Raw genomic sequence first — 44,488 nt, 5'->3', positions numbered from 1 at the left:
CCAAACCGGCAGCAGGCCAATGTGAATACCCTCAGTGCATTGTTGTCAGAAGCATTGGCATTGGCGCCATCGTAGTTGGACCGGGCACCGTCGAACTTGCCATAAGCCGTGTACTGCAGCCCAACGCGCATGCTGGCTCGCCGTCCAAGAGGCCCGTTGCTGTTAGCCCATGGAGTGTAATCGAGTTGGGCGGTCAGCCCATTACTGTCTGGTTTGGCGGTCGGCCCGCGATAGAGGTTCGAATTTGCAGTTCCGGTCGTCGAGAACGCTCCCAGTGTCACACCGACTTTGGAGCGCCAGTTGTAGCCAATGTCGCCCCGCCACTCGTTGAGACGTATCCTTGCGCAATCTGCATTGCCGCCCGGACCAACGAAGCCGAGCCAGCAGCTTGCCTGAAGATCCGCGTTCTCCCGCGTGTAGCGCATCTGGGCCGAAAGTGCGTCGCCCGTACCAAGCGTCTTTTGCCAAGAGGCATCGAGGCCAAAGTCGGTGTACCGATCCGAGAGGCTCGTCGTGCGATTGCGGTGCGGGCGAATGCGCGCTTGCAGGAAGTAGGCTCCAACGTGTGCCGTTCCTCCGCCCAACGGCCCTTGCCAGGCCGCCCTGCCGTAAGGCGCGAGTCCTTTGATGTCGCCGGGTTCATCGGATTCAACACCAAGCCACCTTAGCGTGCCCGCCCGTGGGCTGGAGTAGGCTCCGCCTTCCATATAGAACTTCTGTCCAAGCCAGGCATAGGCCGTCAATCCGATCGACTTTCCGCCTAGTCCGCCGTTGATCAGCGGGGCCGCCCCTGGTGTCCGCGAAATGGTCGTTTGCGTATAGGGGAAGCTCCATGCCGGGGTCGTGTTCCATGGATCCTGGACAGTTGGGGAATTGTTGAGAGACAATCCAAGCACCGCATCCTGGCCGAAGATCTGGCTCTTGGTGACCGCCCTGAGGTCGAGCATGTCGAGCATCCAGGCCTTTTCGGCACCTTCATAGGCGACCTCGACAAAGCCACCGAAATTCTGGCCTATCCCGCCGGTGAGGTACAGGCTACCTCTGTCCAGGAGCAGGTTATTGTTGGCCTTGCCCATTTCCGGAGGAGGATCCTGGTCCTTTTTTGTGCGTGTGAAAGAAACTTCTCCAACAGCAGAAATCGGGACACTCGCGCCACTGCGCATCGTGTAACCCTCAATCTTGAACTGACGGCCCATCGGCGTCAGTTGAGGTCCGAACCCTCCGACATGACAGGCTTGACAGGTCAATCCGGTCTGATCGACGTAGGCTGGCACGGCCTTGGCTTGCGGCGGAACCATCGCCAGAATGATGATGGTGGCAACAAAGGGAAGTGCGGCAGGAAGAGTAAAACGAAACAGCGTCTGCTTACTGCCAGTCGGAAAAGACTGCGAGACTTGGCTGCCTCCAGCGGGAAACTTGTTCGACATGAAACACCCCCTCGTTGAAATCGAACACCTGCGCTGTGTCATTCTGATCGAGCACTTTAGGTATCGGAATTAAGAGCTCCGCCAGCAGATACAGGTTAGTTCGTGTTCGGCCCGTCGGTTGCGACCGTGATTGCGTTGACTGCGCATTCCACCCGTTCGCTCCCGGCGAGAACCACGGCGTAGCGTCCTCGCACTTTCTGATCTGTAAGTATTGTTCACACCTGATCCCAAGCAGGACTGCCTGCTATCATTCGGGCAATTGGGGCTTCCATCCGACACGCTCACCGCGGTGGCGCGGAGGCCGATCTATTCTGACCGCAAATCCAAGAGTTGCTCCACGATGTGAGGGTTTCGTTGTTCGGCTGCGTATCTCTGGCTGGAACTTCTTTGCATGCAACGTTGGGGCACAAGAACAGAAGCCTGAACTTCCGCACCCTGCCGGCAGGGTGGTTCGCAGATCCCATCAGGAGGGGGCAGCTGATTGAAGATAAAGTATCTCGCTTTGCCGACTTTGGCTGTGTCGGCCATCGCATTTGGGGAACCGATGACTTTCGACGGGGCGGTTACGCGCGCCATTCGCGAGGCGCCTTCTGTTCGCGCCAGTGATGCTCAGGTGCAGGCGAGCCAATCAGCTTCGGTTGCTGCTGGCCAGCTGCCGGACCCGACGCTCAATGTCGGGATAGACAATTTCCCGATCTCTGGCCCTCCGGCCTTCAGCTTTACGCGCGAGGGCATGACCATGGGGCGTATCGGTGTGGAACAGGCATTTCCAAACCCTGCCAAGCGCCGTGCCAGAGTGCAGCGGGCGCAGGCAGATATCGGCCGGGCCCAAGCCGGCTATTCTGTAGAGGCACAAAACGTCGGGCTCGAAACTGCGCTTGCTTGGATCGATCTGTACTTCGCCAAACGCCGCTTGAGTCAACTCGATCGCTTGATCGAGAGTTTGGATGATCTGCAATCTACCGTTTCCGCCCGATTGGCTTCCGGTTCGGCGCGGCCGTCCCAAGCGCTGGAGCCCTCGCAGCTTCGAGCCCAGATCAACGATCGTCGAAGTGTCCTGGCGGCAGATGTAGCCAAGGCCAGGGCCAGGTTGGCCCGCTTCACCGGCGATCCTGATCCTGACGTGGTCGGCGGTCCGCCGTTGCTCTTGGTCGACCGGCAAGCTCTGATTGATGGTATCCCAACACTGCCTCGGCTAAGACTCTTCGATGCGAATGTACGCAGCGCTGAGGCGGAGAGTGCACTGGCACGGGCTGAGAAGCGACCGGATTGGCGCGTCAATGCGGCCTATGGTCGCCGTGATCCTGCCTATGGCAGTACGGTTTCCGTCGGTGTCAGCATTGACCTGCCATTGTTCGCCGGGAAGCGGCAAGATCCGCTGATCGCCGCCCGGGCAAGTGAGGAAACTCAGGCCCTTTTCGCCCGCGATGCTGCTGAGCGGGAAGTGCGGGCGGATCTTGAGGCGGACCTCGCCGAGTATGACATGCATGTCCAGCAGTTGCATAATGCCCGCGAAACCCTGGTGCCTCTCGCAAAGCATCGCGCAGAACTCGACATGGCGAGCTACGCGGCTGGCAAGCTCGATCTTGGCAGTGCACTTTTGTCCACTCTGGCCTTGGCCGAAGCCGAAGTTGAGGCACTCTCTCGCGAAGCCGACGTCGCGCGTGACGTGATCCGGATCAACTACAGATATGGAAGGGTGCAGCCATGACGCTGGACAAGAAGAACGCAGTGCGTTGGGGCGCAGCGCTGCTGGCAGTCACGATGGTAGTAGGCGGAGGCGGTTACTGGCTTGGTCAACGCGGACACTCTGCCGATACGACCGCAAGAACGGCACCTGACGGCCGCAAGATCCTGTATTGGTACGATCCGATGGTCCCGCAAGAGCGTTACGACAATCCCGATTCACTGTCGTCGATGGGCATGAAGACGATCCCCAAATATGCCGACGAGGCGCCCGATGCGGGGCCAGGCATCACGATTGATTCCGCCGCCCAGCAGAATCTGGGAATGCGGATTGTCGCTCCCGAAATGGGCGTTCTTCCTTCTGACCTTGCGGTAACCGGGACGCTGGAGTTCAACTTGCGCGAAGTCGCGATCGTGCAAGCACGATCTGGCGGATTCGTGAGCCGGGTTTACGCACTTGCGCCAGGCGATGTGATCGCGGCCGGCGCTCCTGTCGCGGACTTGCTGATTTCCGATTGGGCCGGCGCGCAGACCGAGTACTTGGCGGTAAGGCAGTTGGGAAAGCCCGAGCTTACCGCAGCAGCGCATCGTCGGCTAAAGCTACTGGGCATGTCTGACACGCTGATCGCGGAAGTTGAACGGACAGGCCGAACCCATGATGTCGTCACGATCCGCTCACCAAAGGGAGGTGTGATCCAGTCGCTCGAAGTCAGGTCGGGAATGACTCTTCCAGCAGGAGCCAGCCTTGCGCAGGTGGGAGGGATCGCCACGATCTGGCTCAATGCGGCTATTCCCGAGGCACAGGCTCAAACAGTCCGCGTGGGTCTGGGTGCAACTGTTACGCTGGCAGCATTCCCGGGCGAGACTTTCACCGGAAAGGTTACCGCCATCCTCCCAACGGCACAGGCCGACAGCCGAACACTCACCGCTCGCATTGAGCTGGTCAATCACAAGGGACGACTGCGGCCGGGCATGTTTGCAAGGGTCGCCTTTGTGCAAGACGGGCAGCCAAGGCTGTTGATTCCGAATGAGGCAATCATTCGCACCGGCACCCGGACTTTGGTCATGCTTGCCCTTCCTGAAGGACGATATCGTCCGGCCGAAGTGCGAATTGGTCGCGAAGGAGGGGGCAAGACCGAAGTCCTCGCGGGATTGGCTCCAAACGAACGGGTTGTCGCATCCGCTCAGTTCCTGCTCGATTCCGAAGCAAGCCTGGCGGGCGTTGTTGCGCGTCCGATCGGTGGCGACCAGTGATCGCAGCAATTATCAGGGCTTCCGTGCGTGCGCGGGGTTTCGTTCTTGCCGCGGCATTGGTGCTGTCGGCACTTGGATTGCTCGCGGTCAGAACCACGCCGGTCGACGCGCTGCCGGATCTATCCGATGTACAGGTGATCATCCGCACCAGTTGGCCGGGCCAGGCGCCGCAAATCATCGAAAACCAGGTCACCACTCCGGTTGCGACGACAATGCTTTCAGTTCCAGGCGCGCGGATCGTGCGTGGCTATTCATTCACCGGCGACAGTTATGTCTACGTGCTGTTCGAAGACGGCACCGATCTCTACTGGGCGCGCAGTCGTGTTCTGGAATATCTGAGTCAGGTGCAAAGCCGTCTGCCGAACGGTGCCAATGCCACGCTTGGTCCCGATGCGACAGGTGTTGGCTGGATTTACGAATACGCACTTGTCGATCGCAAGGGTACGCACGATCTGGCTCAGCTGCGCAGCATCCAGGACTGGTTCCTGCGCTATGAACTTAAGACTATCCCAGGCGTGGCGGAAGTCGCCGCCATCGGTGGCATGGTCAGGCAATACCAGGTGGTTGTCGATCCGCAGAAACTCGCGGCCTATGGGGTCACGCCGCAAGACGTGGCGGACGCGCTGAGGCGCGCCAACCAGGAGACTGGCGGTGCAACTGTCGAAATGGCAGGCGCGGAATACACTGTGCGTGCCAGCGACTATCTGGGGTCGTTGCGGGATTTCGAACTCGTCCCGATTCGAACCGCTGTTGGTGGAGTGCCGATTACGGTCGGCGACGTAGCCACAGTGCAAGTCGGCCCGGAAATGCGCCGCGGAATTGCCGAGCTCAACGGTGAAGGAGAAGTCGCGGGCGGTGTCATCGTAATGCGCCAAGGACAGAATGCGCGGGCAGTCATCGACGGGGTCCGCCAGAAGCTCGATGAACTGAAAAAAAGCCTGCCACCTGGGGTCGAGGTTGTGACGGTATATGATCGGTCAGGTTTGATCGACCGCGCGGTTGAGAATCTCACCAGCAAGCTGATCGAGGAGTTCCTGATCGTCGCCATCGTCTGCGGACTGTTTCTGTGGCACGCGCGCTCAGCGTTGGTTGCGATCCTTACTTTGCCGCTTGGCATCCTAATAGCATTCATCGTCATGCGATTGCAGGGACTTAACGCCAACATCCTATCGCTTGGTGGGATTGCGATCGCGATCGGCGCAATGGTGGATGCAGCAGTAGTGATGATCGAGAACGCACACAAGCATCTCGAGCACTGGCAACATGAACATCCCGGTCACGAACTCGATCAACCCACACGCTGGAGGCTTGTGACTGATGCTGCGGCCGAAGTGGGTCCCGCACTCTTCCTCAGCCTGTTGATCATCACCTTTTCCTTCATCCCGATCTTCACCTTACAGGGACAGGAAGGACGGTTGTTCACTCCACTGGCGTTCACCAAGACCTACGCAATGGCTGCCGCAGCGCTCCTTTCAATCACGCTGATCCCGGTATTGATGGGCATGCTGATCAAGGGAAAGATCCCCAACGAAGAGGCCAACCCGATCAATCGATGGCTCTCGCACATTTACCGCCCGGCGATCGACTGGGTGTTGAAGCGGCCGAAACAGACCTTGCTGATTGCGGCGCTTATCTTTGCGAGCAGCCTGTGGCCGGCCTCGCGGATCGGCGGCGAGTTTCTGCCGCAAATGAACGAAGGCGACTTGCTCTACATGCCCTCCGCGTTGCCTGGCCTGTCAGCGGCTGAAGCCAGTCGCCTGCTCCAGCAGACCAACAGGATGATCAAGACAGTCCCGGAGGTTGAAACGGTATTCGGAAAGTCTGGCCGGGCTGATAGCGCGACGGATCCGGCACCGCTCGAAATGTTCGAAACGACCATCCGATTCAAACCAGCCGATCAGTGGCGACCTGGCATGACCCCTGAAAAACTTGTCGAAGAACTGGACGCGAAGGTCAAAGTGCCAGGCCTCGCCAATTTCTGGATTCCGCCGATCCGCAACCGGATCGATATGCTGGCAACCGGAATCAAGAGCCCGATCGGGATCAAGGTTGCTGGTTCGAACCTGGGTGAAATAAATCAGACGGCCAAGCGTATAGAAGGCGTGGTGAGAGGCGTCCCTGGCGTTTCTTCGGCGCTGGCGGAGCGGCTTAGCGGTGGGCGCTATATCGATATCCAAGTAGATCGTGCGACTGCATCGCGTTACGGCCTCAACGTCGCCGATGTCCACGACCTGGTCGCCTCCGCTATTGGCGGCGAGAATATTAGCCAAACGGTCGAGGGGCTTGCACGCTATCCGATCAGTGTGCGATACCCGCGTGAATTGCGCGACAGCGTGGACAAGCTGTCCAATCTTCCTGTCCTCACCCCATCGGGGCAACAGATTACTCTTGGCACGGTCGCCACCGTCCGCGTCAGCGATGGCCCGCCCATGCTGCGCAGCGAGAACGGCAGACCGGTCACTTGGATCTATGTCGACGGCCGTTCAAGCGACATGCAAACGCTGGTATCGGATATCAATCGCGCAATCACCTCAAAGGTTACCCTGCCTCCGGGTGTCAGTATCTCATATACCGGACAGTACGAGTTCCTGGTCCGAGCCAAGGAACGCATGAAGCTGGTGGTGCCGGTGACACTCGCGATCATCCTCGCCCTCCTGTACCTCACCTTTCGCCGCTGGGATGAAGCGCTGCTCATCATGGGTACCTTGCCCTTTGCACTCACAGGTGGGCTTTGGCTGCTCTATTGGTTCGGGTATAACCAGTCCGTCGCTACCGCTGTCGGTTTCATCGCGCTCGCCGGAGTTTCTGCGGAATTCGGGGTGGTGATGCTGATCTATCTCAAGCACGCGCTCGAGGCGCGCGAAGACGGCGATGTCGCCGCCGCCGTGCGCGAAGGCGCTTTGCTTCGGGTGCGCCCCAAAGCCATGACAGTCGCCGTAATACTTGCCGGTCTTTTTCCCGTTCTCGCAGGCAGCGGCACGGGTTCGGAAGTGATGAGCAGGATCGCGGCCCCCATGGTTGGCGGCATGATTACGGCGCCGCTCTTGTCGATGCTGGTTATTCCGGCGGCCTATTTGTTGATGCGCCGGCGCGATCATTCAAAACAAAGATTGAGCGACGCATGATATATCTGTCAGCACAGTCAATCGATTGGACCATTCTGATTATGGAGTAGTTCAATTGTTTGATGCGGGAATTGAATTTCGACAACTCCGCTACGCTGTCCTCACGGCGGATAGCCAGAGTTTTGCCCGTGCTGCCGCTTCACTTGGGATGAAGCAGTCAACACTTAGCCGCAAAGTCAAGGACATGGAGATTAGGCTTGGCATCAAGCTGTTCGAGCGAACAACGCGTGGTGCCGAGGTCACAGAGAATGGCAGAGTCTTCATCGAACAGGCGCGCCGCATCGTCACCGATGTCGACAACCTGCATACCACCGCTCGCAACGTCAGCTACGGCCTTCAGGGCAGATTGGCGGTCGGCTATTGTTCGTCACTCATGTCGGGCAACCTCAAGCGTGCATTCTCCGAATACCTTGCCCGCTTTCCCGAGGTCCAGTTCGACGGAATCGAGGGTGGACCCGAGAAGATCATTCACGGCCTGCAATCGCAGACCGTGGATGTAGGCGTGATTCCGACCGGTCTTGGTGAGGCAGGGCTGCTGTCGAGGCCGCTTTGGTCTGAGCGGCTTTTCACAGTCTTGCTCGAAGACAGCGAGCTGCTTTCGAAAGAAAAGATCTACTGGCAGGACTTGCGACGCGAGGTCTTCGTTGTCTCTGGTAACGGGATTGGTCCGATTCTCGGCAATCTGATTTCCGCCCGACTGACCGAGCAAGGGTTCCGGCCCGCCGTGATATATCAGGACACGAGCCAGGAGAGTGTCCTCAGCATGATTGTGGCCAAACGGTTTATCTCGGTCGCTACCGAAGCTTCGCAAGGCGTGCCATGGCAAGATCTCCACTTCCGTGAAATCTACGATGCCACCGGACCAGCCCGCCTGGAATATGCTCTCTACTGGCGCGAGGATAACGACAACCCGGCGCTCAAGCGGTTCTTCAAGCTGATCGAGGAGCGCTACCCCGGCTGAGCGGCGCGGCGCCCTTTGGCATAGCTGCGGTCGGTGGCTATAAACCGCTCGATCATCGGCGGAATCAGCCGCTCGGGTGGTGGAGCGCCTTTCGCATCGCCGCCGTTGAGGGCCGTAGCGTAAGCAACAAGTTCCTTATGGAGCCTCGCCGACACTTCTATGGTCAGGCGTACGGGCTTTTCGTCAGCAAGGTCGGAGAGCTTCAGCCGAGTCATCGTTCGCCTCCCAGCACCAGATCGCGCGTCACCAGCACTCGCACCGGAAACCCCGGCCGGATGGTGAGCGTTGGCCGGACGTTCAATTCCCGGCTGACGATTTGCTCGCCGGCACGGTTGACGCTGTCCTGTGTTCCGCGCCGGATCGCGCGGGCCAAATCGCCATCGCCGCCAGAACCAACCTCGGAGCCCACACCCAACAGCGTAGAGACAAGCGCGGCCTGGAGCACGCCGCCCCAGTGATAATCGGTGCCATCCTGCAATCCCGCGAACCCGCGCGCATCGGTGGCAGGCTGGCGTTCGAGCACTATCGAGCGGCCATCGGGCAGGATCAGCCGGTTCCACGCGAGGAGCACCCGGCTCTGGCCAAATGCGACATCGGCATCATAGTCACCAATCAGCCGTGAGCCCTGTGGGATCAGCAGAATGCGCCCGGTCGGGCTGTCATATATGTTTTGGGTCACTTGCGCGGTAACCAAGCCTGGCAAGTCCGAACGGATGCCGGTGATAAGCGCGGCCGGAATCACCGATCCCGCCTGCAACACATGGGGCGAAGCCAGCTCTGACAGCCGCTCTTCCGACACCGTGCGCCGGTCGCTGGCGCGCTCGAGGAACGCATGCCGACGGGCCGCCTCGGTCTTCGGACCTGATGGTGGCACTGCCGACGCCGGGGCTTCGGCCACGGCAGGCATCCTGGCAAGGCCAGCGCCACCGCCCGGTGCACCGCCGCCGAAGAACAATCGGCTCCCTCGCGCGGCCTCGCGTTCCTGCTCAGCGCGCTGACGAGCTGCTTCGGCAGCATTGGCGGCGGGATTGGGCGGCAACGGCTGCGGCGCGCCCACCGGCGGCAGTGCGGCCACATCACCGCGGCGCTGCGCATCGAGGATCGGCTTGCCAAGATCGCCGGGCAACGGTGGGCCGAGCTTGGGCACCTGGCCATAGTCCTTGGGGGCACCGGCGAGATTGTCGGCCACAGCGACGCCTTCGGTGTTGTAGAGTTCCTCGGCGCGTTTGCGACCTTGGGGCTGAAGCGCATAGATCAACGCGCCACCGACCAGCGCGAAGCCGCAAGCCGAAGCAATGCCGATCGCCTTGCGCGACAGACGCATGACGCGCGGTGGATCGCCGCGCAGCTTGACTGCGCTAGCAGGGTCGGAAAGCGCATCCTCGCGCGAGGCAGGTTCGGCCGTAGTCATGCCCGCCCCCTGCGCTGCGCGACGATCCGCACCTTGTCCTGGCCCATGCGGCCGCCGAGCCGTAATTCGGCAGCCCCGAACAGCCGGTCGATGATCATGTAGCGGCCCGCGACGCGGTAATTGACCAGCTCGGCCTCACCCTTGGCGCCGATTACGAACAACGGCGGCAATTCGCCTTGCGCAACACTTTCGGGGAACTCAATGAACACGCGAACGCCGTCGTCGAACGCGCGAAGCGGCCGCCAGTCGGGCCTGTCGCCCTCGATCGCATAGCGGAAGTTGAGCGTCGAGAGATCGAGCCCAGCCGCGATGGGCGCGGCGCGCTCCGCTTCGGCACGCGCCTGACGCAGCGCAATCAACTGGTCCTGCGGATAGGTCCAGGAGACCGAAGCCATATAGACCGACGGATTAGCGCGAAGTTCGAGGTGATAGGTGCGCCGGTCCGTGTTGATCACGAGGTTGGTCGCGATGTCGGGCCGGATGGGCTTGACCAGGATATGCACCCGCGCCGATGCCCCGATCCCGCTCACGGTATCGCCGATCATCCAGCGCACGGTGTCGCCGGCCGCGACCGGGCCGGTGCCGACCAGTTGCTCGCCTTCCTGCAATGCGATGTCGGTCACCTGGCCCGGCTTGGCGTAGATCTGGTAGAGCGCGCCCTCGGTGTAGGGGAACACCTGGATCGCGTTCACGAACCCGGTGCGCTCGGGCTGGATCCGCGCGGCCTCCATTGCCGCTCCCACCCTGTCCTGCAGAGTGGGGCGACTCCGCGGTGGATGGGAGCGGCCCGCGGCGTGGGGAGGGTTACGCCGCGGAAGGGCTTGCAGCTGGCCGGGAAGCGGCAGCGGCACGGGGATGGCGACCACATCGGTGCGCGAAGCGGTCGACTGCGCCGCATCGCCCGAGGACGCTGGCGAAGTGGGCTGGTGCTTTGTCGGTTCTTGAGCCCACGTAGTTGAAGTCGTGGCGACGCTCCCGACGAGCATCGCGAGAAGGCAGGCGCGCCGGGCGCGCAATTTGGTGCTGATCATGATCCGAGTTCCTTCGACCAGTTGATGGCGTTGACGAAGATGCCGAGCGGGTTCTTGCGCAGGGCATCGGGGGTGCGGGGTGTCTGGAGCGCGATGGTCAGGATTGCGGTCCAGCGGGTGGTTTCGGCCAGGCTGCCATCGCGGTAGCGCCGCTCGACCCAGGCGACGCGGAAGCTGGTCGGCGAGGCGCGGATCACGCTGGTGACATCAATCCCGACTTGTTCGCGCCCGATCAGGGCGAACGGGTCGTTAGTCCGGGCATAGTCGTTGAGCGCAAGCGCGCCCTTGTCGGTGGCGAAGTCATAGGCGCGCAGCCAGTTCTGCCGCACGACAATCGGATCGTCTGGAACGGCGCGGACCTGCTCGATGAACCGGGCGAGGTGGAACGCGATCTGCGGGTCGCTAGGCGTGTAGCCTGCATCGGCAGGCGCTACGGCCTGCGCCTCACCAAGCTTGTCGACCTGAACCACCCAGGGAACGATCGAGCCGCGCGCGCCTTGCCAGATTATCCCGGCGGTGAGGCAGGTCGACAGACCCAGTGCGCCGAAGAAGGCAAGCCGCCAGCTGCGGGCCTGGACGCGGGCCGAGCCGTTGCGGTCGTCCCAGACCTGCGCGGCGCGCTGGTAGGGCGTTTCGGGTTCGGGGGTCTTGCCGTAGCGGATCGATGGGCGTCGGAACATGCGGTCAGTCCTTTTCGCTAACGTTGATGGAAGCGCCGCCGCCATGGCTGTCGCCCGACTTCAGCGTATGCGCGGCGATAGTGGCGCCATGGGTTATGGTCTGCCGGTCCTTCATCGCCTTGGCCCAGGCCGGTTGACCTGCGTCGGCAGAGGCGGGAGGCGGAGGCGGCGTGTTCGGTGCCGGTGTGATCGTGCCGCCGGTGTTGGTGATCGCGGCGCGGCTGCCCTCGCGGAACGATTGCTTCATGGAGTCACCCGCCTTGCGCAGCGGCGAGGTGGCTGCACCGACGGCTGCGTCGCCGACTGCGGCCATGCCCGAACCGACGGCGGAGGCTCCGGATTTGCCCGCCGAGCCGAGTGCATAGGCCATGGTCGCACCGCCTGCGGCGCGCGAGGTGCCGTGGGCCACGTTGGAAGCTGCCGAGGCGACCGCACCGCCTGCCATGCGCGCACCGGCAACCGCGCCAGCGGCAGCGCCGCCAGCGAGCAGCGCCGTGCCAGCGGCGGCACCTGCGCCTAGCTGCGGGCCGCCCGATACGATGCCGTTTGCAATACCGGGGCCGAAGATGCCGAGCCCGAGCAGCGACAGGCTCGCCAGCATGATCGACAGCGCGTCCTCGATGGTGGGTTCCGCGCCGATCGCGGAGGTGAATTCGGTGAAGATGGTCGAGCCGATGCCGACGATCACGGCAAGCACCAGCACCTTGATGCCCGAGGAAACGACATTGCCGAGCACGCGCTCGGCCATGAAGGCGGTCTTGCCGAACAGCCCGAACGGGATCAGCACGAAGCCGCAGAGCGTGGTCAGCTTGAACTCAATGAGGGTGACGAACAGCTGAATCGAGAGGATGAAGAAGGCGATGATCACGATCGCCCAGGCAACCAGCAAGATCACGATCTGCAGGAAATTCTCGAAGAAGCTGACGAAGCCCATCAGCTCCGATATCGCGGTGATCAGCGGCTGTGCCGCATCCATTCCGACCTGCGCCACCCGGCCAGGCTGCAAGAGTTCGGCTGCGGTGAAGCCGGTGCCGCTCGCCTTGAGGCCGAGCCCCGCGAAGCTCTCGAAGACGATGCGAGCGAGATTGTCCCAGTTGCCGATGATGTAGGCGAAGACACCGACGAACAGCGTTTTCTTGACCAGCCGGGCCATGATGTCGTCGCCTTCGCCCCACGACCAGAACAGCGCCGCGAGCGTCACATCGATCACGATCAGCGTGGTCGCGATGAACGCGACCTCGCCCGAGAGCAGGCCGAAGCCGCTGTCGATATAGCGTGAGAAGATGTCTAGGAAGCGGTCAACGACGCCGGTGCCACCCATGTCAGTTCGCCTTTGGAGTGAGAGTTTGATCGGCCGTCGGTTCATCCAAGACGGGCGACGCGACGGGATCTGGTGATGAAGCTTCCGCCTCGACCCCAAGGAACCGTCGCCGCTTCTCTGCCCAGGCCGCGCGGCAATCGGGGGCGGTGAGCGCCAGTTCGCCCATCGCCGCGCAGGCCTTGAGCTGCGCTGGCAGCGGATCGCCATCGGGTTCGAAGACGGTGGTGATCTCAGGGGATGGCATCCTGGGCTCTTCGCGCAGGTCGAGCACAGTCATGGTCAGCGCCACGGCCACGAAGGCTCCGGCTCCGATCCGCGCGAAGAGCTTGGTGTCCATCGGCTCAATTCCGGAACATCTGTGCGTTCGCGGGGACATAGCCGCGACCCGGCGCAAGGAAGCGGCGTAGCTGTTCGCGCGCCTGCGCCTTGGCGGCAGCCGAGTTTGCGGCATCGAGCGACTGCGCCCGGCCCATCGCCGCGACCGCCGCGATGAGGTCGGACAACTGCTGCGACTGCAGCGCGAGCAGCTGGTTGCCGGCCTGGGCCGCCTGCAGCGCGCCGGTTGCCGACTGGCTCGCGGTGACGAGCTGGCCGATCGCGGTGCGCGAGCCTTCGATGTTGCTGACGACGCCGGCCTGGATTTTGAGCGCGTCTTCGAACGCGCCGACGCTGGTCTGCCAGCGCTGCCGCGCACCATCGACCATCGCGCGCTGCGACTGGTTGAGGTCGATCGACTTGTACTGCGCGGCGAACTGCGCCTCGATCTGCTGGACGTTCATCGCCATGCCTTGCGCCTGACGGATCAACGCCTGGGTCTGCTGGATCTGCTGTTGGAGCGGCTGCAACACGGTCAGCGGCAGGCTCTGAAGGTTGCGCGCTTCGTTGATCAGCGAAGTCGCCTGGTTCTGCAGTTGGCGAATCTGATTGTTGATCTGCTCGAGCGTGCGCGCCGCGGTCAGGATGTTCTGCGAATAGTTGCTGGGATCGTAGACGATTCCGCCGATCCCGAACTGGGCATAGGCCGGAGCCGGGACCAGCGCGGTCGCGGTCAGCGACAAGATCGCGGTACCGGCGGCGAACGCGCGGGCAAAGCGGGGGATTTTCATGGGGCTTACTCCTTGGATTGGCCCGAGGGGGTTCGGGCTGGGGGGGTGGTGGATGGTGCGGGAAGCATCTCGGCTGCCCAGGCGAGGCCGCGGTGGCGCAGCCAGGCTGCGGCAAAGCCAGCGGTGCCGTGAGTTTCGGTGATCTCGTCGATCGCCAGTTGGTCGGCTTTTGACGAAGTGGCGGTGAACGCCAGCGCGACCTCGCCCAAACCCAGTTCGAACAGCCGGTTGCCGCGGGCCGACTGGCAGTAGTAATCGCGCTTGGGCGTCGCCCGCGCGACGATCTCGATCTGCCGGTCGTTCAAACCAAAGCGGCGGTAGATCGACAGGATTTGCGGCTCGACCGCCCGCTCGTTGGGCAGGAAGATGCGAGTCGGGCAGCTTTCGATGATGGCCGGCGCGATCGGCGAGGTCTCGATGTCGGCAAGGCTCTGGGTGGCGAAGACCACGGCCGCGTTCTTCTTACGCAGTGTCTTGAGCCATTCGCGCAACTGCGCGGCAAAGGCCGGGCTGTCGAGCACCAGCCAGCCTTCGTCGATGATGATCATCGTCGGCGAACCGTCGAGCCGACCTTCGATGCGGTGGAACAGGTAGGCGAGCACTGCGGGCGCTGCGGCCGATCCGGTCAGCCCCTCTGTCTCAAAGGCCTGAAAGCTGGCTTCCCCCAAATGCTCGACCTCGGCATCGAGCAGCCGCCCGAACGGCCCGCCGATGCAATAAGGTGCGAGCGCCTGCTTCAAGGTCTGCGACTGAAGAAGCACGGCGAGACCCGTCAGCGTCCGCTCGGCGACCGGCGCGGTCGACAGCGAGGTCAGCGCCGACCAGAGATGCTCCTTGGTCGGCGGGTCAATGGTGACGCCTTCGGCAGCAAGGATCGCCTGGAGCCATTCGGCGGCCCAGTTGCGCTCCGCCGCTTCGTCGATCCGCGCCAAGGGCTGCAACAGGACTGCACCTGCCCCGTCATCTGCGAGACTGGTACCAAGATCCTGCCAGTCACCGCCGCAGGCGAGCACGGCGGCGCGGATCGAGCCGCCGAAGTCGAAGGCGAAGACCTGAGCTTGGTTATAGCGCCGGAACTGCAGCGCCATGAGCGCCAGCAGCACCGATTTGCCCGCCCCGGTTGGCCCGACGATCAGCGTGTGGCCGACATCGCCGACATGCAGCGAAAACCGGAACGGGGTCGAACCTTCGGTCCGCGCATAGAAGAGCGGAGGGGCGGCAAAGTGTTCGTCCCGTTCCGGCCCGGCCCACACGGCTGAGAGGGGGATCATGTGGGCCAAGTTTAGAGTGGAGATCGGTGGTTGCCGGACGTTGGCGTAGACATGGCCGGGGAGCGATCCGAGCCAGGCTTCGACCCCGTTCATGCCTTCGACTACACACGTGAAATCGCGGCCCTGGATGACCTTCTCGACCAGACGCAGCTTCTCGGCCGCGAGCGCGGGATCTTCGTCCCACACGGTGACCGTTGCAGTGACATAGGCCTGGCCGACATGGTCGGCGCCGAGCTCCTGCAGCGCTGCATCGGCATCGGCGGCCTTGTTCGAGGCGTCGCTGTCGAGCAGCGTCGAGGCCTCGTTGGTCATCACCTCCTTAAGGATTGCGGCGACCGATTTGCGCTTGGCGAACCATTGCCGCCGGATCTTCGCCGTTAACTTGGTCGCATCGGTCTTGTCGAGCATCACCGCACGGGTCGACCAGCGATAGGCGAAGGCGAGCCGGTTGAGTTCGTCGAGCAAGCCTGGGAAGGTGCTGCTTGGAAAACCGACCACGCTCAGCGTGCGCAGATGCGCGCGGCCCAGGCGCGGCTCGAGCCCGCCAGTCAGCGGTTCGTCCGCCAGCAGCGCGTCGAGGTACATCGGCACCTCGGGCACCCGCACCCGGTGGGCTCGCGTCGAGATGCAGCTGTGCAAGTAAGTCAGGGTCTCGCCGTCATCGAGCCAGGCAACCTCGGGCACGACGCCCTCAATCAGCCGTAGCAGCCGGTCGGTGCGATCGACGAAGAGGTCGAGCAGTTCCTTGGGGTTGATGCCTTTTTCGGCCTTGCCTTCGTAGAGCCAGCTTTCGGCACGGGCGGCGTCCTCGGCGGGCGGCATCCACAGTAGGGTCAGGAAGTAGCGGCTCTCGAAGTGCGCGCCTTCCTCGGCGAACTGCGCGGCGCGTTCCTGCTCGATCAATTCGGAGGCCGGATCGGGGAAGGCGCTTTCGGGATAGTCCTGCGCCGGGCGGCGCACCGCCTCGACGAAGATCGCCCAGCCCGAGCCCAGGCGGCGCAGCGCGCTGTTGAGGCGCGCGGTGGTGGCAATCAGTTCGGCAGGCGTGGCGCTGTCGAGGTCGGGCCCGCGGAACCGGGCCGAGCGCTGGAAGCTGCCGTCCTTGTTCAAGACCACGCCCGGCGCAACCAGCGCCGCCCAGGGCAGGAAGTCAGCGAGGCGGTCGGCCTTGTTCCGGTATTCGCGAAGCGAAAGCATGAGCTTCAGACCCTCAGATAGGTGGGAATGCGAAGATGCCTCCGTGCGACATCGACGAACTGTGGATCGCGCCGCGCCGCCCAAACCGAGACCGCATGGCCGAGCGCGAAGATCACGACACCCGCGATCCACAGGCGTAGGCCAAGCCCTATCGCGGCAGCCAGCGTCGCATTGGCGATCGCGAGACCGCGCGGCGCACCGCCGAGCAGGATATGCTCGGTCAGCGCGCGGTGGACCGGGACGACGTAGCCCGGCACGGCTTCAGGCGGCACGGCGTCCATCAGACCAGTGCTCCACCGCCGAAGCTGAAGAACGACAGGAAGAAGGACGAAGCGGCGAAGGCGATCGACAGGCCAAAGACGATCTGGATCATCCGCCGCGCGCCGCCCGAGGTGTCGCCGAAGGCCAGCGCGAGGCCGGTGGCGATGATGATCATCACCGCGACGATCTTGGCGACCGGCCCTTGGATGGATTCGAGGATCGACTGCAGCGGTGCCTCCCACGGCATCGATGAGCCAGCGGCATGGGCAGGCGTTGCATTTGACAGTGCAACGAAGCCGCCAAGCAGCGTGGTCGAAACACGGGCGCGGGCACGGGAAAGGGTCTGGATCACGAATAGTCTCCTTGAGGTTCAGGGGTTATGGGAAGGATCTGGTAGTCCCCGCGCGCATTGAGCCCGGTGACCTGGGCGAGTTCAGCAAGGCGCCGCCCGGTGCCGTCGCGGACCAGCACGGCGATGACATTGATGGTCTCGGCGATGAGCGCGCGCGGGACGGTGACCACGCTTTCCTGGATCAGTTGCTCAAGCCGTCGCAGGGTACCGAGCGCCGATCCGGAATGGATTGTCCCAACACCGCCGGGGTGGCCGGTGCCCCAGGCTTTGAGCAGGTCGAGCGCCTCGGCGCCGCGCACCTCGCCGATCGGAATGCGGTCGGGCCGCAACCGCAGAGCCGAGCGGACCAGGTCGGAAAGCGTCGCAACCCCGTCCTTGGTGCGCAGTGAGACAAGGTTGGGCGCGGAGCATTGCAGCTCACGCGTGTCCTCGATCAACACCACCCGATCGTCGCTCTTGGCGACCTCGGCGAGCAGCGCGTTGGTGAGAGTGGTCTTGCCGGTCGATGTGCCCCCGGCGACCAGGATGTTCTTCTTCGTGGCGACTGCGGCAACCAGTGCCTCGGCCTGCCACTGCGCCATGATCCCCGTCGCGACATAATCGGCAAGCGTGAACACAGCGACGGCAGGCTTGCGGATGGCGAAGCTCGGTGCGGCCACGACTGGCGGGAGCAGACCCTCGAACCTCTCACCCGTATCGGGAAGCTCGGCCGACACGCGGGGGGAACGGGCGTGAACCTCGGCCCCGACATGATGCGCCACGAGCCGGATGATCCGCTCGCCATCAGCAGCGGCCATTCCGCTTCCCGTATCGGCGATCCCGGCTCCCAGCCGGTCGACCCAGAGCCGACCGTCGGGATTTAGCATGACCTCGATGACCGCCGGCTCTTCAAGCCAGGCAGAAATCTCGGGGCCCAAGGCAGTGCGCAGCATGCGCGCGCCGCGCGACGATGCCTGAGCCTGAATGGGGATGACGCTCATGAATTGCCTCGTGTCGTGGCGCGGGCCGACAATCGGCAGCGCTCGCGAGGCGGATCAAAAGGGCATCAGGATGCGCGAATGCAACAACAGATTCTGGTCAGCGCAACATGGCGTAAGCCAAGAAGCGATCGGCAGGTCGCGAGACAGTTCGGACATCGCTACGCGCAGTTTGCCGAACCGGAATCCGCCAGTTGGCTCACCATTGAGGCGGGGCGGTTGCGGACCGTCGACAGTACAGATTCGCCTTAAGCAGGTGAGCGGACGCACTTGCTATCCCAGAGCATCCATCAAATCGGCGGTGTCAAAATTTAGAAGAAACTGCGCGTAGGAGGATTTGAAGAGGTCCGAGACATAATCGGCTAGATCAACATCCTCGCGCTCGTCGCCTTCGATTCGCGCCAGCTCATAATGCCGCGATCGTGTGGTGGCGAAGAGAAAGAGTGTGTGGAAGTAGACCGCACTAATGTAGCGCCGCTCGGCAAGCTCGACTCCCTCCGGCGAAGTTGCCTTTGTCTTGAAGTCCTTTAGCACGCTGCTGTCGAGGTTGATGTAGATTCCGGCGAGTTTATCCTCGTCGACAAAAGGGTAAACGATGGTACCATGATCCATGTCAATACCGCCGGCATTGATATCCTCCCACGACTTGATGCCAGGCCCACCGGCTTCCGAGCAGAATATCGGTTCGGGAAGGCCGAGCGGTGGTGAGACCTCAGGCCGCTGCACTTTTGGTTTGCGGTCGGGATCGGTGATCCGGACCAATACGGTCTCGGTTAGATCACCTTGGGGGCTCGAAAGCGTCGCCCGCAACCTGACAGTGGCGCCCACGTTCAGCTCGCTCGATGCTCGAACACCGACCTTGATCGTACCGTCGGCAGGGCTTGCGCGCATGATGTCCAGGAGTTCGGCCTCCTCGGTCGGCTCGGGCCGCCCCTCGCCGCCAGCGGCCTTGTCCGCCGGCGCGAGGATCGCCAGCCTGAGTTCACCGGGATCATCAGTCCGGTCGAAGTATTCATTCTCCACGTCGGTAGCGAAGGAGATGGAACGGCTTCCCCCTTTCGGCAGCTGGAACAGTTTCATTCCCTCTTCCTGGGAATCGCCACCCTTCACATGAAATGATGACGGATAGCGCTGTGGATGGAATGGCGGAATCTCGCGCGGATCGCGCGCATTCGCGTCCCTCTTGCTGGCCCCGCGCTTTGCGTTCCCGCTTTGCGTTGCTGAGGGAAGATCGAAGGTCTGACGAAGTATCCTCGATAACGCCTCATTCATTGGCAGGTTTCGAGTCAGGTCGCGCAGCATCTTACCGGTGTCATCGCTGTCAAGATTGAGGTTCGCCTTGCGCCGCCGCGATATCTCTTTGAGGTCACTGCCAAGCAATATTTCGCGGAGGTGCTTGCGGATCGCGTCGGCTTCATCGCCCGCCTTCAGACGGTCGCGTGACGCCATAAACAGCTCGTTACGAACCTCGGGATGGAGGCGTGAGCAGTCAACATGCACCAACAGATATTTCTTGAGGAGCGGCATATTGAGCGCGCGGCTCACGAACTCGGACGTGTAGGAACCTTGAACTTGCCCGTTCATTGAGAACAATACGGTCATGTTGTTGCGGAAATATTCGCGCTCCAGATAGCGCTGGGTGTCTTTGACGCCCTGCCCGCGAGATCGCGCCTTGAAGACGTAGACCGTCGCAGTGAGTTCCCCGAACTCCGTCGTATTGGATTGGACTGAAAACTTCGCCTCGATCGTTTCAGTGTCAGCTTCCAGTCGCCTGCGCAGACCGTAGACAGGCTGGATTGGAGCCTTATTGTCAGGGTAACGCACGTTATTGTCGACGGTGAGAAAAGGGAGCGCCGGCTCAAAGAGATATTCGTTGAGGCTGACGTTGAGATCGCGCGAAATGATCGACCGGGCACCGCTCGGGAGCCGGTAGGAATACAGTTTTATCAGCGAGCCGGTTCGGAACTTCCGTTCATCCAAGCCCACAACTAGGTCGTCAATCTCGATCGACGGTACCTTTCCGTCAAACACAAGATACTCATACCAGGTGTTCTTTCGTCCCGCAGCGGCCGCGAGTTTGGGTGGATGGCGGCGCACGAGGGTGAAGCCCAGAGGGTGCTTTCCATCAAAGCGCTTGCTTGCGACGAGTTGGAACCGTTTGTCGCCGCAAAAGGCGATCGCCCCCGCGCCGCCCATATTGTATTTGCCCTGGACGAAATGAACCTCATTCTTGTTACCTCTCAGCAGCGATAGGAAGGTCGTGCTGAAATCTTCCGGCGCCTGTCCTATGCCATCGTCATAGATCAGCAGCGAGGTATCGTTGCGCGGCCCGGAAGCGACGATTTGCACATCGCGCGCCTGTTGTCGGCGCATTTCGCCCAGGTCCCAATTGCGGTGGCCGGGAAAATAGCGATCGAGAGCCTCCGGAACACTTTGTGGCGCGGCCTTCGAACGGATGTCGATTCCATCCTGCACGACCTTTTTCTCAAGGATGGCATCAATGCCGTTGGTGATCTTTTCCACCAAAGCAGGGACGGCATGCGCTTGCTGATTTTCGACGACCCCATAGTTAGATTCATTGTCGCCATAGGGATGCCATTTGGTTGCATCGAGCGTCAGCTCGCGGGCATCGAGAATGGCTTGGACTTCGTCTTCAGTCCCCGCATTCAGCAATTGCTTGAATAGGTCCTGCAAATTCACCCTCCGCCTGAATGATGCTATTTTTGCTGTTAGGGCGAGTGCAGGCGTGTGGCAACCACGACAAGGATCATACTGAGTACGATTTGAGACATGTACCGCATCTTTACGCTATTATCAGCTCCGAATATTGCCCTTCAATCGAAACCAACAAAGCACGAAGTTGCTGCCGCGATCGAACATTTGAAGAGACATGAGCAATGCACCTATGCTGACGGGTTCGCGGCCAAGGACTGCGCAATCCGCTCGGAGAGTGTGCTGTAGTCCACCCCAGGAAGTGAGCCAGCACGGCCTCTCGTCGGGCTGGGACGTGAAACTTAGGTTTCACAGCGAACAAATGAGGCAGCCGTCGCGGAGGCCTGGATCGTCTTCAGGCTCCATCCCGCCGAGGGTTTCGACGAGAGCGAGATTCTTCCGTTGCGCGCGCTTGCGGGCTTGGGATATCTCCCAGTTGCGCTTGATCTGTTCACGCCGCTCGGGCAAGGCAAGGTCAGATAGCTTCTCGTTCTGACACCAGTAGAATTGTTCGCCAAACTCGACCGCCTTCTCTTCATATTGCTGCGCGAGTTCGAAATAGTCGCGGTGCGTCTCGTAAAGACGAACCCATTCGATTTTCTGTTGGTAGAAACAGAAATAGCACCCCGACCGCGAGCGACCCCATTCCATATAGGGTGGCAGTCCCAGACCTGAATCCTCCAATATCTGCATGATGTCACGGCGGACTAGACCATCCTCGATAAAAGGATAAACCGCTGTAATATTGGCCTTTGTGCTGATATAGCCGACACGCTTCTCGTCGGCGCGCAGGCCAACATAGTTTATCACCGGGCTATCGCCGACATAGTTTTCGAATGGCTTGAGCTTAAGCATCTTGGTGCACCAGCGACGATGGTTCGAAGGTAGCATGCCGCCAAACACTGCCAGCCAATGGTCAAAGGTATCGACCGGTGACGTCTTTGCGATCGGCTTTCCCAGGATTGCCTCGAGCCGACCCAAATAGTCGTAAGTTTCGGGCAACTCCTTGTCGGAATCATGGAAGATGTATTCCATATCCGGAACTCGATCGCGCATATAAATCGCAAGCGCCGCGCTGTCCTTACCGCCGGACAAGCTCAAGATATGCCGAAGAGGCTCAGCAGTCATGCAGCGCCCCTATCGTTCGCTGCTGAGCCATTCGCGATAGTTGGTCTCGCACTTTCTGCGTCAAGTTCGCGCCACAATAGTTCGGCTAGGAGACGCCGCCGCAATTCGGCGTCCTGCGGCAAGCGTCCTGCAATTAGGTCCGCCTCCTTGCGAATATCCCCATCGCCAGCTCCTTCGACGATGCAAACACGGTCCTCGCCGTCACCGCGCGTCAGGTTGAGTCGCATGGCATCGGGCTGCGCTGCCATTTGAGGATGGGTAAACGCGGCGGCTTCAGTCTTGCGAAAATGTTCGGCGAGCGCTCCTGCTTCCTCGGCAAAGCGTGCCTCGTCGGCCGCAAGCCATTTCGATGGCGGCTTGGCGAGGACATAGCTTGCGAGCGCTTCTGCCCAAGCGGTGTCCGAGAGCCCTGGATCGCGTAATCGCAGAGCGAATGTACGGAGGCGCGGATCGCGCGCGACGAGCGAGACCCTGGCAGCACGGGCTGAGATTGCGACGCGATCAAAGCCGGTATCAATCGCGAGCGCCTCTGCGGTTCGATCCTGAATCCGCACCAGGGCCGCGTCGTAGGCTTGCCGCAATTCGTCGATCGTGTCTTGTAGGCGCGCGGCAAACTGACGTCCGATTGCGACATCGGTTGCCAAATCGGTTGAAAATCCATCAAATCCGCAAGCTGCGGGCAAATCCTCGAAAAGCAGAGCCAGTGGTTCGCGAGCACGGATCAGCGCGTCCCTTACGCCAATAGCAGCGGCGCTGAGCCCGGTTGACTTCTTTGTGTACTCGGGAAGCTGAGCAGCGAACTGGCATAGCGGTCGGACAACATCCAGCAAGTCGATGGCCTCACCTTTGCGCTCGCCAGCGAAAGTTTTTGCAAGCGCCTCGAACACTTCGAGCCTTACGCCCGAAATCTGGCAATGCTGCACCTCGAAATAGTGCGGCGCCTTGATTAGGCGCTGAAAATCGGATGGTCCGAAGCGGTGCAGAAAGGTGCCATGCTCGTAGACTGCAAGTTCATGACCCTTTGTGCGGAGCAGGATGGCAAGTAACAGCGGCGCGACGCCCTCCCGCACACCAAAGGGCGGCCGTCGCAGGTCATGGAACAGCGCTGCAACGCCCACGCGGTCGCCACCGCCAGCCTGTATTTTTTCCTGGATCGCGCGCAGCGTTGGCCCCAACCGCAGCGGATCATTCTCCTCGGGCAGGACGACGCCAAAGCCGTTGCGCGTCCGGACATGAACCCTACCTTGCTTGAGAAGCGAGAGGTAAATGGACTTCTCGGGGGGCGCTTTGTCGGGACTAAGGCCAAGATCCTCGTCTTCGGCCGAAGTGAACAGCCGTTCGATAAGCCGCATACGCGCAGCTGCCGCGGGCGTACTGAGTGCGTTGCGATTTATCAGCTCGTTCGTAATCAAAGGAGCCTCATCGAAGATCTCGTCGCAAATCGTGGAGAGTGTGGACGATATGCCCCTCCGACTGCCATTTACCGTCACTGGTGCACCTTGCCAGAAACAATTCGCGGCTGGTTGCGCCGCCCGAAGGCCAATCAGGCTGTCGGCGCGGATTGAAAGTTGACGACGTGCCGTTGCAATTTGGCGGGCGACCTCTGCAGATGCGAAGTTCTCCTCAGCGAGCTCGGGAGTGTTTTGAGCGACCCAGGACCAATGAAGAACGTCGGCGAGTTCGCCTGACAGCCCTGCGCATGGCGGTGGCAAGCAGAGAACTAGGTCGTTGCGGCACGCCAAGCCTGGCGACGACGCCTCGGCGCGCGCGCGATCTGCAGCCACCGCGTTGTTGGCGAGCGCCACGATCAGCAGCCCGTCGGCGCGGGTTTCCTTTGCTGCGCATTCGGCCAAGTCTCCTGCAAGGCAATAGCGCATCTCAAAATAGCGAAGGGTTCCCGTCTCCAGATAGTGGCGCCGTGCCATGATCGGCTCGCATGCCAGATGAGGAATCAGCGCCGCTGCGACATCTGGAATATCGCCAACCGCACGCGCAGCCTTTTCAAGCGCACCCTCCAAATTGACGCTGGCATTGGGCCATAACCTATAGCCTGCAACTGCTCCCCGCCGGAAGATGATCCCCCGCGCACATAGGGCAGCGAGCGCGGTTTCGGTTCCTGCATCGGTGCCGGGCGAAAGGCATGCTGCCAGTGCGCGGTCGGTGGGAAGAAGGTCTTCGGCGTCGATCAGATTGAGGACAGCGATCACCTTAAGGACGCTGAGCTCTTGTTCCGAATCCACCACTGCGGAATCGATCGTCTCGACGATACGCAGCCAGTGCGAGCGGTAGCTCGCGCCAGCCAGACGATGCCCGAAACAAGCACGAATGTAGTCGTAGAGATCATCGAGCCGGTACCAACTATCGGGTCCCATCGTGCGCGAAGCAAAACTCTGGAGTCCAAAGGGCTCGTTCGAAAGCAGAAAGCCGAACAACGAGCGTTCATGTTGCCCGAAGCGCGCGAAGAAACGGACCAAGACGGGGAGAACGGTCGGGTGGATCGGATAGAGGCGCGCGACATCAAGTCCCGCCGCACTAACCGTTCCGCCGGCGAGCCATCCCATGTCTGCGGTCGCGGCAGCGACATCGGAAGACGCTAATCGAAGTGGCGACGGGATACGGGCCGTGTCGACACGCAAGGCCCCGGCAACCAGCGCTGCCATGTGGGCAAGCGGCTGGTCGAAAACGACCTCTTCGAAACGTCCGGCGACTTTTTCCCATTCGTTACGCGCCGCCATAGGCAGGTTGGCGGCATAGGCGTGGAAGCCCTGGTGAAGGAGCGTCAATAGCACGAACGGCTGCTTGCCGCTGCGCGCTGCCATCTCGGCAAGCCGCTGGAGGACGAAGACGTCCTCCCTTCCATCGGATTGCGCCGCAAACTCAAGAAACTTGCCGAGTTCATCGATAACGAGAAGCACGCCCTGCCCGTGATCGGCGGCGATGGCGCGTAACTCAAGAATCAGCGCCTCAAGCGCATCGACATCGCTGGTTGCGGCCACCTCGGCTGCATGCTTGGCAAGTTCGGCATGAGCACGCGGCACCTTGCCGCGCGCCGGACGGCGCGCTTCGACAGCGTCCGCGATTGCAAGCGCCAATGCGGCCACGATCGACATTCGCGACCCGGTCACCAAGATCGGCCAGAATGGCGGCATGCCCGTCGCCTGCGCATTCCACCCAAGCCCCCCCGCCAGCCGCGCTGGGCCTTCGCCTTCCGTCCCGGCCAGCATTTGAGCCACGACAAGCGCAAAGGATGACTTGCCCACCCCATAATCGCCTGTGATTCGCCAAGCCCGTCGCCCTGAATCAGGTCGCAGGCCTTCGGCGATCCGTGCGAAGGCTTCCGCGATTGCGGGGGTTGCGATGTAATCGTCTAGCGCAGTGTGATCAGCGAAATCGCGTTCTAGCTGGACAGAGCGGACAAAGCGTTCGGGAACATGGAACAAGCTCGAAATCACTTTAGAATGCTTGAGCATCGACCGGCTCCAATGCGTAGATATCTTCGATTCCGACCTGCCCCTCGGCGCGGAAGAGCAGGCCTTGCACTGCTGAAGGCTGATAGAGATAGGGCGCGGAATACACGCGACTTCGTGCTTCCAGCCGCGCGCGGACGTCGTCTTCAGGCAACTTGAACACCTGCCCAGGCGATCCCGGCGCCATTGCGATATCGCGAAGTGTGAGGCTGGCTTCGCCGGGATGGAAGCGCCGCCAAAAATCGTCAACGCAATAGTCGAAGAGGGTCTTAGAGATTTCAGGCTTTGGCTCGCGCCGGAAGGCATAGACCGTCTCGAACCTACCGCCTTCGACTTTCCGCTCGCCCACTGACTGGAGCAGGTCGAGTTCGACAAGCGGGCCGTCGAGTGAATCTTCCAGCGCGGTCTTTCCAGCGCGGGCGCTCAAATATGTATGGAGGAAGACGTCAAGATGCTGCGCCAACGTAACCTGCGAATGCTCATGACCCAGACGCTCAGACTCGCGCCGAAAAGCCGCGAGAGCCTCGGTGCGTGTCAATTCGGGATAGGGCCAGCGGCTGAAGAGAAAGTCCCACGCGAATAGAGCGCCATCGCTACGTGAGCAGAGCTGCCAATGGATCAGCCAAAGCGTACGGCGATCCTCGAGAAACGGGTCAGCGCCGTTCTCGCCCAGCAGCGCGTCGGCGAATTCCGTGGCCTTGAGAGAGCGGGCTTGATTGGGATCGGTCGATGCAATGCCCGCCGCTTCGACCCAGAAGCGCAGGGAGCGAACCATATTTTTCCCCAGGCCAAGTTCAACCATCGCCCGGGTCTCGTCGCCGAAAATCGCCGAGTCGCGACGAATCGCGCGATAGGCTTTCGGCAGCCAAGCATAGCGACAGGCAAAACTTTCATGGCCCGAAAAACGGTAATTGGGCCGGTTCGGCGTCAGCATGCGAACTTCTCCTCCCGGGCCTGAAGGATAGCACGGGCTTCACGAACAATGATCCCAATTGCAAGATCGATCTCGGTCTCGGTAGTGAAGCGGCCCACCGAGAGGCGCAAGGCACAATCTGCCAACGCCTCTGGAAGCGCCATGGCGCGCAATACATGCGACGCCCCTTGCGCGCCTGATGCACAGGCCGCACCGGTTGAAATCGCAACTTGGTGGCCAACACGCGATAGCATCGCCTCATTGGGAACCCCGGGAATCGAAATGTGAAGACTGTGCGAGAGGCGGCTGTCCACATCGCCATTGATCACAAGAAAGTCGATGGCACTCTGCAAGCCAGCCTGTAAACGATTTCGCAGTCGTTCCATGGCTGGCTGCTCTGCACTCCGCAGATCATGTGCGAGACGTGCAGCCTTACCCATTCCCACGATCGCGGGGACATCCGGCGTACCGGCATACGCAAATTGTCGGTCGACGTCGGGTCCTGGATCCGCAGTAAATAGCGCACCAATTCCCTTAGGGCCGTAGATCTTATGGGCGCTGAAAATGAGAAAGTCGCACATGGCGGAGACCGCGTGAAGATCCAGTCTGCCCGCCGCCTGCGTGGCATCGACGATTGTGCTCACACCAGCCGCGCGGCACGCCGCGAGCACAGCATCGACAGGATATATGGTGCCGACCTCGTTATTTGCCATCATCAGACAAAATGCATCGATTCCGCTTGAGAGGGCATGTGAGACAGCGGTGCCCGCGAGTTGTCCGCGGCAATCGACGTCGAGCCAGACGATCTCGATACGACCTTGACCGGCCAGTTCGTCAAGCCTTGCCAACAAGGAAGGATGCTCGACTCGCGTCGCGGCAACCTTTGGGCGCGCCACCACTGCGCGCGAGATCGCGAGCGCTAGGGCCTTGCCAATCGCGTCAGAAGCCGAGGCCGTGAACCGAATATTGGCCGCGTCGCACCCGACCAGCAGCGCGACTTCGTCGCGCGCGCACTCGATCGCACGAGCCGCTAAGCGCCCCGCGCTATGCTCAATACTATTGGGGTTGCCGACCAGTCCGCGCATTGCCCCAACCATCGCATCCACAACTCGCGGATCGACTGGCGTTGTGGCATGATGATCTAGATAGATCGGGAAGCGAACTTCGCCTTCGTTCATGACGTAAGATCCATCGAGACTTGGCGATCACTGCCGAAGCGTCCCGGCTGCGCTCCGCCTCTGGGCTTCTTCGCAACCGGGTCAACTTTTTCTAACGCTTTTCGAAAATCAACCCTTTGATTGCTCATTTCAGCGATTAGGACCGCGATCATTGCTAGATGAGAAGGGACTTCTTTGCGGGCATAGTTGGTAATCGAATTCGGCTTCATGCCGACAAGACCGGCAAAAGCTTTCACTGAAAGACCAGCGTCAGCCAGTTCGTCAACAAATTGCTCGTAGTTCATTTTGGCCCAGTCCCACAGAATTTTATGTTGCATAGCACATAGAATAATGTGATCAACCGCTCGATGCGACCGGGGCGCAAACTGACTGCATCGTCATCCACGTAAATGCCCATTTGCATCAGTCTGGCGAATTGGCGATTGCCATCGACGCCGGTTCGGTGGAAACGGAGTTTCAATGTCTGCATTCAGCTTTTCAGCGCGAACCATTCTCGAGTTGGGGAAGGAGCTTATCAGTTCGGATGAGGTCGCGCTTTATGAACTGATCAAGAATGGCGTGGATGCCGGTTCGAAGACAATCGAAATCACAGCGCACATAATTCTCACGAAGAACGAAATGCAGCGGGCGATCGACATGCTCCAGGGCATTATTCTGATTGGTGAGCGCAAGCAGGCAACTGTCGCTGATGTCGCGGACCAGATCGCCAGTTGGATACCCGCGAGCGTCAAGGAAGACGACAAGGCGACCTTCCTGAAGGCGCTTGGAGGCCGCGACCAGAGCCCCGACCAGTTTGAGTCCAGCCTCCGCGCCGCCTGCCGGCGGCTGAACTGGATTGATGTCGAGGATTTTGGCTCGGGCATGAGCCTGGACGATTTGAACAACGTGTTTCTCCGCATCGGCACAAGATCGCGTCGAGCCGAAAATATCACCGGAGCCCATTATCTTGGAGACAAGGGCGTGGGGCGCCTGTCCACCATGCGCTTAGGAGACCTTCTCGAAGTTGTGACCGGCCGCTCCGGCGAATCTCGATGGAACGAGCTGGATATCGATTGGTCAAGGTTCTCGCACGACGAAGAAATTGACATTGGTGAAATCGAATTCACGCCGGTTGAAGGGGCCAAGAAGCACGATCCGAACGAGAGTGGCACACTTATCCGGATTTTGGGTCTCCAAAGCGATTGGAGCTTGGACCGCTTTCAAGAGTTGCTTCACGACAAGATCGCGCGAATGGTTGACCCTTTCGAGGCTGGTGCCGCGAACAAACTGCTCAAGGTCTATTACAATAGCACGAGGGTTATTGTCCCGTCGGTCCCGCGCACGCTTCTGGAATCTTCTCATGCTTCAGCGCACGGAAAACTTACGTTCGACGAAAGTGGTATTCCCACGCTTTCCGGTTCGGTCGCATATCGTCGATATGGCGCCGATCAGGCGCTCAATCAGGTTGGGGCCGAACTCTACTCGCTTGCGCAAACAACCGTAAAGCGACGGGGCAAGAAGGGGCAGGCCGCTATCCAGGCGCAGCCCATTCGGCCTCAGGCGCTCAAGGATCTCGGCGAGTTCGACTTCGACATATACTGGTTCAACCGCCGCATTGTGGAAAAGGTGCCGAGTCTCACCAACTCACCGTCAGAGACCAAGTTGGAGATCGCAAATTGGTCGGGAGGGCCAATGCTCTATCGCCATGGCTTCAGAGTCCTTCCCTATGGAGAACCACAAGATGACTGGCTGCAACTAGACGTTGCCGCGTTCGGGACGTCAGGGTTTAAGTTGAACCGTCAGCAAGTCATTGGACGAGTGCGCGTAAAGTCGGCTCATACCTCGCTCGGTGAGCAGACGAATCGCCAGGGATTGATGGATTCGGATGCTGCTACGGCGCTCAGGACGATTATGATGTGGGTGGTGCACGGCGAACTACGTACCTTGATCAATACGATCGATGACCAGGAACGGCTTTCGAAACGCGACGCCGAGGAGCGAGCTCTCGCTTTTCGCGACACTCAGGATGAAGTGCAGGAGATCGTGGCTGAGCTTCGATCGAAGGTCGATTCAAAAGCGCAACCGCTGGTCGACAAAGTTGCCACCGGCGTTGATCGCCTCGCAGATCAATGCGCGGGCCTAGTACGGCGCATCGACGAAGCGGTGAAGGAGGTAACAAACGAGCGAGAGAAATTCGTCTATCTTGCTGGCATTGGTTTGATGACCGACTTCATTTTTCATGAGCTAGATCGTTCTGTCACCTACACTCTGAAATTGCTCGCCGAAAGTCAGGGCCGCAATCGCGACGCTGCGCTGCGCTCGCTTCACAGCCAGCTAACGACACTACAGAAGCGTATCTCGGCGTTCGACGACATGACCGGAGAGAAACGCCAATCTAAGAGCCGCTTCAACCTCTCCGACGTCATAAATGACATTCTCGAGGTTCATCAGAATGAATTCAATAGGCATCGAATCAGAGTCAATTTCGAGCCAGTCCCGATGACCATCAAGGCTGTCCGCGGGATGACGATCCAGATCATTGAAAATCTCCTCGCGAACTCGCTTTACTGGTTGAAGCAGCAAGACCGCGTGCAGACGGGCTTTGAGCCCGAACTTTCGATCAAATTGGATCCAGCCGAGCAGTCGCTCACCATTGAGGACAACGGTCCAGGGGTCGCACCAGAGCGACGGGAAGTCATTTTCCAACCCTTCATTAGTTCGAAACCGCAAGCGCAGGGCAGGGGGCTGGGGCTCTATATCTCGCGCGAACTGGCCGCTCACCACGACTGGCAACTTTATCTCGACAACGAGGTGGGACGCAAAAGGCCGAGACGACTCAATATGTTCGTCTTGGACATGGGGGATGGAGATGAAGCACGAAGCGCGAATCGTCGCAGCAATTGAACAAGGCGAGATAAGGAAGGTGGTCGTCATCGATGACGCCTTCGATCCGCCGGCACTGGGTAATGACGACGCCGGCCCGCTTCTCGATTTTCTTGAAAGCGAGACAAACAAAGGCACCATAAAAAGGGCAAAACTTGAAGACGCCGAGGTCGAAGGCGCGATTGCGGCAATTCAGGCGACAGAATATTCAGATGACTATCTCAACGCGGTCATCACAAAGCTCTACGGGAAATTTGTTGAGAAATTCGAACAACGATTTGATCCATCGGGCAGATTTGCAGCACTAAAGGGCGACAACCTGCGACGGGTCCGCCCACTCTTGAAACTCCTTGGCAAATGCAAGGGAACCGTGGTCACCCGGGTCGGATCCGACGGTAGCGAAGCAGATTTCGCTGTGCTAAAGCCAGATGCTATATTCGTGGACTACTATCTTGATCCGATGCTCAGTGCCGATGCTGCACCGGATGCACCACGAGAAGAGCGAGCCCGAGCCGATTCACTAGGAATGCTTCGTCGGGTTCTCGATGGTAAGCCAGGTTCGGTTCCTTCTGTGATCTTGATGTCGTCGCATTCGGTCAGAAAGGAAGCTGCAACATTTCGTCAAGAAATCGCAGAAGGGAAGAAAAGACTCTTTGCCAGTCGCTTTCGATACATCTCGAAAGACGATCTCGAGGAGGAAGAGGATGGTTCAATCAGAGTGGAGGGCCGGGCTGCGGACGCGTTGCTCGATATCGCCCAGTCCCACAAATATTCGGGATCGATCGAAGAAGCGCTTCAGCAGTGGCGCAACGGCGTCGATAGAGCAATCGAGGAAGTGTGGGCGACCATAACGGACCTCGAACTGAAGGATTTTGCTTATTTGTCGCGGTTTCGCTTGGCCGAAGAGGAACAACCTTTCAGCGGCTATCTTGACTGGCTCCTGAGCGAAGTCTTGGTCGACGCGGTCGGTCGGTCGGTGAAATGGGATCACAGCAGTTTCAAATCCCTCGACATCGGAGCGATCAGGAACAATGAAGGAGGGGCAATTGAAGGCGCCTTCGACGGTCCGACCGATCGGATTGCCGAGTTATATTTCCGCGCTCGTGTAGACGCCCGGACCGGGCGCCAAGGCTCCGATATGCGGACTGGTGATTTGTACATCCACAAGGACAAGCCTGACGAGATACTAGCCGTTATCACGCCCGATTGCGACCTGATGGTTCGAGACCAAAAGCGTAAAGCGAAGCGGATGATGGTTGTTGCCGGCGCGATCCAAAAGATCAACGCGCCTGACAGCTCGATTGCCGACTATATTCAGCTCGGTCGGAAGAAGGCCGCAAATATCGTTTGGGACCCAAAGGATATCCGAACACTGGAGTATGGCGATATCGGTTCGGAAACGCACAGTCTGGTTGGTACTTTGCGCCCTTTGTACGCTCAAGAATTGCAAAGAAGGGTACTGTCGGATCTTGGCCGCGTAGGCTTGGCCGTCGCACCCGCACTCGCGATGACGGCCAGGGCCTCGATTGTCTTTGCGGGAATGAAGGGGCCCATCAAGGTGGCAATTTCGAACCCAGGCAAAGCGTCATGCGTCGTCATCCCGAAACGCGGGGGTACCGATAAAGCCCGAATTATCTATCAAAGGACTTTTGCGTCGGATCTCTTGGACAAGATCTGGGCGCAACCGGAGGGTTCGCTCGTCGCCGACGCCAATCCGCATTTGGGAACTCTGCGCAACCCGAAGATGCAGCAGCAACTTGTCGACAAGCTTTGCCGCGATGGTCAAAGCGAAGGAGAAGAGGCATTCGGAATCAAGACATCGCTTAGGGGAGAGGACGCTAAAGGAAAGATTTCATGGTGCCAGATATTAGTCGAATACAATCTCGCGGAAGAGTCTAACGAAGGCGAACGCCGCGATCCAGCGAATGTAGCCGCCCTACCACCAGCAGGAGGAGGCGCTCTCGACAGCGGGGGATGAAATGAGTGTCTTAGAACAATGCGCAAGGTGCGCTTTTCCCTACGCGACAACGTCATTTGCAACAGGCAGATCGTCAAAAGAGCGCCCAATTCAGGGGCTTGGCGCGAAAAGCGAATCCGATAGCTTTGGCCCGATCTCCATCTTCCGCGCTAGTGCCTCGACAAATCCTTCGAAACGCTCCTTGCCCTGAGCTTGCGCTGCAGCTCGAGCCGCATCTGGAAGTGGGGGATTGGCGGTCAGCCAAAACCGCACGAACAGCGCTAATGCTTCGGAATTCAACTCCGCCCGATAATCCAGCTTGTCGAGCTGTCGCATCACCTTTTCGATCCTGCGGCTAAACGCTGCCTCCATGCGTTCTGACCCATCCGGCGACAGGAATGAGTTCAGGGCAGTCTCGACGACCTGCGCTTGGGTCACACGCTTCCTTCGCGCATAGTCGGCTAGCCGATCGGCGAGATCGGGCGGCAAGCGGAAAGTGTGCTTCGATTTCACAGCGCGATCCCGTCACCAGGATCGAGCGAGGCCTGACGCGCGCTCCTCGCCATGTCGATACGCAGCCGTTCGGCGCGGGCTGCATCTTCCGTGCCTTCAGACTGCTCGCCAAATTCAAACTCGCCCGAACGATCTTTGCCCTTTTGGGGCAGAATATCGACATGGGCCGGGATTTCCGGTTCGCGCCGGATCCCGCTATTGGCTTCGTCCTCCGCCGCTGCCGTCTTGCGCTTCTTCTTCAGCAACGGCTTGATGGCGGGCATGGCACTCCAGTGGTCGGACTTCGGGCTGTTGGTCTTCGCTGCAACGGGCTCCGGGGGCGGCAGAATGCGTGCCTGCAAGCGCGGGTCGGCATAGTAGCGCGCCTTCTTCGCCTTAATCGGCGGCGAGCCGGACAGCATCACGATCTCGTCGGTTTCTGGGAGCTGAAGGATTTCGCCCTGGGTGAGCAGCGGGCGCGAGGTTTCCGAGCGGGAGATCATCAGGTGGCCAAGCCAGGGCGACAGACGGTGACCGGCATAGTTGCGCATCGATCGTTGCTCCGTCGCGGTGCCCAGCGATTCCGACACCCGCTTGGCGGTGCCTTCGTCATTGGTCGCGAACGCCACGCGGACATGGCAGTTGTCGAGGATTGCGTTGTTCTTGCCGTAGGCGCGCTCGATCTGATTGAGCGACTGCGCAATCAGGAACGATTTGAGCCCGTAGCCCGCCATGAATGCCAGTGCACTTTCGAAGAAGTCTAGCCGTCCCAGTGCCGGAAACTCGTCGAGCATCATCAGCAACCGGTGGCGCTGCGCCTTCGGAGAAAGCTCCTCGGTCAGCCGCCGCCCGATCTGGTTGAGGATGAGGCGGATAAGCGGCTTGGTCCGGCTGATGTCGGAGGGCGGCACGACCAGGTAAAGCGTGGCAGGCCGTTTGGCCTCGACCAGATCGGCAATTCGCCAGTCCGAGCATTTGGTGACCTCGGCGATGACAGGATCTCGGTATAGCCCGAGATAGGACATGGCGGTCGACAGCACGCCCGAGCGTTCGTTGTCCGACTTGTTCAGCAACTCACGTGCCGCGCTGGCGACGACCGGGTGCGGTCCAGCCTCGCCCAGGTGCGCTGTCGCCATCATCGCATCGAGCGTCTGCTCGATGGTGCGCTCGGGATCGGACAAGAACGCCGCCACACCGGCAAGCGTCTTGTCGGGTTCGGCATACAGAACATGGAGGATCGCACCGACCAGCAGGGCATGGCTGGTCTTCTCCCAATGATTGCGTTTCTCAAGGCTACCTTCGGGATCGACGAGGATGTCGGCGATATTTTGGACGTCGCGGACCTCGCTGATCCCGCGGCGCACCTCGAGCAGCGGATTGTAATGGGCCGAGGCGAGATTTGTCGGATCGAACAGAAGCGTGCGGCTGAAGTTTGAGCGGAAGCCGGCGGTCAGGCCCCAATTTTCGCCCTTGATGTCATGGACGATCGCCGATCCGGGCCAGGTAAGCAGGGTTGGAATGACCAGGCCGACGCCCTTACCCGACCGGGTCGGCGCGAAGCACAGCACATGTTCAGGACCATCGTGGCGCAGATAGTTGTTCTGGAACTTGCCTAGTACCACTCCGTTTTCGGAGAGGAGGCCGATGCGCTTGATGTCGGCCCGTTCGGCCCAGCGCGCCGAACCGTAGGTTTTGGCATTGCTGTTTTCGCGGCCGCGCCAGACCGACATGGCGATGGCGACTACGATTGCCACGAACCCGCCCGAGGTTGCGATCATCCCGCCCTTATCGAAGACCTCCGGTGCGTAGGCATCGTAGGAGAACCACCACCAGAACAGATCATATGGTCGGTACACCGGATGGCCGAACGCCGAGAACCAGGGTGTGCCAAGCTCGGCCTGGAACCCGAGCGCTGAGGCTGTCCACTGGGTGGCGGCCCAAACGCTCAATAGGATGATGAGGAAGACGGCCAGCAACTGGCCCCATAAGATCTTCGCAGCTGACAATGACCTGGCTCCTTCCCGTTACGGCGGACATGTCGGTGCCAGAATGGCGGAATTGCAAGGCTCTCGGCGCAGCCGTCGCAGGCTGGCGGAGAATTGAGGGCATGAGCGCAAAAAATAACGGCCTCGGCTTGCGCGCGCCATCGCGATCTAAGTCAGAGGTAGATGATTTAGATTGACAGTCAATTCTAGACCGCCTAGATCGCAGGTAGATTAAAGTTCGAAGGAGATTCGATGATGAAGCTTGCTCGGAACCTGGACAGCGTCCTCAATGCGATCCGCCGTTTGAACGATGACCTCGATCGCTATCCTGCGCTAGCTGACCGGCTCGGCCTTGCTCACGCATACTATGTCCTCGAAACGGAGAGCGCTCCGCCATTGTTCGGGTTTTCCAAGTTCGTGGGATATGAGGGACTGACTCCCGAGCAGTACCTGAACAACTACAGCGAGCTCGACGGACGGAATACCGAACATGCGCTCAAGCCATGGTTCGAAGAAGTCAGAGCTGGGACGCCAGAATACAATCGTCTCTACGCCGAGCTAGAATCGTGGCTTGAGCAATATGGCAAACGCCCGCGCGGCGGGTCCACGCAGAAGGTCAGGATCATGGTTGTGAGGCCGGAACTGCAGGAACCGGCCAAAGCAAAGGAGGAGGATCGGCGACTTCTCGATCTGATGCTTGCCATCGCCGATCTCCTTCCCGCTACCCAGCGCCATCAACTGCGGGCAGCATTGTAGATCAGATAGATATCCCACGGCTGCGGCCGAGCGACCATTCGATGCCGCCGCCGCTCTTGATCGTGCCCATCACCTGCTCGCCCAGATGCCGGTCGAGCGAGGGCTTCCACGGCACCAGTTCGAACCCATGAGCATGCTCGATCATGGCGAAGCGGCCCGAGGCGAGTTTGATCCGCTCACGATAGAGCCCTTTTACACGGTCGCCCTCTTCAGCGGGCAAATAGTCGAGCCCAGTACGGTGAGCGATGGTGCTCGCGACGCTTGCAAGCTCACGGTCACGCAGCGTCGAAATTAAATCGCGCGCGAGAATGATCCGGGTCCCTTGTCGCCGCGCCAGACCCTTCTCCGCCAGATGCTCGGCGCGGGCGATCTTGGCCTGTTCGACCTCGACACCAAAACCGCTGCCGGTAATTTGCGGTTCGGCTGCGACCAGCTGGCGGTCGAGCCAAGTCGCTCCGTTCGCGGTGACCTGTTCAGACAGCGACAAATCCGAGCGCAGCGCGAGCGACTGTTGCCGACGTCCGCGATTGTCGTCCCAGCTTCGAAGCTCGACGATGGAACCGGGTTCTGCATCGCCTGTCACCTCGATGTCCGGGAATTTGAGATGGTGGACCCGGCCATCGACACCATCGATGATGGCATAGGCCTCGCCGGTAAGCTCTTCGTGTAGCCCACGTTCAACCAGTCTGCCGATGACTGGATTGTCGGGCGTTTCCTGGTGCAACGCGAACCGTCCGGTCTCGGTACTGCTCAACTGGCGCGACATGGCGCGGTGCATGGTCTTGATGATGTCGCCGCGGTCGCCGAGTTCGCGCAGCTTGCCTTCCAGATCGCTACCGAGCGTCCAGCAGGCCGGACCATGCGTGTCGGCGAGGCCAAGCCGTTCGAGCGCAGTTGCCCGCCCGATCAAAAGTGCGCGATCGGATCGGGCATGTCCGGATGGATCGGGGCGCAGGTCAACAAGGCCGCTCTCGTCCTGCAGCCGCTGCAAGCTGCGGTCGAGGCTGGTCCAGCGTTCGGCGCTGACTTCACGGCGCAGGGCCTGCTCGATCTCGCGTTCGGTGCGGTGACCGAGTTCGGCGGTAACCCGCTCCTCGGCGCGGCCGCGCATCCCTTCGCGGATGTAGGCGCGATCGATCACCAGATCTTGGCCATCGTCGGTACGCCCACGCACCAGGATGTGGATGTGCGGGTTGTCGGTGTTCCAATGATCGACCGCCACCCAGTCGAGACGGGTTCCGAGATCGTGCGCCATGTCGTCCATCATCTCGCGGGTGAAGGCGCGCAGGTCCTCCATCTCGGCGGCATCTTCGGGCGAGACGATGAAACGGAAATGGTGCCGGTCGTCTTCGCAACGCGCAGCAAAGCCTTGGGCATCGACGCTGTCCCCATCGCGGTCGAACAAGCGGCCCTCACGTCCCTCGCGGTCGACACCATCGCGCTTCAGATAGGTCAGATGCCGGACGAGCGGAGCGGCGCGAAAGTGGGACCCCTTGTGACGAACGACGCGGGCCTTGATGATCACCCGGCGTTGGGTTCGCGATCGGCGCATCGCCAGCGCGGCACTGCGACCGCGTCCCGATCGACGCGTCCCGCCGCCGACGCGCTTTGCGAGAGACGTGTAGCCTGCGCGCTTCGAAGCCTGGAGAACACGACCGGCTAGCGACTTGGCCTTCTGTCCCGACGCCCGCCCGCGATCGCGAACCCGTCCCGGCTTGATCTTGAAATCGTCGTCGCTCACTGGAAAAGCGCCTTGCGGACGGGCGACGGCTGCAAAAACGGCGGGATTGCGGGAAAATTGCGGCGCGGAGCCAGCAGGCGCAAAAAGTGTATGGCGCTCGAAATCAAGGATTTCTGCATGTCACAACCACCACAGCCAGCCGCTCTTTTATCTCGCCATCCTCCTGAACCTTCCCCTCCTGCAACCCAGCTTCCACACTTCCACCCGCCGATCCACGCCATGGCGCTCCAGAGGGACCGACGGGCGATCACTGCGATCCACTCCCCGAAATGGGCGCGAAGAGTCCGCCCAGCGGGGCAGTTGGAGCTTCGAGAGGGCGCGGCGGCGCGGCGGCGGCGTAGCTGCCGGATGCGCCGTCATTGCTGTCCGAACGCGCGGCGAACAGCTGACTTTGCGTCCAGGACAGGCGCACCGGCTGCACTGCCGCTGCGCTGGTGATCACGGTCGCCGCGCTGCCGACCTGCAGCTGGGGTGCGATCTTGGCAACATAGGCGCGGGTCTCGACGGGGAGCGGCCTGCCTCGATCGCGCCAATCTTCATATCGGCCCGGTCCGGCATTGTAGGCGGCAAGCATGCCGGTTGTGCCATAGCTGTCATACATTTCGCGCAGGTAGGAGGTGCCCGCCATGATGTTGTCGCGCGGATCGAAGGGATCGCTGCCGAGCCCGAGCCGGGCGCGTTGCCGCGCCCAGGTTCCGGGCATCAGCTGCATCAGGCCCATCGCGCCCGCAGAAGACACCGCACCGATCCGGCCCGCGCTTTCGGTGCGCATCACGGCGTAGATCCAGCTCTCGGGCAGGCCGAAGCGCTGCGAGGCCTCGGTCACATGATCGGCGATGGCGATGGTGCGCGGCTGCGCCTGTTCGGCAGCGGCCTGCCCGAAGGCAGGGGCGTGACCGAACAGGCAGAGTGCCGTGACGAGGAAGGCGAGCGGAGCAGTCACGCGCATGGCTCAGCCCGCCGCTTCGCGCTTGGTCGGACGCGACCAGACCAGAACGTGGCTGTTACCATCGCCCTGGAACAGGTTGGCGCGCAGCGGCTGGACGAACGTCGGATCGTCGATCTGGATCGCGACATAGTCACCGGCCTTCTCGCCGACATGCTTCCAGCCTGCACCGACTTCGCGCGCTTGGTCGCCCGTTCCGGCAATCACCCGGAAGTCCGGTGCGTTCTCGCTGTCCGAGCTTTCAGTCGGGACGAGGACCAGGTCGATGTCGAGTGTCAGCGTTTTGAGATGTCCGGCATGGCCGCCATCGGCGGCAGTGAATGTTCCGATACGCATGGGTCAGTCTCCTTCGGTTGGTGAACTTGGGGGCAGGTCGGAGCGGGGATCGGCAAACCAGACATGGTCGCCGTCGCCCGCTTCATCGGTCCAGACGGGCATGGCGCGGCCGATCACATCGGCCACGCGCAGTTCGCCGAAGTAGCGCCCGTCGAAGCTGACGGGTGCGGCCGGGTTCATTACGAACAGCTCGCCGGAGCGCAGCGTTCGGCAGCCGAACCAGGCGGGAAGCGGGCGACCGAGCCGATCGCGCGACCGCGCCACGCCGACAAAAGCGCCGTCGATGGTCACGCCGTGACCGAAACGGCAGACGCGCTGGCCGCTGACGGCGGCAATGCGCTTGATCAGCGGTACGCCGGTCGGGAGATAACCCCGCTCGGAGAGCAGCGCGCGCAATGTGGGCGACGGCTCGATGGCGACGCGTTCGCCGACATGGAGGCTGGCCTTGCCGCGGATCGCGTAAAGCCCGGTCGGGACCGAGGCGGTCGCGTTCCACACCGCGTAGCGCGAGACCGGCACCACGAGCGTCGCCAGTGTGGCAGCGACCACCGCACCAGCGAGGAGGAAACGCCGCCGGATCATGACAGCAGCACCCTGCGCTGAAGCCAGGCGCGGTGCCGCGTCGGCGAATAGTCGCGCGGCACTTCGCGCGCGGCCATCCGGTTGTGCATGTGCTGCCAATGATCGGGCGCAACTTCGCACGGGTCGATGCCAGATGCTTCTATTGCATCGATCAAGCGGAAGACCTGCGCGACCTTGGGCCAGCCATGCACGGCTAGCAGCACCTCGCCGCCTGGATCGACTTGGGCGACAGGCGTTACAGGCTCGCCCGGCGCGACAGCCCGCACGATGGCGAGCGACGAGCGGATGGTGCCATAGTCATTGCTGGCCCAGCGCACGAGGGCGAACACCTCGCCGGGCGCATAGCTCTCGATCCGCTCACTGCGGCTGACGATCCGGGTCGCCATTGGCTTGCCGAACTTGAGCCAGTCCTCGTGTTTGCCTTCGCGCCAGAACAGCGTGACGTGGGTCAGATCAGGGCCATCGTTCACCCTCGTTTCGGCAGGCCGAGAGGGCGGCACTGCACCGTCCGCCCACAGGCGCTCGTCCGTTAGCAAGAATCCGAAGGATTCTTTGTTAGCTAAGTTAAGGGCGCAAACTGGCGCAGATTTCTGCGGGTTTGCGGGCCATTTCGGTTCCCGATAGTCCGAACTTTGGGTTCCTGATCGTCCGAGTCCGGCGGTTCCTGATAGTCCGAACGACATCACGACATATCCACAGGCTGAAGGCCGACGCGGCGCATCGCGGCGTCGAAGGGATCGAGAGGGATCGAGACAAAGTTCAGCCGCTCGCGTCCGAGCGCATGCTCAAGGCTGAGGGCATATCCAGGAAGCGCCTGACGGCGGACAATGTCGCGCAGCTCGAAGGCAAATCGCTTGGGCGGCGATAGCGCGCCGGACTTCATATGCAGGTGCTGGAAGTCGAAGCTCCAGCCACCCTTCTGCTTGCCGCCATGTTTGCGGACGAGGCGGTAGAGCCAGCGTTCGAGCCCCCCGGTCAGCGCGAAGTAGGCCGGGTCGATGGTCAGGACGAGCGCCTGGTCTAGCACACCCTCATAGAACCAGTCGGGAATGATCATCTCGATACCCGTCGCTCGGCCTGAGCGATCGAGGCGCTCCTTCCATTCGTTGATCCAGCTGAAGCGGTGCCGCCGCCGCGCATGGCGCTGACGGATCGAGGTCGCGATCGTCGTCGATTGCAGTCGGTCGAGCCCGGCCTTCAGTCGCTCGTAGCTCGCCTTGCCGGTGCCGCGCCGGGTGAAAGCGAGGATTTCGTGCGGCGTGGCGGCGATCAGCCGCGAGGTCGCGCGGCCCGCATCACGCGCTTCGACGATCTGGCTCGCGACCCAGATGAGCACGTCGGCGTCCCAGATGGTCGCCATGCCGTGCTCGGCGGTCGCTTCGACCAAAATCGAGGTCTCACCCATCCGGAAGTCGATCGGCCGCACCCGCTTGGTCTTGGCCAAACTGAAAAACGGCCAGGCCATCAGATCCTGCGCGTCGCGCGCAGCGATATCGCCGCCTGCGCTGACGAACAGGTCGAGCTGGCGGCTCTCAGCCGGGAAGTGGGATAGGCGCGGCATGGTCCGCCTCAGCGACGCACCGGCGGCGTATAGCCGTCGAGCCGCTTGGCGGGATGGACCACGCCTTTGCCGGGATCGCTGGTCGAACGGCGCAGGCCGAGTTCGGCCCAGGCGTCAAGGTCTTCAATCGAGTAGACGATCCGGCCACCAAGCTTGCGATAGACCGGGCCCGTTCCGAAGCAGCGGTGCTTTTCCAGTGTCCGGGCGGACAGCCCGACATGGACGGCGGCATCGGGCGTCCGCAAATATCTGGCGACGACGGGTGTGGGTCTGGCTTCCATGGGTGGCCTTTCGCTGCTGCTCGGTGACAGCGGCGGGTTGCCGCTGGTCGCAGGCAGCAATGGCGAAGACGCGAGGCTCGGAGGGAGTGACAGAATGCGCGGGGTGAAGATTGTCACCCCAGTGGTTGGCCGTCGTTAGTCGTGTCGGAGGAGCTTGCGATACCCACCAGTTACCAGGCGGCGCGCATCGGCGATGAGCCGGAGCGTGTGTCGCCGCTCGCCCGATCCTTTCCAGGTCGCGCCGATCAGAGGGCGGTGGCGCGGGAAGACGAGGCCGAAGGCGATGTCGCGTTGATCCGCGCCGGCATCAAGCGCATCGTGGATCGAAAGCAGTTGAACAAGCCGGGACCGCCGATAGGCGGACGGCGAGGCCGCCCTATCCTGGCCAATGCGAAGCCCGCACGTAACCCTCTCGAATCGGGCAGCAGCAGCGAGCCGGACAATTGCACATTGATCGCGCAGGATCACCAGACAGTCAGGGCAGCGTGGCGGCGCGGCGCGCAGGCACAGGCGCAGCCGTGCCGCGCCCCTTGCCGCGACCAGATGGTGTTCGTTCCGTTCTCGATGGTCGGCGAGCGCCTCAAAGCCAGGCGGAAGCGGGATCGCGGCTATGTCTGCTGTCTCGACCACGACCACGTCGGGTGCGGCTTTCGGCGACCACAGCGCCGGACAGGCGCGCGGGTCGGCGTCCGGAGCAATGGGGAAAGCTCAGCCCCCACCGCCCGGCCAGACCCTCCTCTTCGACTGGAGCAGTGGCGGGATCCCCGGCAATTCTGTCCTGTGTCTCGGCAAAATCGCGGCGATAGGCTGCATTGCGTTGCAGGAACTCCTGCGCAAAATCCGCATAGTCATGGTCTCGGTACTGATCTGCGGTCGCTGGTGACCGCCAGGAAATACCCGTGGACATAAGACCCCGCAAAGCACAGGCTAACAGGCCAAGCCTCAAGTCTTTGTTCGGTAAGGATATGGAGCAAGTAACCAAGTTCGGGGATGATTGTGCGCGTTGCCGCAGTAAAGCAATGCAATGAACTACGCGAAATCGCGGACGGTTGTTGCGCAAGTCACTGATTACGTGATTTTTCGAGCAGTTGACGGTAGCCTTGTTCGGTCATCCAGCGTGCGCGCTTCAAATGGCTATCGTGGACCAATCGGGCGTGCTCCGCATCTTCTTCTGCATCCAGGCCGAATATGATCGAGGCGACTTCACGCCAGTCAGCCCCTTGGTCGGCAGCGTCAAGTAACCGTAAATACGTGACAAAATGACGTTCGTCATACGCCGTGATGCGATCATCGGCTGGCGCGTGGTCCTCGAATGGCGGTGTCATCATGGGCCGAGCCTTTGCTTCGACTCGAATTGCATGGGGCAAGGTGTAACAGGATTTCCCTCCGTTTTGGCGAAATCCTTGCTTATGCCCAGCACGGGAGGGCTGATGCCCCATCCGGGTATAACCGATGGCTGCGTCAAAAGAACCAATGACATATCAGGCAAGGGCATGGCGCGTATTATAATACGTAGCACGAAGATACGCGACCAGTTTCTAAGCTATGGATGGATATCCGTAAATTGTTCGGCGCGAATGTGCGCCATTTTCGTCTGGCTGCTGGTCTGAGCCAGGAAGCGGTGGCGGAAAGGATGGGCGTCGACCGAGCCTATGTCAGCATGATCGAGCGCGGCGGGCAAAACGCTACGCTGCTTTCGATCCACGAGACGGCTCAGGCCCTCCATGTCAATCCTGCCGATCTTCTCGCCGATCCGCCACACAGCGCTGGGGAATGAACACGGTGAAGCCCCGCCCGGCGGTTGCCGGGCGGGGCCTGTTTGGCCGGTCAGTCGCCGTTGGTGCGGCGGGCGCGCGACCAGATCAGGTTGAAGCTCTTGCCGTCTTCGTCGTCGAACAGGTTGGCGAAGATCGGGGCGGTGAAGCTGGGATCGTCGAGCTTGACCGAGAGATAGTCGCGGCCTTCGTTCGAACGCTTGGTCCAGGCGGCGCCGATTTCTGCGCGGCCGACGAAGACCCGGTGCGACGGTGCGTTCTCGTTGTCGCTGTCTTCGGGGACGATGCGGACGTTCTTCTGCTGCACCGACATGGTGACGATCTCGCCCTTGTATTCGTTGCCGGCCTTGGTGAAAGTTCCGATGTTAGCCATGATCAATTCCTTCAAGTTGGTCGAACCCGCGCCCATCGCGGCCTCGATGGCTGGTTGAAGGCAGGGGCTTGGCCTGCTGCACCGGGACGGCCGGAACGTGAGTGGAGGATGGCGGCAAGGCGGCTTTCTTGCCTCGCGAGGAATGGGTCACAGACCCAGGGGAAGAAAGTTGCCGCAGACGCCATTGCAGCAAGGGATCAAGCGGCGAAGCCATCCCCTGCCAACCAGAGCCATTGAAGAGGACGCATTGGGCTCGGGTCGCACTTGAGCTGGAAGGCCATGGCCCCTTTACGGAACTCACACACTGGCGATGAATGAGGGCAGGAATCCACTCTCCAAGCGTGCCCGTAGCAAGGCTGCCGCACACCCGAATTGCGCTATTGGAATACCGCTCGTCGTTCGTCGTCCGGAATTGCGCGCCATCGTTCAGCCCAACCCGCTTCGAACTGGCCCGGCTCTATCCGGCATGCAGGATCCGGCCATCGCCCTTTCGGTCCAACTGACCCGGATGGGACAGAGCCACCCCGATCCTGTGCGCCCTGTCTCGGCTGAGACTGACTGGGCTGCCCCGTCCGGCAGCCGCCGGGCGGGGCTTAGCCGAAACGCTGGTCAGCGCGGTGTGCGGTCCCACTGCGCCCATGAGGCCGAGGCGATCGCGCCGGCACCGAGCAGCGACACGCCGATCTGCAACGAGCTGCCGGGCATTGTCGCGACCGCGATGCCATGCACGGCATGGTATCCGGCGAGCGCGGCAGGAAGAGCAAAGATCAGTCCGATCGCCGCCCGGGCGAGGTCGGAACGGGCCAGCCCGAGTGCGATCTGCGCCAGCGCGATCGTCGCGACCGCCGCCAGGGCGGCAGCGAGCAATGCTGCCACAATGCCATTGTCGGCGCGGTACGTGACCGATGCCGCAGCGAAGGCCACGAACAGCGGAAGGGCATGGACCGAGAGGCGGAAAAGCAGCGCGCAGCACAGGAACACTGCGACGATAACGAGGGCAAGGCCGATCAGCATGGCGTCCTCCTTGAAGACAAGGGTAAGGGACGCGCTCTCCACCACCACCACAGCGCAATGTGTCTGGACGATATAGCAGAAATGGCGATTGACCGGAATACCCGATGGGCATCCGGCCAAGTCGCCATCATCGCATTGGCGCGGTCAGGGATTGAACGGGTCATATTCGCGAACGATGCTGTCGGCATCGCCATCGAATTCGGACGTGGGAACGGCGGCGTAGCCATTGCCGGCGTGGAACAGCGTGATGCAGACCATCAGGGTGCGGGCGAGGCTCCAGGCGTGACGCTGTGCGATGGTGAGTGACATGTTCGAGCTCCTGTCTCGGAGCAGGGACCATCCCCGCTCGACAGGCCCCGGACAGACGGC

At 61.1% G+C, this 44,488-nt stretch carries 41 protein-coding genes; 8 read left to right on the top strand and 33 right to left on the bottom strand.

Annotation, left to right across the window (positions count from 1 at the left end; all coding sequences use genetic code 11):
* A partial coding sequence (locus B2V17_RS11150) for a hypothetical protein (protein WP_292997640.1) occupies nucleotides 1-1,427 on the bottom strand: 1,427 nt, incomplete at its 3' end.
* Nucleotides 1,428-1,971: 544 nt separating this feature from the next.
* Here B2V17_RS11150 and B2V17_RS11145 point away from each other — a divergent pair.
* The 4 genes from B2V17_RS11145 to B2V17_RS11130 are packed head-to-tail and all read left to right on the top strand — an operon-like array spanning nucleotide 1,972 to nucleotide 8,453.
* Nucleotides 1,972-3,138, top strand: coding sequence for a TolC family protein (locus B2V17_RS11145; protein WP_292997644.1), 1,167 nt, complete (start codon nucleotides 1,972-1,974; stop codon nucleotides 3,136-3,138).
* Complete coding sequence (locus B2V17_RS11140) at nucleotides 3,135-4,367, top strand: efflux RND transporter periplasmic adaptor subunit (protein ID WP_292997638.1); 1,233 nt, start codon at nucleotides 3,135-3,137, stop codon at nucleotides 4,365-4,367. The genes B2V17_RS11145 and B2V17_RS11140 overlap by 4 nt, the downstream gene beginning before the upstream one ends.
* Nucleotides 4,364-7,492 (top strand): efflux RND transporter permease subunit, encoded by a 3,129-nt coding sequence (locus B2V17_RS11135; RefSeq protein ID WP_292997636.1) that lies wholly within the window; start codon nucleotides 4,364-4,366, stop codon nucleotides 7,490-7,492. Before B2V17_RS11140 ends, B2V17_RS11135 begins: the two co-directional genes overlap by 4 nt.
* Nucleotides 7,493-7,547: 55 nt before the next feature.
* Nucleotides 7,548-8,453 carry a LysR family transcriptional regulator gene (locus B2V17_RS11130; protein WP_292997634.1) on the top strand — a complete coding sequence of 302 codons (906 nt, stop codon included), beginning with the start codon at nucleotides 7,548-7,550 and terminating at the stop codon, nucleotides 8,451-8,453.
* Here B2V17_RS11130 and B2V17_RS11125 read toward each other — a convergent pair.
* The 17 genes from B2V17_RS11125 to B2V17_RS11045 form a co-directional block, all read right to left on the bottom strand.
* Nucleotides 8,441-8,668 carry a DUF2274 domain-containing protein gene (locus B2V17_RS11125; protein ID WP_292997632.1) on the bottom strand — a complete coding sequence of 76 codons (228 nt, stop codon included), beginning with the start codon at nucleotides 8,666-8,668 and terminating at the stop codon, nucleotides 8,441-8,443. The genes B2V17_RS11130 and B2V17_RS11125 overlap by 13 nt on opposite strands.
* Nucleotides 8,665-9,864 (bottom strand): TrbI/VirB10 family protein, encoded by a 1,200-nt coding sequence (locus tag B2V17_RS11120; RefSeq protein ID WP_292997630.1) that lies wholly within the window; start codon nucleotides 9,862-9,864, stop codon nucleotides 8,665-8,667. The genes B2V17_RS11125 and B2V17_RS11120 overlap by 4 nt, the downstream gene beginning before the upstream one ends.
* A complete protein-coding gene (gene trbG, locus B2V17_RS11115; protein ID WP_292997628.1) occupies nucleotides 9,861-10,895 on the bottom strand; it encodes a P-type conjugative transfer protein TrbG in 1,035 nt (344 codons plus the stop codon). The genes B2V17_RS11120 and trbG overlap by 4 nt, the downstream gene beginning before the upstream one ends.
* Entirely contained in the window at nucleotides 10,892-11,575 is a 684-nt protein-coding gene (trbF, locus tag B2V17_RS11110) for a conjugal transfer protein TrbF (RefSeq protein WP_292997626.1), read from the bottom strand. Before trbF ends, trbG begins: the two co-directional genes overlap by 4 nt.
* A gap of 4 nt (nucleotides 11,576-11,579) precedes the next feature.
* Nucleotides 11,580-12,896, bottom strand: a complete 1,317-nt coding sequence (gene trbL / locus B2V17_RS11105; protein WP_292997624.1) for a P-type conjugative transfer protein TrbL — start codon at nucleotides 12,894-12,896, stop codon at nucleotides 11,580-11,582.
* Nucleotide 12,897: 1 nt separating this feature from the next.
* On the bottom strand, nucleotides 12,898-13,233 hold the full coding sequence (gene trbK-alt, locus B2V17_RS11100) for a putative entry exclusion protein TrbK-alt (protein ID WP_292997622.1): 336 nt from the start codon (nucleotides 13,231-13,233) through the stop codon (nucleotides 12,898-12,900).
* A 4-nt stretch (nucleotides 13,234-13,237) separates the two neighbouring features.
* Nucleotides 13,238-14,002, bottom strand: a complete 765-nt coding sequence (trbJ, locus tag B2V17_RS11095) for a P-type conjugative transfer protein TrbJ (protein WP_292997620.1) — start codon at nucleotides 14,000-14,002, stop codon at nucleotides 13,238-13,240.
* A 5-nt stretch (nucleotides 14,003-14,007) separates the two neighbouring features.
* Nucleotides 14,008-16,470, bottom strand: coding sequence for a conjugal transfer protein TrbE (gene trbE / locus B2V17_RS11090; RefSeq protein ID WP_292997618.1), 2,463 nt, complete (start codon nucleotides 16,468-16,470; stop codon nucleotides 14,008-14,010).
* Between the two features lie 5 nt (nucleotides 16,471-16,475).
* Nucleotides 16,476-16,751: a VirB3 family type IV secretion system protein gene (locus B2V17_RS11085; protein WP_292997616.1), complete on the bottom strand. Its 276-nt coding sequence runs from the start codon at nucleotides 16,749-16,751 to the stop codon at nucleotides 16,476-16,478.
* Nucleotides 16,751-17,083, bottom strand: coding sequence for a TrbC/VirB2 family protein (locus B2V17_RS11080; RefSeq protein WP_292997614.1), 333 nt, complete (start codon nucleotides 17,081-17,083; stop codon nucleotides 16,751-16,753). The genes B2V17_RS11085 and B2V17_RS11080 overlap by 1 nt, the downstream gene beginning before the upstream one ends.
* Nucleotides 17,080-18,063: a P-type conjugative transfer ATPase TrbB gene (gene trbB / locus B2V17_RS11075; RefSeq protein ID WP_292997612.1), complete on the bottom strand. Its 984-nt coding sequence runs from the start codon at nucleotides 18,061-18,063 to the stop codon at nucleotides 17,080-17,082. Before trbB ends, B2V17_RS11080 begins: the two co-directional genes overlap by 4 nt.
* Before the next feature lie 270 nt (nucleotides 18,064-18,333).
* Nucleotides 18,334-20,760, bottom strand: a complete 2,427-nt coding sequence (locus B2V17_RS11070) for a hypothetical protein (RefSeq protein ID WP_292997610.1) — start codon at nucleotides 20,758-20,760, stop codon at nucleotides 18,334-18,336.
* Nucleotides 20,761-21,081: 321 nt separating this feature from the next.
* Nucleotides 21,082-21,900, bottom strand: coding sequence for a phosphoadenosine phosphosulfate reductase family protein (locus B2V17_RS11065; RefSeq protein WP_292997608.1), 819 nt, complete (start codon nucleotides 21,898-21,900; stop codon nucleotides 21,082-21,084).
* Nucleotides 21,897-25,370 carry a hypothetical protein gene (locus B2V17_RS11060; RefSeq protein WP_292997606.1) on the bottom strand — a complete coding sequence of 1,158 codons (3,474 nt, stop codon included), beginning with the start codon at nucleotides 25,368-25,370 and terminating at the stop codon, nucleotides 21,897-21,899. The genes B2V17_RS11065 and B2V17_RS11060 overlap by 4 nt, the downstream gene beginning before the upstream one ends.
* Complete coding sequence (locus tag B2V17_RS11055) at nucleotides 25,354-26,301, bottom strand: DUF4007 family protein (protein WP_292997604.1); 948 nt, start codon at nucleotides 26,299-26,301, stop codon at nucleotides 25,354-25,356. The genes B2V17_RS11060 and B2V17_RS11055 overlap by 17 nt, the downstream gene beginning before the upstream one ends.
* The gene (locus B2V17_RS11050) at nucleotides 26,295-27,458 is read right to left on the bottom strand and encodes a cysteine desulfurase family protein (protein ID WP_292997602.1); all 1,164 of its coding nucleotides are present in this window, start codon (nucleotides 27,456-27,458) and stop codon (nucleotides 26,295-26,297) included. Before B2V17_RS11050 ends, B2V17_RS11055 begins: the two co-directional genes overlap by 7 nt.
* The gene (locus tag B2V17_RS11045) at nucleotides 27,455-27,742 is read right to left on the bottom strand and encodes an XRE family transcriptional regulator (protein WP_292997600.1); all 288 of its coding nucleotides are present in this window, start codon (nucleotides 27,740-27,742) and stop codon (nucleotides 27,455-27,457) included. The genes B2V17_RS11050 and B2V17_RS11045 overlap by 4 nt, the downstream gene beginning before the upstream one ends.
* Before the next feature lie 175 nt (nucleotides 27,743-27,917).
* Between B2V17_RS11045 and B2V17_RS11040 the strand changes: the two genes are divergently transcribed.
* Together B2V17_RS11040 and B2V17_RS11035 are read left to right on the top strand one after the other, a co-directional pair.
* Entirely contained in the window at nucleotides 27,918-30,341 is a 2,424-nt protein-coding gene (locus B2V17_RS11040; protein WP_292997598.1) for a sensor histidine kinase, read from the top strand.
* Nucleotides 30,307-32,298: a hypothetical protein gene (locus B2V17_RS11035; RefSeq protein WP_292997596.1), complete on the top strand. Its 1,992-nt coding sequence runs from the start codon at nucleotides 30,307-30,309 to the stop codon at nucleotides 32,296-32,298. Before B2V17_RS11040 ends, B2V17_RS11035 begins: the two co-directional genes overlap by 35 nt.
* A 90-nt stretch (nucleotides 32,299-32,388) precedes the next feature.
* Here B2V17_RS11035 and B2V17_RS11030 read toward each other — a convergent pair whose 3' ends face one another.
* Both B2V17_RS11030 and B2V17_RS11025 read right to left on the bottom strand, forming a co-directional pair.
* The gene (locus tag B2V17_RS11030; protein ID WP_292997594.1) at nucleotides 32,389-32,790 is read right to left on the bottom strand and encodes a CopG family transcriptional regulator; all 402 of its coding nucleotides are present in this window, start codon (nucleotides 32,788-32,790) and stop codon (nucleotides 32,389-32,391) included.
* Entirely contained in the window at nucleotides 32,787-34,775 is a 1,989-nt protein-coding gene (locus tag B2V17_RS11025) for a conjugal transfer protein TraG (protein ID WP_292997592.1), read from the bottom strand. Before B2V17_RS11025 ends, B2V17_RS11030 begins: the two co-directional genes overlap by 4 nt.
* Before the next feature lie 231 nt (nucleotides 34,776-35,006).
* On the opposite strand from B2V17_RS11025, the gene B2V17_RS11020 reads away from it, so the two are divergent.
* The gene (locus B2V17_RS11020) at nucleotides 35,007-35,510 is read left to right on the top strand and encodes a hypothetical protein (RefSeq protein WP_292997590.1); all 504 of its coding nucleotides are present in this window, start codon (nucleotides 35,007-35,009) and stop codon (nucleotides 35,508-35,510) included.
* 1 nt (nucleotide 35,511) lies between these two features.
* Here B2V17_RS11020 and B2V17_RS11015 read toward each other — a convergent pair whose 3' ends face one another.
* The 10 genes from B2V17_RS11015 to B2V17_RS10970 form a co-directional block, all read right to left on the bottom strand.
* Nucleotides 35,512-37,251, bottom strand: a complete 1,740-nt coding sequence (locus B2V17_RS11015; protein WP_292997588.1) for a relaxase/mobilization nuclease domain-containing protein — start codon at nucleotides 37,249-37,251, stop codon at nucleotides 35,512-35,514.
* A gap of 247 nt (nucleotides 37,252-37,498) precedes the next feature.
* The gene (locus B2V17_RS11010; protein WP_324473865.1) at nucleotides 37,499-38,200 is read right to left on the bottom strand and encodes a lytic transglycosylase domain-containing protein; all 702 of its coding nucleotides are present in this window, start codon (nucleotides 38,198-38,200) and stop codon (nucleotides 37,499-37,501) included.
* Between the two features lie 3 nt (nucleotides 38,201-38,203).
* Entirely contained in the window at nucleotides 38,204-38,533 is a 330-nt protein-coding gene (locus B2V17_RS11005) for a DUF736 domain-containing protein (RefSeq protein ID WP_292997584.1), read from the bottom strand.
* 3 nt (nucleotides 38,534-38,536) lie between these two features.
* On the bottom strand, nucleotides 38,537-39,115 hold the full coding sequence (locus B2V17_RS11000; protein ID WP_292997582.1) for a S26 family signal peptidase: 579 nt from the start codon (nucleotides 39,113-39,115) through the stop codon (nucleotides 38,537-38,539).
* Nucleotides 39,112-39,585 (bottom strand): DUF2840 domain-containing protein, encoded by a 474-nt coding sequence (locus B2V17_RS10995; RefSeq protein ID WP_292997580.1) that lies wholly within the window; start codon nucleotides 39,583-39,585, stop codon nucleotides 39,112-39,114. Before B2V17_RS10995 ends, B2V17_RS11000 begins: the two co-directional genes overlap by 4 nt.
* A gap of 212 nt (nucleotides 39,586-39,797) precedes the next feature.
* Nucleotides 39,798-40,676, bottom strand: a complete 879-nt coding sequence (locus B2V17_RS10990) for a replication initiator protein A (protein ID WP_292997578.1) — start codon at nucleotides 40,674-40,676, stop codon at nucleotides 39,798-39,800.
* 8 nt (nucleotides 40,677-40,684) lie between these two features.
* Nucleotides 40,685-40,957, bottom strand: coding sequence for a helix-turn-helix transcriptional regulator (locus tag B2V17_RS10985; protein WP_292997576.1), 273 nt, complete (start codon nucleotides 40,955-40,957; stop codon nucleotides 40,685-40,687).
* A 135-nt stretch (nucleotides 40,958-41,092) separates the two neighbouring features.
* Nucleotides 41,093-41,587, bottom strand: a complete 495-nt coding sequence (locus B2V17_RS10980) for a DUF2285 domain-containing protein (protein WP_292997574.1) — start codon at nucleotides 41,585-41,587, stop codon at nucleotides 41,093-41,095.
* Nucleotides 41,538-41,864, bottom strand: a complete 327-nt coding sequence (locus B2V17_RS10975; RefSeq protein WP_292997572.1) for a transcriptional regulator domain-containing protein — start codon at nucleotides 41,862-41,864, stop codon at nucleotides 41,538-41,540. Before B2V17_RS10975 ends, B2V17_RS10980 begins: the two co-directional genes overlap by 50 nt.
* Before the next feature lie 154 nt (nucleotides 41,865-42,018).
* On the bottom strand, nucleotides 42,019-42,285 hold the full coding sequence (locus tag B2V17_RS10970; protein WP_414690800.1) for a DNA -binding domain-containing protein: 267 nt from the start codon (nucleotides 42,283-42,285) through the stop codon (nucleotides 42,019-42,021).
* Nucleotides 42,286-42,506: 221 nt separating this feature from the next.
* On the opposite strand from B2V17_RS10970, the gene B2V17_RS10965 reads away from it, so the two are divergent.
* Nucleotides 42,507-42,734, top strand: a complete 228-nt coding sequence (locus tag B2V17_RS10965; RefSeq protein WP_292997570.1) for a helix-turn-helix domain-containing protein — start codon at nucleotides 42,507-42,509, stop codon at nucleotides 42,732-42,734.
* Nucleotides 42,735-42,784: 50 nt separating this feature from the next.
* Here the strand turns inward: B2V17_RS10965 and B2V17_RS10960 are convergent, their stop codons facing one another.
* The 3 genes from B2V17_RS10960 to B2V17_RS10950 all read right to left on the bottom strand — a co-directional run bounded on the left by B2V17_RS10960 (nucleotide 42,785) and on the right by B2V17_RS10950 (nucleotide 44,428).
* Complete coding sequence (locus tag B2V17_RS10960; RefSeq protein WP_292997568.1) at nucleotides 42,785-43,105, bottom strand: DUF736 domain-containing protein; 321 nt, start codon at nucleotides 43,103-43,105, stop codon at nucleotides 42,785-42,787.
* A gap of 609 nt (nucleotides 43,106-43,714) precedes the next feature.
* Nucleotides 43,715-44,119: a hypothetical protein gene (locus B2V17_RS10955; protein WP_292997566.1), complete on the bottom strand. Its 405-nt coding sequence runs from the start codon at nucleotides 44,117-44,119 to the stop codon at nucleotides 43,715-43,717.
* A gap of 144 nt (nucleotides 44,120-44,263) precedes the next feature.
* Nucleotides 44,264-44,428 carry a hypothetical protein gene (locus B2V17_RS10950; protein WP_292997564.1) on the bottom strand — a complete coding sequence of 55 codons (165 nt, stop codon included), beginning with the start codon at nucleotides 44,426-44,428 and terminating at the stop codon, nucleotides 44,264-44,266.
* Between the last annotated feature and the right edge of the window lie 60 nt (nucleotides 44,429-44,488).

It is taken from the genome of Novosphingobium sp. UBA6272, from assembly GCF_002440635.1.
Lineage (GTDB): Bacteria > Pseudomonadota > Alphaproteobacteria > Sphingomonadales > Sphingomonadaceae > Novosphingobium.
This window is presented reverse-complemented; position numbering and strand designations above follow the sequence as displayed.

Coding starts and splice junctions, on each gene's coding strand:
- B2V17_RS10970 (WP_414690800.1), bottom strand. CDS start 42,285: ATGATGACACCGCCATTCGAGGACCACGCGCCAGCCGATGATCGCATC.
- B2V17_RS11060 (WP_292997606.1), bottom strand. CDS start 25,370: ATGCTCAAGCATTCTAAAGTGATTTCGAGCTTGTTCCATGTTCCCGAA.
- B2V17_RS11085 (WP_292997616.1), bottom strand. CDS start 16,751: ATGGACGCCGTGCCGCCTGAAGCCGTGCCGGGCTACGTCGTCCCGGTC.
- trbG (WP_292997628.1), bottom strand. CDS start 10,895: ATGATCAGCACCAAATTGCGCGCCCGGCGCGCCTGCCTTCTCGCGATG.
- trbF (WP_292997626.1), bottom strand. CDS start 11,575: ATGTTCCGACGCCCATCGATCCGCTACGGCAAGACCCCCGAACCCGAA.
- B2V17_RS10955 (WP_292997566.1), bottom strand. CDS start 44,119: ATGCTGATCGGCCTTGCCCTCGTTATCGTCGCAGTGTTCCTGTGCTGC.
- B2V17_RS11010 (WP_324473865.1), bottom strand. CDS start 38,200: ATGCGCGTGACTGCTCCGCTCGCCTTCCTCGTCACGGCACTCTGCCTG.
- B2V17_RS10990 (WP_292997578.1), bottom strand. CDS start 40,676: ATGCCGCGCCTATCCCACTTCCCGGCTGAGAGCCGCCAGCTCGACCTG.
- trbK-alt (WP_292997622.1), bottom strand. CDS start 13,233: ATGGACACCAAGCTCTTCGCGCGGATCGGAGCCGGAGCCTTCGTGGCC.
- B2V17_RS10965 (WP_292997570.1), top strand. CDS start 42,507: ATGGATATCCGTAAATTGTTCGGCGCGAATGTGCGCCATTTTCGTCTG.
- trbL (WP_292997624.1), bottom strand. CDS start 12,896: ATGGGTGGCACCGGCGTCGTTGACCGCTTCCTAGACATCTTCTCACGC.
- B2V17_RS11120 (WP_292997630.1), bottom strand. CDS start 9,864: ATGACTACGGCCGAACCTGCCTCGCGCGAGGATGCGCTTTCCGACCCT.
- B2V17_RS11050 (WP_292997602.1), bottom strand. CDS start 27,458: ATGAACGAAGGCGAAGTTCGCTTCCCGATCTATCTAGATCATCATGCC.
- B2V17_RS11040 (WP_292997598.1), top strand. CDS start 27,918: ATGTCTGCATTCAGCTTTTCAGCGCGAACCATTCTCGAGTTGGGGAAG.
- B2V17_RS11005 (WP_292997584.1), bottom strand. CDS start 38,533: ATGCGTATCGGAACATTCACTGCCGCCGATGGCGGCCATGCCGGACAT.
- B2V17_RS10975 (WP_292997572.1), bottom strand. CDS start 41,864: ATGTCCACGGGTATTTCCTGGCGGTCACCAGCGACCGCAGATCAGTAC.
- B2V17_RS10985 (WP_292997576.1), bottom strand. CDS start 40,957: ATGGAAGCCAGACCCACACCCGTCGTCGCCAGATATTTGCGGACGCCC.
- B2V17_RS11045 (WP_292997600.1), bottom strand. CDS start 27,742: ATGAACTACGAGCAATTTGTTGACGAACTGGCTGACGCTGGTCTTTCA.
- B2V17_RS11125 (WP_292997632.1), bottom strand. CDS start 8,668: ATGACTCGGCTGAAGCTCTCCGACCTTGCTGACGAAAAGCCCGTACGC.
- B2V17_RS11055 (WP_292997604.1), bottom strand. CDS start 26,301: ATGCTGACGCCGAACCGGCCCAATTACCGTTTTTCGGGCCATGAAAGT.
- B2V17_RS11020 (WP_292997590.1), top strand. CDS start 35,007: ATGATGAAGCTTGCTCGGAACCTGGACAGCGTCCTCAATGCGATCCGC.
- trbE (WP_292997618.1), bottom strand. CDS start 16,470: ATGCTTTCGCTTCGCGAATACCGGAACAAGGCCGACCGCCTCGCTGAC.
- B2V17_RS10960 (WP_292997568.1), bottom strand. CDS start 43,105: ATGGCTAACATCGGAACTTTCACCAAGGCCGGCAACGAATACAAGGGC.
- B2V17_RS10950 (WP_292997564.1), bottom strand. CDS start 44,428: ATGTCACTCACCATCGCACAGCGTCACGCCTGGAGCCTCGCCCGCACC.
- trbJ (WP_292997620.1), bottom strand. CDS start 14,002: ATGAAAATCCCCCGCTTTGCCCGCGCGTTCGCCGCCGGTACCGCGATC.
- B2V17_RS11140 (WP_292997638.1), top strand. CDS start 3,135: ATGACGCTGGACAAGAAGAACGCAGTGCGTTGGGGCGCAGCGCTGCTG.
- B2V17_RS11000 (WP_292997582.1), bottom strand. CDS start 39,115: ATGATCCGGCGGCGTTTCCTCCTCGCTGGTGCGGTGGTCGCTGCCACA.
- trbB (WP_292997612.1), bottom strand. CDS start 18,063: ATGAGCGTCATCCCCATTCAGGCTCAGGCATCGTCGCGCGGCGCGCGC.
- B2V17_RS11035 (WP_292997596.1), top strand. CDS start 30,307: ATGAAGCACGAAGCGCGAATCGTCGCAGCAATTGAACAAGGCGAGATA.
- B2V17_RS11065 (WP_292997608.1), bottom strand. CDS start 21,900: ATGACTGCTGAGCCTCTTCGGCATATCTTGAGCTTGTCCGGCGGTAAG.
- B2V17_RS11145 (WP_292997644.1), top strand. CDS start 1,972: ATGACTTTCGACGGGGCGGTTACGCGCGCCATTCGCGAGGCGCCTTCT.